61 protein-coding genes (1 of these 61 cut by a window edge) are annotated in these 54,913 nt (G+C 63.5%); 28 read left to right on the top strand and 33 right to left on the bottom strand.

Features of this window, described 5'->3' with window-relative positions; all coding sequences use genetic code 11:
* Positions 1–97 precede the first annotated feature (97 nt).
* Both soxR and LB523_RS19430 read right to left on the bottom strand, forming a co-directional pair.
* Positions 98–541: a redox-sensitive transcriptional activator SoxR gene (soxR, locus tag LB523_RS19425; protein WP_140838707.1), complete on the bottom strand. Its 444-nt coding sequence runs from the start codon at positions 539–541 to the stop codon at positions 98–100.
* A gap of 149 nt (positions 542–690) precedes the next feature.
* Positions 691–1,149, bottom strand: a complete 459-nt coding sequence (locus LB523_RS19430; RefSeq protein ID WP_095766501.1) for a tRNA (cytidine(34)-2'-O)-methyltransferase — start codon at positions 1,147–1,149, stop codon at positions 691–693.
* A 443-nt stretch (positions 1,150–1,592) separates the two neighbouring features.
* Here LB523_RS19430 and LB523_RS19435 point away from each other — a divergent pair, with 443 nt between their 5' ends.
* The 5 genes from LB523_RS19435 (at position 1,593) to LB523_RS19455 (ending at position 8,215) form a co-directional block, all read left to right on the top strand.
* Positions 1,593–2,009, top strand: coding sequence for a hypothetical protein (locus LB523_RS19435; RefSeq protein ID WP_224606058.1), 417 nt, complete (start codon positions 1,593–1,595; stop codon positions 2,007–2,009).
* A 25-nt stretch (positions 2,010–2,034) separates the two neighbouring features.
* Complete coding sequence (locus LB523_RS19440; protein WP_224524602.1) at positions 2,035–3,915, top strand: ABC transporter ATP-binding protein; 1,881 nt, start codon at positions 2,035–2,037, stop codon at positions 3,913–3,915.
* 206 nt (positions 3,916–4,121) lie between these two features.
* Positions 4,122–6,014, top strand: a complete 1,893-nt coding sequence (locus LB523_RS19445) for an ABC transporter ATP-binding protein (protein ID WP_224606061.1) — start codon at positions 4,122–4,124, stop codon at positions 6,012–6,014.
* Positions 6,011–7,894 (top strand): ABC transporter ATP-binding protein, encoded by a 1,884-nt coding sequence (locus tag LB523_RS19450; RefSeq protein WP_224606064.1) that lies wholly within the window; start codon positions 6,011–6,013, stop codon positions 7,892–7,894. The genes LB523_RS19445 and LB523_RS19450 overlap by 4 nt, the downstream gene beginning before the upstream one ends.
* 9 nt (positions 7,895–7,903) lie before the next feature.
* Complete coding sequence (locus LB523_RS19455) at positions 7,904–8,215, top strand: DUF6665 family protein (RefSeq protein WP_140838699.1); 312 nt, start codon at positions 7,904–7,906, stop codon at positions 8,213–8,215.
* Here LB523_RS19455 and LB523_RS19460 read toward each other — a convergent pair.
* A complete protein-coding gene (locus LB523_RS19460) occupies positions 8,212–9,063 on the bottom strand; it encodes an alpha/beta fold hydrolase (protein WP_224606065.1) in 852 nt (283 codons plus the stop codon). The two genes, LB523_RS19455 and LB523_RS19460, sit on opposite strands and share 4 nt — an antisense overlap.
* Before the next feature lie 81 nt (positions 9,064–9,144).
* A complete protein-coding gene (locus tag LB523_RS19465) occupies positions 9,145–9,489 on the bottom strand; it encodes a cupin domain-containing protein (protein WP_224543187.1) in 345 nt (114 codons plus the stop codon).
* Positions 9,490–9,799: 310 nt separating this feature from the next.
* Between LB523_RS19465 and petA the strand changes: the two genes are divergently transcribed.
* From petA to LB523_RS19490, 5 genes are all read left to right on the top strand, one after another.
* On the top strand, positions 9,800–10,360 hold the full coding sequence (gene petA / locus LB523_RS19470) for a ubiquinol-cytochrome c reductase iron-sulfur subunit (RefSeq protein WP_095766509.1): 561 nt from the start codon (positions 9,800–9,802) through the stop codon (positions 10,358–10,360).
* A gap of 16 nt (positions 10,361–10,376) precedes the next feature.
* Complete coding sequence (locus tag LB523_RS19475; RefSeq protein ID WP_224606067.1) at positions 10,377–11,675, top strand: cytochrome b; 1,299 nt, start codon at positions 10,377–10,379, stop codon at positions 11,673–11,675.
* A gap of 21 nt (positions 11,676–11,696) precedes the next feature.
* The gene (locus LB523_RS19480) at positions 11,697–12,554 is read left to right on the top strand and encodes a cytochrome c1 (protein WP_224524619.1); all 858 of its coding nucleotides are present in this window, start codon (positions 11,697–11,699) and stop codon (positions 12,552–12,554) included.
* A gap of 138 nt (positions 12,555–12,692) precedes the next feature.
* Positions 12,693–13,388, top strand: a complete 696-nt coding sequence (locus LB523_RS19485) for an acid phosphatase (RefSeq protein WP_224606069.1) — start codon at positions 12,693–12,695, stop codon at positions 13,386–13,388.
* A 194-nt stretch (positions 13,389–13,582) separates the two neighbouring features.
* Positions 13,583–14,128, top strand: coding sequence for an adenine phosphoribosyltransferase (locus LB523_RS19490; protein ID WP_095766724.1), 546 nt, complete (start codon positions 13,583–13,585; stop codon positions 14,126–14,128).
* A 117-nt stretch (positions 14,129–14,245) separates the two neighbouring features.
* On the opposite strand, the gene LB523_RS19495 is transcribed toward LB523_RS19490, so the two are convergent.
* From LB523_RS19495 to LB523_RS19520, 6 genes are all read right to left on the bottom strand, one after another.
* Entirely contained in the window at positions 14,246–14,716 is a 471-nt protein-coding gene (locus LB523_RS19495) for a MaoC family dehydratase (protein WP_224606072.1), read from the bottom strand.
* Complete coding sequence (locus tag LB523_RS19500; protein WP_224543181.1) at positions 14,713–15,183, bottom strand: MaoC family dehydratase; 471 nt, start codon at positions 15,181–15,183, stop codon at positions 14,713–14,715. The genes LB523_RS19495 and LB523_RS19500 overlap by 4 nt, the downstream gene beginning before the upstream one ends.
* A 112-nt stretch (positions 15,184–15,295) precedes the next feature.
* Complete coding sequence (gene corA / locus LB523_RS19505; protein ID WP_140543249.1) at positions 15,296–16,270, bottom strand: magnesium/cobalt transporter CorA; 975 nt, start codon at positions 16,268–16,270, stop codon at positions 15,296–15,298.
* Between the two features lie 19 nt (positions 16,271–16,289).
* Positions 16,290–17,393 carry a redox-regulated ATPase YchF gene (gene ychF / locus LB523_RS19510; RefSeq protein WP_224606074.1) on the bottom strand — a complete coding sequence of 368 codons (1,104 nt, stop codon included), beginning with the start codon at positions 17,391–17,393 and terminating at the stop codon, positions 16,290–16,292.
* A gap of 197 nt (positions 17,394–17,590) precedes the next feature.
* Positions 17,591–18,313 (bottom strand): aminoacyl-tRNA hydrolase, encoded by a 723-nt coding sequence (pth, locus tag LB523_RS19515; RefSeq protein WP_095766517.1) that lies wholly within the window; start codon positions 18,311–18,313, stop codon positions 17,591–17,593.
* A gap of 111 nt (positions 18,314–18,424) precedes the next feature.
* The gene (locus LB523_RS19520; RefSeq protein WP_224606076.1) at positions 18,425–19,066 is read right to left on the bottom strand and encodes a 50S ribosomal protein L25/general stress protein Ctc; all 642 of its coding nucleotides are present in this window, start codon (positions 19,064–19,066) and stop codon (positions 18,425–18,427) included.
* 346 nt (positions 19,067–19,412) lie between these two features.
* Here LB523_RS19520 and LB523_RS19525 point away from each other — a divergent pair, with 346 nt between their 5' ends.
* The 6 genes from LB523_RS19525 (at position 19,413) to LB523_RS19550 (ending at position 24,848) form a co-directional block, all read left to right on the top strand.
* Positions 19,413–20,057 carry a glutathione S-transferase family protein gene (locus tag LB523_RS19525; protein WP_224606078.1) on the top strand — a complete coding sequence of 215 codons (645 nt, stop codon included), beginning with the start codon at positions 19,413–19,415 and terminating at the stop codon, positions 20,055–20,057.
* 140 nt (positions 20,058–20,197) lie between these two features.
* Entirely contained in the window at positions 20,198–20,755 is a 558-nt protein-coding gene (gene msuE / locus LB523_RS19530) for an FMN reductase (RefSeq protein ID WP_095766519.1), read from the top strand.
* A 33-nt stretch (positions 20,756–20,788) separates the two neighbouring features.
* Entirely contained in the window at positions 20,789–22,153 is a 1,365-nt protein-coding gene (locus LB523_RS19535) for an LLM class flavin-dependent oxidoreductase (protein WP_224606079.1), read from the top strand.
* A 24-nt stretch (positions 22,154–22,177) separates the two neighbouring features.
* Positions 22,178–23,026 (top strand): ABC transporter permease, encoded by an 849-nt coding sequence (locus tag LB523_RS19540; protein WP_224606082.1) that lies wholly within the window; start codon positions 22,178–22,180, stop codon positions 23,024–23,026.
* Between the two features lie 47 nt (positions 23,027–23,073).
* Positions 23,074–24,069: an ABC transporter substrate-binding protein gene (locus tag LB523_RS19545; protein ID WP_224606086.1), complete on the top strand. Its 996-nt coding sequence runs from the start codon at positions 23,074–23,076 to the stop codon at positions 24,067–24,069.
* A gap of 17 nt (positions 24,070–24,086) precedes the next feature.
* Entirely contained in the window at positions 24,087–24,848 is a 762-nt protein-coding gene (locus LB523_RS19550) for an ABC transporter ATP-binding protein (RefSeq protein WP_224606088.1), read from the top strand.
* A 39-nt stretch (positions 24,849–24,887) separates the two neighbouring features.
* On the opposite strand, the gene LB523_RS19555 is transcribed toward LB523_RS19550, so the two are convergent.
* Complete coding sequence (locus LB523_RS19555; RefSeq protein ID WP_224606090.1) at positions 24,888–25,337, bottom strand: MarR family winged helix-turn-helix transcriptional regulator; 450 nt, start codon at positions 25,335–25,337, stop codon at positions 24,888–24,890.
* A 144-nt stretch (positions 25,338–25,481) separates the two neighbouring features.
* Between LB523_RS19555 and LB523_RS19560 the strand changes: the two genes are divergently transcribed.
* Together LB523_RS19560 and LB523_RS19565 are read left to right on the top strand one after the other, a co-directional pair.
* A complete protein-coding gene (locus LB523_RS19560; RefSeq protein ID WP_224606092.1) occupies positions 25,482–26,339 on the top strand; it encodes an alpha/beta fold hydrolase in 858 nt (285 codons plus the stop codon).
* A 266-nt stretch (positions 26,340–26,605) separates the two neighbouring features.
* Complete coding sequence (locus LB523_RS19565) at positions 26,606–27,892, top strand: glycosyltransferase (RefSeq protein ID WP_224606094.1); 1,287 nt, start codon at positions 26,606–26,608, stop codon at positions 27,890–27,892.
* Positions 27,893–28,044: 152 nt separating this feature from the next.
* Here LB523_RS19565 and LB523_RS19570 read toward each other — a convergent pair whose 3' ends face one another.
* On the bottom strand, positions 28,045–29,274 hold the full coding sequence (locus LB523_RS19570) for an MFS transporter (protein WP_181174692.1): 1,230 nt from the start codon (positions 29,272–29,274) through the stop codon (positions 28,045–28,047).
* A gap of 167 nt (positions 29,275–29,441) precedes the next feature.
* Here LB523_RS19570 and LB523_RS19575 point away from each other — a divergent pair, with 167 nt between their 5' ends.
* On the top strand, positions 29,442–30,311 hold the full coding sequence (locus LB523_RS19575; protein WP_224604469.1) for an AraC family transcriptional regulator: 870 nt from the start codon (positions 29,442–29,444) through the stop codon (positions 30,309–30,311).
* Between the two features lie 115 nt (positions 30,312–30,426).
* Entirely contained in the window at positions 30,427–30,993 is a 567-nt protein-coding gene (locus tag LB523_RS19580; RefSeq protein ID WP_224604472.1) for a dihydrofolate reductase family protein, read from the top strand.
* Here the strand turns inward: LB523_RS19580 and LB523_RS19585 are convergent, their stop codons facing one another.
* From LB523_RS19585 to LB523_RS19620, 8 genes are all read right to left on the bottom strand, one after another.
* Positions 30,994–31,929 carry a ribose-phosphate pyrophosphokinase gene (locus tag LB523_RS19585; RefSeq protein ID WP_095766529.1) on the bottom strand — a complete coding sequence of 312 codons (936 nt, stop codon included), beginning with the start codon at positions 31,927–31,929 and terminating at the stop codon, positions 30,994–30,996.
* 188 nt (positions 31,930–32,117) lie between these two features.
* Entirely contained in the window at positions 32,118–32,744 is a 627-nt protein-coding gene (locus LB523_RS19590; RefSeq protein WP_224606097.1) for a hypothetical protein, read from the bottom strand.
* A gap of 55 nt (positions 32,745–32,799) precedes the next feature.
* Entirely contained in the window at positions 32,800–33,951 is a 1,152-nt protein-coding gene (locus LB523_RS19595; RefSeq protein ID WP_095766531.1) for a M24 family metallopeptidase, read from the bottom strand.
* A complete protein-coding gene (pgeF, locus tag LB523_RS19600; RefSeq protein ID WP_095766532.1) occupies positions 33,951–34,739 on the bottom strand; it encodes a peptidoglycan editing factor PgeF in 789 nt (262 codons plus the stop codon). Before pgeF ends, LB523_RS19595 begins: the two co-directional genes overlap by 1 nt.
* A gap of 87 nt (positions 34,740–34,826) precedes the next feature.
* Positions 34,827–35,894 (bottom strand): class I SAM-dependent methyltransferase, encoded by a 1,068-nt coding sequence (locus tag LB523_RS19605; RefSeq protein ID WP_224606099.1) that lies wholly within the window; start codon positions 35,892–35,894, stop codon positions 34,827–34,829.
* On the bottom strand, positions 35,891–36,745 hold the full coding sequence (lgt, locus tag LB523_RS19610; protein ID WP_224606102.1) for a prolipoprotein diacylglyceryl transferase: 855 nt from the start codon (positions 36,743–36,745) through the stop codon (positions 35,891–35,893). The genes LB523_RS19605 and lgt overlap by 4 nt, the downstream gene beginning before the upstream one ends.
* A 19-nt stretch (positions 36,746–36,764) precedes the next feature.
* Complete coding sequence (locus LB523_RS19615; protein ID WP_224606105.1) at positions 36,765–37,022, bottom strand: type II toxin-antitoxin system RelE/ParE family toxin; 258 nt, start codon at positions 37,020–37,022, stop codon at positions 36,765–36,767.
* A gap of 21 nt (positions 37,023–37,043) precedes the next feature.
* Complete coding sequence (locus tag LB523_RS19620; RefSeq protein WP_224606108.1) at positions 37,044–37,280, bottom strand: type II toxin-antitoxin system ParD family antitoxin; 237 nt, start codon at positions 37,278–37,280, stop codon at positions 37,044–37,046.
* Positions 37,281–37,415: 135 nt separating this feature from the next.
* Between LB523_RS19620 and LB523_RS19625 the strand changes: the two genes are divergently transcribed.
* From LB523_RS19625 to LB523_RS19635, 3 genes are all read left to right on the top strand, one after another.
* Positions 37,416–37,718 carry an accessory factor UbiK family protein gene (locus LB523_RS19625; RefSeq protein WP_040990372.1) on the top strand — a complete coding sequence of 101 codons (303 nt, stop codon included), beginning with the start codon at positions 37,416–37,418 and terminating at the stop codon, positions 37,716–37,718.
* Between the two features lie 313 nt (positions 37,719–38,031).
* On the top strand, positions 38,032–38,532 hold the full coding sequence (locus LB523_RS19630) for a YbjN domain-containing protein (protein ID WP_040989643.1): 501 nt from the start codon (positions 38,032–38,034) through the stop codon (positions 38,530–38,532).
* A gap of 18 nt (positions 38,533–38,550) precedes the next feature.
* Positions 38,551–38,910, top strand: a complete 360-nt coding sequence (locus LB523_RS19635; RefSeq protein WP_224606110.1) for a tRNA-binding protein — start codon at positions 38,551–38,553, stop codon at positions 38,908–38,910.
* On the opposite strand, the gene LB523_RS19640 is transcribed toward LB523_RS19635, so the two are convergent.
* From LB523_RS19640 to LB523_RS19655, 4 genes are all read right to left on the bottom strand, one after another.
* On the bottom strand, positions 38,902–39,966 hold the full coding sequence (locus tag LB523_RS19640) for a glycosyltransferase family 4 protein (RefSeq protein WP_224606317.1): 1,065 nt from the start codon (positions 39,964–39,966) through the stop codon (positions 38,902–38,904). The two genes, LB523_RS19635 and LB523_RS19640, sit on opposite strands and share 9 nt — an antisense overlap.
* A 243-nt stretch (positions 39,967–40,209) precedes the next feature.
* Positions 40,210–41,625: an ATP-binding protein gene (locus LB523_RS19645; protein ID WP_224531195.1), complete on the bottom strand. Its 1,416-nt coding sequence runs from the start codon at positions 41,623–41,625 to the stop codon at positions 40,210–40,212.
* 51 nt (positions 41,626–41,676) lie between these two features.
* Positions 41,677–42,396, bottom strand: a complete 720-nt coding sequence (locus LB523_RS19650) for a response regulator (RefSeq protein WP_095766537.1) — start codon at positions 42,394–42,396, stop codon at positions 41,677–41,679.
* Positions 42,383–42,910 (bottom strand): MarR family winged helix-turn-helix transcriptional regulator, encoded by a 528-nt coding sequence (locus tag LB523_RS19655; protein WP_140647554.1) that lies wholly within the window; start codon positions 42,908–42,910, stop codon positions 42,383–42,385. The genes LB523_RS19650 and LB523_RS19655 overlap by 14 nt, the downstream gene beginning before the upstream one ends.
* A 259-nt stretch (positions 42,911–43,169) precedes the next feature.
* On the opposite strand from LB523_RS19655, the gene LB523_RS19660 reads away from it, so the two are divergent.
* From LB523_RS19660 to LB523_RS19670, 3 genes are all read left to right on the top strand, one after another.
* Positions 43,170–44,063, top strand: a complete 894-nt coding sequence (locus LB523_RS19660; protein ID WP_224531198.1) for a branched-chain amino acid aminotransferase — start codon at positions 43,170–43,172, stop codon at positions 44,061–44,063.
* Between the two features lie 146 nt (positions 44,064–44,209).
* Positions 44,210–44,518 (top strand): hypothetical protein, encoded by a 309-nt coding sequence (locus tag LB523_RS19665; protein ID WP_095766540.1) that lies wholly within the window; start codon positions 44,210–44,212, stop codon positions 44,516–44,518.
* 168 nt (positions 44,519–44,686) lie between these two features.
* Complete coding sequence (locus LB523_RS19670; RefSeq protein ID WP_140838645.1) at positions 44,687–45,328, top strand: MBL fold metallo-hydrolase; 642 nt, start codon at positions 44,687–44,689, stop codon at positions 45,326–45,328.
* 214 nt (positions 45,329–45,542) lie between these two features.
* On the opposite strand, the gene LB523_RS19675 is transcribed toward LB523_RS19670, so the two are convergent.
* The 3 genes from LB523_RS19675 to LB523_RS19685 form a co-directional block, all read right to left on the bottom strand.
* Positions 45,543–45,956: a BA14K family protein gene (locus LB523_RS19675; RefSeq protein ID WP_095766542.1), complete on the bottom strand. Its 414-nt coding sequence runs from the start codon at positions 45,954–45,956 to the stop codon at positions 45,543–45,545.
* Positions 45,957–46,223: 267 nt separating this feature from the next.
* On the bottom strand, positions 46,224–46,436 hold the full coding sequence (locus LB523_RS19680) for a cold-shock protein (RefSeq protein ID WP_008877668.1): 213 nt from the start codon (positions 46,434–46,436) through the stop codon (positions 46,224–46,226).
* A 238-nt stretch (positions 46,437–46,674) separates the two neighbouring features.
* Positions 46,675–46,887, bottom strand: coding sequence for a cold-shock protein (locus tag LB523_RS19685; protein WP_006202520.1), 213 nt, complete (start codon positions 46,885–46,887; stop codon positions 46,675–46,677).
* 445 nt (positions 46,888–47,332) lie between these two features.
* Between LB523_RS19685 and LB523_RS19690 the strand changes: the two genes are divergently transcribed.
* Both LB523_RS19690 and LB523_RS19695 read left to right on the top strand, forming a co-directional pair.
* The gene (locus LB523_RS19690) at positions 47,333–47,725 is read left to right on the top strand and encodes a Kazal-type serine protease inhibitor domain-containing protein (protein ID WP_224606113.1); all 393 of its coding nucleotides are present in this window, start codon (positions 47,333–47,335) and stop codon (positions 47,723–47,725) included.
* A 190-nt stretch (positions 47,726–47,915) separates the two neighbouring features.
* On the top strand, positions 47,916–49,550 hold the full coding sequence (locus LB523_RS19695; RefSeq protein ID WP_224606320.1) for a tetratricopeptide repeat-containing sulfotransferase family protein: 1,635 nt from the start codon (positions 47,916–47,918) through the stop codon (positions 49,548–49,550).
* Positions 49,551–49,784: 234 nt separating this feature from the next.
* On the opposite strand, the gene LB523_RS19700 is transcribed toward LB523_RS19695, so the two are convergent.
* The 6 genes from LB523_RS19700 to uvrB all read right to left on the bottom strand — a co-directional run.
* Positions 49,785–50,138 (bottom strand): DUF1428 domain-containing protein, encoded by a 354-nt coding sequence (locus tag LB523_RS19700; RefSeq protein WP_095766545.1) that lies wholly within the window; start codon positions 50,136–50,138, stop codon positions 49,785–49,787.
* A 179-nt stretch (positions 50,139–50,317) separates the two neighbouring features.
* Positions 50,318–50,734, bottom strand: a complete 417-nt coding sequence (locus LB523_RS19705) for a VOC family protein (RefSeq protein ID WP_095766546.1) — start codon at positions 50,732–50,734, stop codon at positions 50,318–50,320.
* Between the two features lie 157 nt (positions 50,735–50,891).
* A complete protein-coding gene (locus LB523_RS19710) occupies positions 50,892–51,074 on the bottom strand; it encodes a hypothetical protein (protein ID WP_224606116.1) in 183 nt (60 codons plus the stop codon).
* Positions 51,075–51,168: 94 nt separating this feature from the next.
* Entirely contained in the window at positions 51,169–51,558 is a 390-nt protein-coding gene (locus LB523_RS19715) for a nuclear transport factor 2 family protein (protein WP_224606120.1), read from the bottom strand.
* A gap of 120 nt (positions 51,559–51,678) precedes the next feature.
* A complete protein-coding gene (locus tag LB523_RS19720) occupies positions 51,679–53,205 on the bottom strand; it encodes an ABC-F family ATP-binding cassette domain-containing protein (RefSeq protein ID WP_224606122.1) in 1,527 nt (508 codons plus the stop codon).
* Positions 53,206–53,515: 310 nt separating this feature from the next.
* A protein-coding gene (uvrB, locus tag LB523_RS19725; protein ID WP_318011985.1) for an excinuclease ABC subunit UvrB crosses the window boundary here: on the bottom strand, positions 53,516–54,913 show its end. It continues 1,725 nt past the right edge of the window; the window shows 1,398 of its 3,123 coding nt (coding positions 1,726–3,123); its start codon lies beyond the right edge, outside the window; the stop codon is at positions 53,516–53,518.

Consider the following 54,913-nt stretch of genomic DNA (forward strand, 5'->3'; position numbering starts at 1 on the left):
TGCTCACGTACTTTAAGTACGCTCCGCTCCGGTTCTCGGAAGCCACCATTTTCGACTCGGCCTGACCTGAATCTCAATGCACCTTGGCGACAGACTGTCAGCGCACCGCCAGCCGTCTCGCCCCTGTCCCCTCCTTGGCCAGCCGATCTTCCTTGTTCCTCAGCGGGCATTTGTCGATCGACATGCAGCCGCAGCCGATGCAATCGGTCAGGCCGTCGCGCAATTTCTTGAGCTGGGCGATCTTCTGGTCGAGCTCGTCGCGCCAGGCTGTCGAAAGCAGGTTCCAGTCCTCGCGGTTCGGTGTGCGCTCTTCCGGCAGCGACTGGAACGCCCGGGCAATGTCGGCAAGCGAGATGCCGACCTCCTGGGCGACGCGGATGATCGCCACGCGCCGAAGCACGTCGCGGCTGTAGCGCCGCTGGTTGCCCGAGGTGCGGTGGCTGCGGATCAGGCCGCGCGCCTCGTAGAAATGCAGCGCCGATACCGCAACGCCGCTGCGAACGGCCACCTGGCCGACCGTCAATTCCCTTACCGGAGCCATCTCGAACTTTTCCGCTTGACCTCAAGTTAAGTTGAGCTTGTAGCCAACAAATGTCGATAGGGCAATTGCAGGAGAAGGCGATGTGCGCCTGGGTGAGAATGACGCCGCGAGTGGAGCCTGCGCGCGGCAATGAAGAGGGGTTCGGGGTTCTAGCCGAGCTGGCGCAGCGCTTCGCCCGCGACCATGGCGACGGACAGCGCGACATTGATGCTGCGCGCTCCGGGCCGCATCGGGATGGTCAGTCGCGCATCCGCCGCCTGGTGGACCTGGTCCGGCACGCCGGCGGATTCGCGGCCGAACAAAAGGATGTCGCCGGCAGCGAAAGCAAAGTCGGTGTACGCGGTCGTGGCTTTGGTGGTGAGCAGCACGAGGCGGCGCGCGCCGGTCTTTCGCCACTCCTCGAAGGCGTGCCAGTCGGCATGGCGGGAAAGCGCCGCCATTTCGAGGTAGTCCATGCCGGCCCGTTTCAGCGCCCGGTCGGAGAGCGGGAAACCAGCCGGCTCGATGATGTCGACGCCGATACCGAGGCAGGCGGCGAAGCGCAGGATTGTCCCGGTGTTGCCGGCGATATCCGGCTGGTAGAGCGCGATGCGGAGACGATCGTTCATTTCCGTATCCTGCTAATAAGTGGCAGATCGGCCACAGGCGCCTGCGGCTTTCGGCGATTCCTGGACTGGCGGGTGGCCATTTTCTGCGAAGTCGAGTATATGCTCACCATCGTCAACCCGAACCGAAGGAGGGGGACCACATGATGACCATGCACTTCCAGCTCCTCTCCGGGGCACCCCTATGCCCACTGGCGGTTTCGGTACGACGATTCTTCTGACACTTTAAGTCCTCATCGCACCGATTCCCGCCGAACCCAGTTTTCGGCCTTCGAAGGAATCTTGCGATGTTTTTCAAACTGCCAAAGGGGCGCCGTGCCCCAGCTGAGCGTGTCCGGACCGACGCTAGTCGTGTCCCGGCCGATTCGATCCGCGCCTTCGGCCGAATGCCGATGATCGAGGACGCATCACCCTTTTTAACGCATTTGCATATGGAGGACGGACCAATGTTCGATCCCTACAAGATACCGGGGTCAAGAAGCCTGCATGAACGCAAGGTGGCTACCTGGGCGCTGCTGATCGGCGAGACCTATTCGTCGGCGGTACATGCCGAGGAACGGCGCAGGCCGCATCGCGGCATGCTGCCGGACGTCGATTTCTCGCGCGCGGTGCCCGATCACAGCCGGCCCACGCTGGTGCGCCGGATCATCCGCTTGATCCGGCCGGGCGACAGGAGCAGGGCTGGTTCCGCCCTTTCGTCCGGAAGTTCCGGGCCGTCAGGGACGTCAAACGAGCCTGTCGGCGAAATGCCGGCGAAACCCTATATTGCGCGGGACAGGGCCGGCGATGCGGATGATTCCGTATCGCCGGCCCGCAATGCCGCGCGGCCGCAAAGCCTTGCCCATCAATCCCGCGCCGCGTGAGCGCCTAGATAGTCGAGTGCCTGGAATGTTCCGCTGGTTTGAAAACAGGCTCGATCCGTTTCCCGCCGCGGAGCCGGTCGAGCCGCCGAAGACGCTGATCGCCTTCTGCGTTCATTATACGCGCGGCGTCTGGCCCTACATCGCCGTAGATGCGGTGCTGGTGGCGGCGATCGCCATCACAGAAGTGTGGATGTTCGGTTTCATGGGCCGCATCGTCGACTGGCTGTCGGCGCAGAACCGGCAAACGTTCCTGCAGACCGAGAGCTGGAAGCTCGCCGGCATGGCTTTCATCGTGCTGTTTGCGCTGCCCGGTACGGTGTGGCTGCGTTCGTTGCTCAACCAGCAGACGCTGATGGGCAATTATCCCATGCGCATCCGCTGGCAGGTGCATCGCTATTTGCTGAAACAGTCGATGGCTTTCTACCAGGACGAGTTCGCCGGCCGGATCGCCACCAAACTGATGCAGACCGCACTCGCCGTGCGCGACTTCGTCATGAAGCTGATAGATGTCCTCAACTACGTGATCGTCTACTTCCTCGGCATGCTGTTCATCGTCGGATCGGCGGATTTGCGGCTGGCCGCACCCTTGGGTGTGTGGCTGATCGGTTATGTCGCCTTGCTGTGGCATTTTATTCCGCGGCTGGGCAAAGTCGGCGAGGAGCAAGCCGACGCACGCTCGACCATGACCGGCCGCGTCGTCGACAGCTACGCCAACATCCAGACGGTGAAGCTGTTTTCGCACGCGCGCCGCGAGGCGACCTTTGCCAGGGAAGGCATGGCAGGCTTCCTCGACACCGTCTACCGTTCTATGCGGCTGGTGACGGTGCTTTACGGCCTGCTCTACATCTTGAACTCGCTGCTGCTGGTCTCTGTCACGGCGATCTCGCTGTGGCTGTGGCTCGGCCAGGCGGTGACGATCGGCGCAGTAGCCGTGGTCATCGGCCTTGTGCTGCGCATGTGGGGCATGTCGCAATGGATCATGTGGGAGATGTCCGTGCTGTTCGAGAATATCGGCACGGTGCAGGACGGCATCCAGTCGATCTCGCTGCCGCGGCTGGTCGAAGACAGGCCGGGCGCCAAGGACATCGCCGTCGCCCGGGGCGAGATACGCTTCGAGGACATCCGCTTCCATTACGGCAAGCAGAAGGGCGTTATCGAGAACCTGTCGCTCACCGTGAAGCCCGGCGAGAAGGTCGGCATTGTCGGACGTTCCGGCGCCGGCAAGTCGACGCTGGTCAATCTGTTGCTGCGCTTCTACGACCTGGAAAGCGGCAGGATTCTCGTCGACGGCCAAGAGATCGCTGCGGTGACGCAGGATTCTTTGCGCGCGCAGATCGGCATGGTCACGCAGGACACTTCGCTGCTGCACCGCTCCGTGAAGGAGAATATCCTCTACGGCCGGCCGGACGCGACCGACGAAATGCTCATCGAGGCGGCGCGCCGGGCGGAGGCGCTCGATTTCATCGGCGGGCTCTCGGACCATAACGGCCGCAAGGGTTTCGACGCCCATGTCGGCGACCGCGGCGTCAAACTGTCCGGCGGCCAGCGGCAGCGCATCGCGATTGCCCGCGTCATGCTGAAGGACGCGCCGATCCTCATCCTCGACGAGGCGACGTCGGCGCTCGATTCGGAAGCCGAGGCGGCCATCCAGGAGAACCTCTACAAGCTGATGCAGGGCAAGACCGTCATCGCCATCGCGCACCGCCTGTCGACGATCGCGGCGATGGACCGGCTCGTCGTCATGGACAAGGGGCACATCATCGAGGAAGGCTCGCATGAGGAGCTCGTCGCCAGGGGCGGGCTCTACGCCCAGCTCTGGCAACGTCAGTCGGGCGGTTTCCTGCTCGATGACGCGCCGGCTGAGCCCGATGCCAAGTCGCTTCGATCCGAGATGGCTGCGGAGTAACGCGATCGCGATTGCAGCAACTCCGTCCGGAATTGCGCAAAACAAAGACTTGGAGCGGCCCGGCGGTTCTGTGAGCCGTCGAGCCGCTCCGGCATCAAGGTTACGGCGATTGCGGGGAATCGATCCCGGGCGTAACCACGACCTCGCCAGAGGCCTGCTGGCGACCAGATCGGTTACCGGCGGATTTCCGGCGCGATGAGAGAAAAATGTTCGACCGCATCTTCACCTGGTTCGAAAGCCGTTATTCGCCGGTGGCGCTGGCCGACGACAGGCAGCCGCCAATGGGCCTTTGGCGGTTCTACTGGTATTTCATAAGACAGTTTCGCGCCGCCTATCGGTTGCGCATGATCATCGTTGCCCTCGCGGCGGTAGTGGACGCGATGCTGCCGATTTTCGTCGGCCTGATCGTCGGCCTGCTCTCCAGCACCAAGCCAGGCGATTTCTTTGCTGCGCACATGCCGTTGCTCGTCATGATGGCGATTGTCGTGCTGCTGCGTCCGCTGTCGATGGTTGTCGATGGTCTCATCCGCAACCACGCCATCGCGCCGAACCTCATCGACCTCATCCGCTGGCAGAGCCATTGGCACGTCGTGCGCCAGGACTGGTCGTTCTTCCAGAACGACTTCGCCGGCCGCATCGGAACCAAGGTCATGCAGAGCGGCGATTCGGTGGAGATGAGCGTCAACCTCACCGTCGATGCGGTCTGGTACGCGCTGGTCTTCGTCGCGGTCGCCATCGTCGTGCTGGCGCGGCTCGATACGCTGCTGCTGGCTGTGGTGGCGGTGTGGCTGGTATTCTACTGCCTCATCTTCTGGTCCGCGATGCCTAGGATCACGCAGCGTTCGTCCCAACTGTCGGAACGGTGGTCGCAGGTGAGCGGCCGCATGGTCGACAGCTACACCAACATCCTGACGCTCAAGACGTTCTCGACCGGCGAGCACGAAGACAAATATGTCTCGCACGCGGTGGTCGAGCATGCCCACACGTTTTACCAGCTGATGCGCGTTTTCACGCTGATGTGGTCGGCCCTGTTCGTCCTCAACGCGGCGCTGCTCATTGCCATAAGCTGGCTGGCGCTGGCCGGCTGGAACGCGGGGACCATGACTGCGGCAGCCGTGGCGACCGCGATACCGTTCGCGCTGCAGATCGCCAATATCTCCGGCAGGATCCTCGATGTCGGCGCCAACGTTTTCCGGCAGATCGGCGTTGCCAGCAATTCGATGACGACGATCGCGCGTCCCATCACCATGCAGGACAAGCCTGACGCACCGGCCCTCGCCGTGACCGCCGGCGGCATCGAGTTCGACCGGGTGAATTTCAACTACTGGCGCAAGGACGGCAAAGGCGGCGTCATCGACAATCTGTCGCTGAAGATCGCGCCGGGCGAGCGGGTCGGCCTGATCGGTCGCTCCGGGGCCGGCAAGTCGACGCTGGTCAATCTCGTGCTACGGCTGTTCGACGTCCAGGACGGCAAGGTGCTGATCGACGGACAGGACATCCGCCACGTCTCGCAAGAGAGCGTTCGCGCGGCGATCGGCTTCGTCAACCAGGACACGTCGCTCTTGCATCGATCCGTTCGCGAGAACCTCAAATATGGACGCCAGTCGGCCAGCGACGAGGCCATGTTTAGCGCCGCCAAAGCCGCTCAGGTCGACGATGTGATCGCGGCACTGACCGATCCGTATGGGCAGAGCGGCTATGAGGCGCTTGTCGGTGAACGCGGCGTGAAGCTGTCCGGCGGCCAGCGGCAACGCATCGCAATTGCCCGCGTTATGCTGAAGGACGCGCCGATCCTCATTCTCGACGAGGCCACGTCTGCGCTCGATTCGGAAGTGGAAGCCGCCATTCAGGAGAACCTCTACAAGCTCATGCAGGGCAAGACCGTCATCGCCATCGCCCACAGGCTGTCGACTATCGCGGCGATGGACAGGCTGGTGGTGATGGACAAAGGGCGCATCGTCGAGGACGGCTCGCATGGGACCTTGATCGCCAAGGGTGGGCTCTATGCCCAGCTCTGGCGGCGCCAGTCGGGCGGGTTCCTGCTCGAGGAAAAGCAGGCCGCCGACGATCTGGCGGCGAAAGGTGAAGCCGCGGAATGATGAAAGGCGTCTATCGCTGGTTCGAGGGCTGGGTCTATCCGTTCCGCGAGCCCGTGAATCTTCGGCCACCCGCCAGCGTCGGCGGCTTCCTGTGGCACTATGTCGGGCAGGCCAAGCTCGCCTTCTTCGCCATGCTCATCATCGGCGGCATCGCGCCGCTGGTCGAGGCAGGCCTGTTCTATTTCGTCGGGAGGCTGGTCGATATCCTCGACCAGTTGCCCGGTCAGCGCAGCTGGCACGCGCTGTGGGCGGCCGCCGGTCCCGAGCTCCTGTTCATGGGCGCCGTGGTGCTGGTCATCCGCACTCTGGTGGTCGGCCTGTCGGCGCTGGTCGACGAGCAGACGATCACGCCCGGATTCTACAATCTGGTGCGCTGGCAGGCGCACCGGCACGTCTCGCGCCAGTCCTATGCCTTCTTCCAGAACGATTTCGCCGGCCGCATCGCGACAAAAGTCTGGCAGGCGGGGCAGGCGACCGGCGACCTGATGGAGAGCTTCATCGAGGTGGTCTGGTTCATGATCGTCTATACGGTGACGACGCTCGCGCTGGTCGCCGGTCTCGATCTGCGGCTGGCGGTGCTGGTGGTGATCTGGATCGCTGCCTTCGGCTGGCTGGCGAAACTCTATCTGCCGGCTATCCGCAAGCATGCCGAGGCGACGGCCGAGGCGGGTTCGATGATCACCGGCCGCATCGTCGATTCCTACTCGAACGTGCAGACGTTGAAGCTGTTTTCGGCCGACGGCGACGATCGCTATATCCGCAGCGGCTTCGGCATCTATCTCGACGCGCTGCGGCCGTTCACACGCCGGCTGACCGGCGTGCGCATGGCTCTGACCATGCTCTCGGGCATCATGATTACGGCGATCGCCGCTTTCGCCATCTATCTGTGGGTCGAAGGCTCGATCACGGTCGGCGCCGTCGCCTTCACGCTGTCGCTGGTGCTCAGGCTCAACATGCTGCTTGGAAGGCTGATGATGCAGCTCAACGGCATCCTGAGGAATCTCGGCGTGCTGGAGAATTCCAAGGCGCTGATCTCGCAGCCGCTCGGCCTGACTGACGCGCCGGACGCCAAGGAGCTGGTCGTCGCCGGCGGCCGCATCGACGTCAGGAACGTCACCTTCCATTACGGCAAGGGGACCGGAGTGCTCGACGGCATCGACCTCGTCGTGCATCCGGGCGAGAAGGTCGGGCTGGTCGGCCCGTCGGGCGCCGGCAAGACGACCTTGGCCAACCTGATCCTGCGCCTCTATGACCTCGAGGGCGGCCAGATCCTGATCGACGGCCAGGACATCGCGCATGTGACGCAGAACTCGCTGCGCAGCAATATCGGCGTGGTCAGCCAGGATACCGCACTTTTCCACCGCTCGCTGCGCGACAACATCAAGCTCGGCATGCCGGACGCGACCGATGCGCAGGTGATCGCCGCCGCCCGGAAAGCCGAGGCGCATGACTTCATCCTAGGGCTGCGCGACAACCGCGAGCGCTCCGGCTACGAGGCCTATGTCGGCGAGCGTGGCGTGAAGCTGTCCGGCGGCCAGCGGCAGCGCGTCGCCATCGCGCGCGTCTTCCTCAAGGATGCGCCGATCCTGATCCTCGACGAGGCAACCTCGGCGCTCGATTCCGACATCGAGGCGGCGATTCAGGAGAACCTGACCAGACTGATGGAGAACAAGACTGTGATCGCCATCGCGCACAGGCTGTCGACCATCGCAGCGCTCGACCGGCTCGTGGTGCTGGACGGCGGCCGCATCGTCGAACAGGGCACGCATGACGAGCTGGTGGCGCTCGACGGGCTCTATGCGCGGCTCTGGAAGCGGCAGTCCGGCGGCTTCCTGTTCAACGAGGAAAGCGCGCTGGAAGAGACGCGGCCAGCGGAGTAGAACGGCATCATGTCGGTACGCATGCCTATGAATTTCGGACGGTCAGGCGCGCAGGAAAGCGCGCTCGATCTGCTCGGCCACGAAATCCTCGCCGAGAAGGCCGCAGCGCTCGGCCGCGCCGGCCGGCGTGTCGAGGAAACCCTTGCCAGATTGCGCGAGAGCGGCGAGGGCGAGCATCGCAACCGGCTGCTTAAGGAGGCGGCAGCGGCCGTCCATGCCTATTTCATCCAGCGCGAGCTTTGCGGTTTGCGCAAGCATGACGCCGTGATCCGCGAATACGACATCCCGCGCGCGGTGCTGGTCAGGCTCGGCGCCAGCTAGGCGATTTCCTGGCGAAAACGCGCCAATCGCGCAGCAAGGGCTCCGGGATTCTCGTCGGCGACGAAGTGGCCGCTACCCGGGATGATGTCGGCTTCGACATTGGATAGGCCCGCTGCCTTCAAGCCGTCGAGATAGTCGGCGATGTCGCCGGATTCGGCCGAGCCTCTGAGATAAAGAACCGGCTTGGCGATCGGCGTCGTGGATGGGTGGGAATTGACCTTGGCGTCCGCGGCAAAGGCGCGGTACCAGTCGAAGCCGGCCTTGAGGCTTTCCGGCCGCGAATAGGCCTTGGCATAGATGTCTCTGGCTTCCGCAGGGACCGCCGATTTTTCCTTCGAAAGAATATCGAAGAAGAAATCGAAATAGGCGCGCTCATGGCCGCTCACCAGTATCTCCGGCAAGGCCGGGATCGCATGAAAGGCGAAATGCCAGATACGCGGATCGCGGATGACATTTTGCCACGGCGCCACGCCGGGGATGACGACGTCCATGATCACCGCTCCGGACAAATTTTCGGGCTCGTCGCGCAACAGCGCGAAGACGATCTGGCCGCCGACGTCATGACCGGAGACGATGACCTGCCGCAAGCCGCAAACGGCGATCAGCCCCTTCATCAATCTGGCCAGATATGCCTTTTCTCCGGTCTCGGGCGCGCCGTGTGAACCGCCGATGCCCGGCAAGTCCGGCGCGACCACGCGCTGGTCGCCGGCCAGCTCGTCGATGATTGCCTCAAAAGCATGGGAGCTTTGCGGCCAACCATGCAGCAGCAGAAGGCCCGGCGCATCGGGCGGCCCTGCGTCCCGGATCGCGATAGCCAGCCCCTCGACCTCAACCGTGCGCTGTCGCATGCTTCATCTCCATCGATGCCAGATCGATGGAACTAGGCTGCAATCAGCCTTCGGACAGGCCCGGTCCGACGATCGGAAGAATCATTCCAGCCATTCGGTGATGAAGTGGCCGTTCTCGTGGATGTCGGTGCTTTCGAGCGGGCCAGGTCCGAGATTGGTGAATTTGTGCGGCGTGTCGGGCGGCACGATCAGGATCTGGCCGGCCGTGGCCTTGATCTCCTGGTCGCCGATCGTGAACAGGCCGGTGCCGGAACGGATGACGAAGATTTCCGCGTAGGGATGCTTGTGCAGGCGCGGGCCGCCGCCGACCGTCGGCTGATAGTTGAAGATCAGGCAGGAATTGGCACCGAACTGGCCGCATTGCAGCTCGCCTTTCCAGCAGTCGGGGGCGTCGGCCCAGCTGTCGCGTTCAATGACATGCGCCATGACGTCAGAATAGACCGGGCCAGGAGCCGATGTCGAGGCGAACACCGGCTCGATTGACCCCGGATTTCCCGCTGTTTCACCCTGTCCAGCGGCCTGGCGGGGACGCGTCGGCCTGGGCCGCCGCGCATCCCCGCGACAATCTGCCCTTGTGGTCTCACCCCGCTGGACAAAAACGGGCCGCACGCATAAACCGAACTCCAAATGCCGGAGGAATTCGCTAGCCTGTTCGCCATGCGCTGTCGGGCAGGTGCGATTGAGCGGGGACAAGGCTCGGCCTCCGGTTAGGAAGAGGCGAAAGGATCAGGCACCCGTGAGCGCAACCGATATCCACGATCCCAACCGTCGCGATTTTCTCTACGTAGCCACCGGCATGGCCGCCGTTGTCGGCGCCGGAGCCGTCGCGTGGCCGTTCATCGACCAGATGCGCCCCGATGCCTCGACCCTGGCACTGGCTTCGGTCGAGGTCGATGTTTCTTCACTGCAGCCCGGCAGCTCGCTGGTCGTCAAGTGGCGCGGCAAGCCGGTGGTGGTGCGCAACCGCACCGAAAAGGAAATGAAGGACGGCGCGGCCGTCAATCTCGCCGATCTCAAGGATCCGATCGCACGCAACGCCAACCTGCCGTCCGACGCGCCGGCGACCGACGCCAACCGCACCACGCCCGGCAAGGAAGCCTGGATGGTGATGGTGCAGGTCTGCACGCATCTCGGCTGCATCCCGCTCGGCCAGGAAGGCGATTTCGGCGGCTGGTTCTGCCCGTGCCACGGATCGCAATACGACACCGCCGGCCGCATCCGCAAAGGCCCGGCGCCGGAGAACATGGCGATCCCGGTATTCAAGTTCATTTCCGATACCAAGATCCTTATCGGTTGAGGCAGGGGACATTTCGATGAGCGAGGGACACTCGACCTATACGCCCAAGACCGGTATCGAGCGCTGGTTCGACGCCCGCATGCCGCTGCCGCGGCTGGTCCATGACAGCTTCGTCGCCTATCCAGTGCCGCGCAACCTCAACTACATGTGGACGTTCGGCGGCATCCTGTCGATCATGCTGGCCGCGCAGATCCTGACCGGCATCGTGCTGGCGATGCACTACACCTCCGACACCAATCTCGCCTTCGATTCGGTCGAGAAGATCATGCGCGACGTGAATTCGGGATGGCTCTTGCGCTATCTCCATTCCAATGGCGCCTCATTCTTCTTCGTCGCCGTCTACATCCATATCTTCCGCGGCCTGTTCTACGGCTCCTACAAGGCGCCGCGCGAGCTCTTGTGGATCCTCGGCTGCATCATCTACCTCCTGATGATGGCCACCGGCTTCATGGGCTACGTGCTGCCTTGGGGCCAGATGAGCTTCTGGGGCGCTACCGTCATCACCGGCTTCTTCAGCGCCATTCCGCTGGTGGGGAACTGGATCCAGGAACTGCTGCTCGGCGGCTTCGCCGTCGACAATCCGACGCTGAACCGCTTCTTTGCGCTGCATTACCTGTTGCCGTTCATGATCGCCGGCGTGGTCGTGCTGCACATCTGGGCGCTGCATGTCGTGGGCCAGTCGAACCCGACCGGTATCGAGGTCAAGTCGAAGACCGATACCGTGGCCTTCACGCCCTACGCCACCATCAAGGACGCGTTCGGCATGATCGTGTTCCTGTTCGTCTTCGCCTATTTCGTCTTCTACCTGCCGAACTTTCTTGGCCATCCGGACAACTACACGGTCGCCAATCCGCTGAAGACGCCGGCCCACATCGTTCCGGAATGGTACTTCCTGCCGTTCTACGCGATCCTGCGCGCCATCACCTTCAACATCGGCCCGATCAACTCCAAGCTCGGCGGCGTGCTGTGCATGTTCGGCGCCATCGCCATGCTGTTCCTGGTGCCGTGGCTCGACACTTCCAAGGTGCGCTCGGCGGTCTATCGTCCATGGTACAAGCTGTTCTTCTGGCTGTTCGTAGCCGACGCCATCCTGCTCGGCTGGCTGGGCTCGCAGCCGGCGGAAGGCAGCTATGTGTTCATGGCGCAGATGGCGACGCTGTTCTACTTCGCCTTCTTCCTGGTCGTCATGCCGGTGCTCGGCCTGATCGAGACGCCGCGCAGGCTGCCGAACTCGATCACCGAGGCCGTGCTTGAAAAGAAAAAGGGCAGCGGACATCCGGCACGCGCTGCCGTCGCGCCGGAAATCACGGGCTGAGAATCTGAGGGGATTTTGGGTATGAAGAAGATTCTCACCTCGCTGGCGCTGCTTGGCCTGGTGGTCGCGGGCACCGCCGCCATCGCCGCCGAGGAGGAACACAACGCGGCCGCTCCGACGCATTTCCCGATCAACGAACCGAAGGAAATGAGCTGGAGCTTCGCCGGTCCGTTCGGCACCTATGACAAGGCGCAGCTGCAGCGCGGCCTGAAGGTCTACAAGGAAGTTTGCTCGGCCTGCCACTCGATGAACCTGGTGGCCTTCCGCACGCTGGAAGGGCTCGGCTATTCGGAGGCGCAGATCAAGACCTTGGCCGCCGAATACACCATCCATGACGGCCCGAACGATGCCGGCGACATGTTCGATCGCCCCGGCAAGCCGTCGGATCACTTCCCGGCGCCGTTCCCGAACGAGCAGGCCGCGGCATCCGCCAATGGCGGCGCCGCTCCGCCGGACATGTCGCTGCTTGCCAAGGCGCGCGGCGTCGAGCGCGGCTTCCCGCGCTTCATCTTCGACATCTTCACCCAGTATGCGCAGGGCGGCCCGGACTACATCCACTCGCTGCTCACCGGCTACGACCAGACGCCGCCGGCCGGCATGGTGATCCCGGAAGGCACGCACTACAACCCGTACTTCCTGTCCGGCGTGTCGTTGAAGATGCCGAAGCCGCTCTCGGACGGCCAGGTGACCTATGACGACGGCTCGCCGCAGACCGTCGACCAGTATGCGCGCGACGTCTCGGCCTTCCTGATGTTCGCGGCCGAGCCGCATCTCGAGGATCGCAAGAAGACAGGCTTCCGCGTCATGATATTCCTGCTGGTCTTCGGCGCATTGGTCTACATGACCAAGCGCAGGGTCTGGGCCGACGTGGCGCACTGAGGCGGCGTCGATCGCAAGAATTTTGAAAGGGCGCCACAAGGCGCCCTTTTGTATTTCGGCGCGCGCAAACCGGGGCGTGTCACATGACCGTCATCGCTCGTGGCGATCCTGCCTCGCACTCACCAAAGGATCGCACCCATGAAAAGATATGCATCGCTCGCGGCGGGTTTCCTGCTGCTTGTCACCGGATATGTCGCCCATGCCGATGAGGCCCAGCCTTTCGTCACCAGCAAGGACATTGACCTGACGATGATCCTGCCGCCGCCACCGGCCAATGACTCGCCGGAAACCAAAGCCGAGCTCGGCGAGGTGCTGACGCTGCAGGTGACGCGCACGCCGGAAATGGAAAAGCGCGCCATCGCCGACGCCGAGGAGAATATCTGGCGCTTCGCTGATGTCATGGGCCCGAATTTCAACAAGGAGAAGCTGCCGAAGTTCAGTGCCTTCTTCGATCGCGTCGTGGCGACCGAAGGCGCCGTCGTCGATCCCGCCAAGGATGTCTGGAAGCGGCCGCGGCCGCATCAGCTCAGCGATCTGGTCAAGCCGGTCGTGAAGCTGTCCAGCTCCGGTTCCTGGCCGTCTGGTCATGCGACGGTCGGCACCATGATGGGCATCGTCCTTGCCGACATGGTTCCCGAAAAGCGCGTCGAGATCATGGCGCGCGCGGCCGAATTCGCCCACAACCGCGTGGTCGGCGGCATCCATTATCCGTCCGACATCGAGATGGGCAAGATCTCCGGCAGCGTGATCGCCGCGGTCCTGCTCAACCGTCCCGATTTCAAGGCCGAGTACGAAGTGGCGCGCTCCGAGCTGCGCTCGGATCTCGGCATGTAGCCGTTCGGTAGCGCCTGCTTTTCGAAGGGCGCCTTCGCGGGCGCCCTTTTTCATTATGGCCGAGGCCGATCGGTGCCGATCCTTTGCCGGATGTGCTTGTCTCTGGCGCGACATCGCGGTAGCCCTTGTCGGTCGCGTCGGGCAGCAAAGGCCGACGCCGCCAAATCCGACAGCCGGACACGCGGAAAGCCTCGATGAAATCCTCCCTCGAAGACACGCTGCTTGCGGCCATCCGCACCATTCCGGACTACCCCAGGCCCGGCATCCTGTTTCGCGACATCACCACGCTGCTTGGCGACGCGCGCGCCTTCCGCCGCGCCATCGACGAGCTGGTCCATCCCTATGCCGGATTGAAGATCGACAAGATCGCCGGCATCGAGGCGCGGGGCTTCATCCTGGGCGGCGCCGTGGCGCACCAGCTTTCGGCAGGCTTCGTGCCGATCCGCAAGAAAGGCAAGCTGCCCTACGAGACGGTGCGCGTCGCCTACAGCCTCGAATACGGCCTGGACGAGATGGAGATGCACAAGGACGGCGTCTCGCCGGGGGAGAAGGTGATCGTGGTCGACGACCTGATCGCCACCGGCGGCACGGCGGAAGCCGCGGTGAAGCTGCTCAGGCAGATCGGCGCCGACATCGTCGCCGCCTGCTTCGTCATCGACCTGCCGGACCTCGGCGGCCGTCAGAAGCTGGAAGCGCTAGGCGTGCCGGTCAGGACGTTGATCGGGTTCGAGGGGCATTAGGAAGTAGTGAGTAGTGAGTAGTGATATCGGTGTTCTATGGCGAACGTTCGAATTTATCCGCACTCACTACTCACTACTCACTACTCACTACTCACTACTCACTACTCACTTCACTACTCACGCCACCTTCACCAGAACGGCGCTGTCGAACTCAATCACCTTGTCGCCGGTCGAATCGAAACCTTCCGAACGCAGCGTCAGCAGGTTCCAGCCTGGGCGCCCGGCGAGCGGGCGGTGCGCCTGCGCGGTGCGCGTGAAAGTCACGGTCTCGCCGGCGTAGACCGGCTTCAGCCACTTCAAATTGCGGAAGCCGGGCGAGGGGCCGAACTCGGGCCGCGGACCGGGGCCTGTCCAGCGCACGCCCTCGGTCTCCATGCGCTTTTCGAGATTGTATTTCATCCAGGTGGCGGCGGTGTGCCAGCCTGAGGCGCAGAGCCCGCCAAGCACGCTCTTCTTTGCCGCCTCTTCATCGACGTGGAAGATTTGCGGATCGTATTTGTTGGCGAACGCCTTGATCTCGTCGGCTTCGAATTTATGCGAGCCGAGCGTGACGGTCTCGCCAATCAGGAAATACTCGTCCAGGGTCATGACAGGTCCCTTGCGGCATCACGCGCGAGGAACATGCCGGTGTTTTCGAGTTCGAAGACGCTTTCGCCGCGCTGGTTGACGAGCTCGCTGCGCATGGTGACCAAGCCGAGCTGCGGCCTCGATTTCGACTGGCGCTTGGAAAGTATGGTGAGCGTGCCGGTAAGCCTGTCGCCGGCCAGCACCGGCTTCTTCCATTTCACATGCTCGATGCCGGGCGAGCCCTGCGAGGTCGAATCGAGCAGGAAGGCATCGCACAGCATGCGCATGAACATCGCACAGGTATGCCAGCCCGAAGCCGAAAGCCCGCCGAGGATGCTCGCCTTGCCGGCTTCCTCGTCGAGATGCATCGGCTGCGGATCGAACTCCGAAGCGAATTCGATGATCTCGGCGGCACTTACGTCCTTGCTGCCGAGGTCGAGCGAGGCGCCTTCGGCGAAATCCTCATAAGCCCAGGTTTTTCCGGTCATGTCGGCAATCCGGTTGACGAACACGATCCCGAGGATCGGAAAACCCGGATGCCGGCCCAAGTCGATTTGGTCAAGTGATTTCTGGTAAGCCAGCCGTCGCCGGCCAAGTCCGTCAGAGCCAGCCGCGGCGGCGGAAATACCAGAAGGGCAGGATCGCCGAGACCACCATCAGGGCGATGGCGAAGGGGTAGCCGAACTCCCATTTGAGCTCGGGGATGATGTCGAAGTTCATGCCGTAGATCGAGGCGACCAGCGTCGGCGGCAGAAAGATGACGGCGGCGACCGAGAAGATCTTGATGATGGCGTTCTGCTCGATCGAGATCATGCCGAGCGTGGCATCGAGCAGGAAGGAGATCTTCTGCGACAGGAAGGTGGCATGGTCGGCGAGCGAGAGCACGTCGCGCGACAGCGTCTTGATGCGGGCGCGCACATCCTTGCTCATCTTGGTCTGGTCAGCGACATGGGCGAGAAAGCCGGCCAGGCGCTGCAACGAGATCAGGCTGTCGCGGACCGAGGAAGCGATGTCCTCCTTGCGGCCGATGCCTTTCAGGAGCTCCTGGAAATCGCGGTTGCGCTTCGAGGCCTTGGTCGAGCGCGCCTCGAAAATGTCGCGCGAGATCGTTTCCACCTCGCGGCCGGCGCGCTCGAGGATGTCGGCCAGGCGATCGACGATCGCCTCGAGGAGGCCGATCAGGATGGTGTCGCCGCTGGTGCAGCCGGTCGCCACCTTTTCGGCGCGCTGCGGGAAAGTCTTGAAGGCCTTGGGCTCATGATAGCGGATGGTGATCAGCCTCTTGCCGGCGAGCGCGAAGGTTACCGGCGACATCAAGGGATCGTCGGCCTCGGTCTGCGCCGGCAGCACGGCGGTCATGAAGTAGCCACCGTCCTCGATATAGAGCCGGCTCGAAATCTCGATCTCTTCCATCTCCTCGCGGGTCGGGATGGCAATGCCCAGCCAGCTCTCGATGCGCGCCTCTTCCTCCTTGGTCGGGTTGAAAAGATCGGCCCAGACGACCCTGTCGCCATCCGCCGCAAGGTCCTCGGTAAGACGCAGGCGATCATTGTCCACGACGAAGGTCTTTATCATCGCCGGGTCTCCCTGGAGATCAGGTGTTGAACTTGAACAGCATGATGTCGCCGTCCTGAACCACGTATTCCTTGCCTTCGTCTCGCGCCTTGCCGGCTTCCTTGGCGGCCGCCTCGCCGCCCAGCGTGACGAAGTCGTTGTAGGCGATCGTCTGGGCGCGGATGAAGCCGCGCTCGAAATCGGTGTGGATGACGCCGGCCGCCTGCGGCGCCTTATCGCCCTTGTGGATCGTCCAGGCGCGCGTCTCCTTCGGTCCGACGGTGAAATAGGTGATCAGATGCAGGAGCTCGTAGCCGGCGCGGATGACCTTGTTGAGGCCCGGCTCATCGAGGCCGATCGAGGCAAGGAATTCCATTTCCTCCTCGTCGGAAAGCTGGGCGACTTCAGCCTCGATCGCCGCCGAGATTACAACCGTGCCCGCGCCCTGCGCGGCCGCCATCTTCTCCACCGCCCTGGTGTGCTCGTTGCCGGTGGCGGCGTCCGCCTCGGCGACGTTGCAGACATAGAGAACGGGATGCGAGGTGAGCAGATTCAGCCCCTGCAGGATGCGCAGGTCCTCCGCGGTGATGCCGTTGAGCAGGAAGCGCGTCGGCTTGCCGGCCTGCAGAAGCTCGAGCGCGGCCTCCATCATGGGCAGGACGGCCATGGCTTCCTTGTCCTTGCCGGCGGCGCGCTTGCGGATCTGGGCGATGCGGCGCTCGAGGCTTTCGAGGTCGGCGAGCATCAGCTCGGTCTCGACCGTCTCGGCGTCGGCGACAGGGTCGATACGGCCTTCGACATGGGTGATGTCGTCATCCTCGAAGCAGCGCAGCACGTGCACGATGGCGTCAACCTCGCGAATGTTGGCGAGGAACTGGTTGCCCAGCCCTTCGCCCTTGGAGGCGCCGCGCACCAGGCCGGCGATATCGACGAAGGAGATGCGGGTCGGGATGATCTCCTTCGACTTGCCGATCGCCGCGATCTTCTGCAGGCGCGGGTCAGGCACCGCCACCTCGCCGGTGTTCGGCTCGATGGTGCAGAAAGGATAGTTGGCGGCCTGCGCGGCGGCCGTCCTGGTCAGCGCGTTGAACAGTGTCGACTTGCCGACGTTGGGCAAGCCAACGATGCCACATTTGAAACCCATGTTCGTCCAATCCTGTCGGAAATCGATTTTGGTGAGGGCTATGGGCGATAGGGGTGACGAACGTCAAGCCCCATGCCTTTATCGTGACAGGGCCTAAAGCGCGTCGCGATCTTTTAGATTCGCTCCCTGCGCTTTAGGCTTTTGATTTTGCGCATGTCTTTACCCCGAAACCGGTTCCCACTTTCGGGAGACATGCTTTAGTCCTTGCCAAAGAGCTTCTTCAGCATGGCAGCCATCGGGCCGCTTTCTGGGAGCTTTGCCGCTGGCTGCTGCGGGCGCGCCTGGCGGACATGGCTTTGCTGCTTCGGCGCCTTGGGCGGCGGGCGGTCGTCGTCGCCGGTCGGCACAAGCTTGTCGCGCAAGGCGAGCGTGACCCGGTTCATGAACGAGCTGTCGTCGCCCTTGGCGAGCAAGCCGGCAGCGTCGGCGATTGCGTCCAGCAGGACATCGAGCCACTCGCGGTCGGCCTTGGCGAAATCGCCAAGCACATGGCCATGCACCATCTCCTTGACGCCGGGATGGCCGACGCCGATGCGCACCCGGCGATAGGCGTTGCCGACATGCTGGTCGAGCGAGCGGATGCCGTTATGGCCGCCGGAGCCGCCGCCCACCTTGACCCGGAGCTTGCCGGCAGCAAGGTCGATCTCGTCGTAGAAGACGGTGAGGGCGGATGGTTCGAGCTTGTAGAAGCGCAGCGCTTCGCCGACCGACTGTCCGGAGAGGTTCATGAAGGTTTGCGGCTTGATCAGCAGGATTTTTTCGCCGCCGAGCGTGCCTTCTGAGACCAAGCCCTGGAATTTTCTCGACCAGGGCGAAAAGGAATGGCGGCGGGCAATCGCGTCCGCCGCCATGAAGCCGACATTGTGCCGGTTGTTTTCGTATTTCGCGCCCGGATTGCCGAGGCCTGCAAAGACAAGCATCGCCGCCTCCAGACTTAGAGCACGATGCCGAAAAGTGGGAAGCGGTTTTCGGAAAACATCATGCTCTATTTCTTTGGTTTAGAGCCGGATGAAATCATCCGGCTCGGAGAATTACTTCTCTTCGGCCTCCGGGGCCGCCGTCTCTTCCACAGCTTCCGTGGTCGCTTCCGTCTCCGGCTTCATCGCCGACGAGCCGGCAATGGTCGCGATGGTGAAATCGCGATCGGAGATGACCGGCTTGACGCCGGCCGGCAGCTTGACCGCCGAGATATGGATCGAATCGCCGATGTCGGTGCCGGTGAGATCGACGGTGATGAACTCCGGGATCGCGTTGGCCGGGCAGTGGAACTCGACTTCGTGACGAACGATGTTGAGCACGCCGCCGCGCTTGATGCCTGGCGACTTGTCTTCATTGATGAAGTGGACAGGCACGTCGACATTGACTTCGGTGTCCTTGCCAATGCGCAGGAAGTCGACATGGACAGGAAAATCCTTGACCGGGTCGAGCTGGAAATCCTTCGGCAGGACCTGGATCTTCTTGCCGTCGACATCGATCGTGGCGATCGTGGTCAGAAACCCGCCGCCATGGATCTTGTAGAAGATGTCCTTGTAGTTGAGCGCAATTGCCAGGGGAGGCTGCTTGTCGCCATAGATAACTGCAGGCACTTTACCGTCGCGACGAACTGCACGGGCGGACCCCTTACCGACCTGTTCGCGCGCTTCGGCTTTCAGCTCATAAGCATCGTGGCTCATGGCATTTCCTTTCGCGTGTTGTGGAGCGTTCGCGGCCGGCAAACCCGTCCGTAAACGTCGAAAGCCGTCGCGGCCTTGCACGATCTGTCGATGCGTTTGGCGATCCAAAAGCGTCTAGGGGATCATGCAGGCCTGGCCGGCCTTCCTCCGCGTTGCCTCCAAGGGTGTCTACGCGGGTGGCGGCTCTATAGCGGAAGGCGGGCAAGGGTGCAAGCGGTTGGCCGGGCGGGTTGCGGGCGGTTTCCGGTGCCGAAAGGATAAACCGGAAATCCGACTTGCGGCAAATGTAGGAACGCGCAGTTCTCAGCCGTCCTGCGGGCATGTGGCCAAATCCATGGGGACCAATATGAAGCTTCTGTTCAGCCGCAATCCCAATCCTCGCCTCGCGGTCGCGACGGCGCGCCATCTCAAGGCGGAGATCGCGTTCGAGTTCGCATCGCCCATGGCGCCGGGGCAGGCCGAACGCTATCGCGCGCTGAACCCCAATCTGACCTTGCCGATCCTGGTCGGGCCGGGATGGAGCCTTTGGGAGACCGACGCCATCGCCTGCCGGCTTTCGCGCGAGACGCATTCGGATTTCTGGCGCGGCGGGCAGGACGAGCCGGACATGATCCGCTGGATCAGCTGGGGCAAGGAACGGTTCGCTTTCGCTTGCGACATGGTGCATTTCGAGCGTGGGACCAAGCAGCGCTATGGGCTTGGTCCTATCGACCGCGCGCTGGTCGAGGAGGGACTGAGGCAGTTCCACGCCGCCGCCGCGATCCTCGAGCCTGAGCTTGCCGGACGCGATTGGCTGGTCGGCAATTCCGTCTCCTATGCCGACTTCCGCATGGCGACGTTCCTGCCTTTCAACGATGCCGCCCGATTGCCGCTCGACGACTACCCGTCTATCCGCCGCTGGTATGGCCGGCTCGAGGCGATCGATGCCTGGCGCGACCCGTTCCAGGGACTTCAGGCGCCTCCACTGGCTCCGGTCAAGGTCGAGGCCTGACCCGCATGGGCTGAACCAATCAACGCTTCTCCCGCGCAAACTCAATCCGTTTGCGCGGCGCGTTTTGAAATCTTCTCGCTCATTTAATTCTACAAAACCTGTAGCCTTAATGAAGAAATGTCCGCGAGGAGAGCCCGAACATGACAAAGAAGCTGGTGGTTGGATTTTCCGGCAATCTGACCCGTCCGTCAAAGACCAAGGCATTTATCACGCAGATCGCGGACGAAGCGGCTGGCCGCATCGGGGCGGCCTCGGCGGTCCATGACATTGAAGATCTCGGTCTATCGTTCCCGTCGGCACGGCGCATTTCCGATCTCGATCAAACGGCGCGCAATATCGTTGAGCAATTGCTCGGCGCCGACGTTCTGGTAGTGGGGTCGCCGACCTTCAAAGGCAGCTATACCGGACTTTTCAAGCACTTGTTCGATCTGCTCGATCCGTCGTCGCTGCGCGGCAAGCCGATCATTCTCGTTGCCACGGGCGGCGGCGAGCGCCATTCGCTGATTGTCGAGCATCAGCTGCGGCCGCTGTTCGGCTTCTTCGAAGCGCTCACCATGCCGACCGCGATCTACGCTTCCGACAAGGATTTCACCGACGGCGTGCTGGTGTCGGAAGCCACCCAAGCCCGCGCCCGACAGGCCGTTGCCGAGGTTTTGCGCATCGTTGGCGAAACTCGCAGCGTCGGCCTCGCCGCCTGAATTCAGGCAGTTTTGGAACCCGAAGGATCAGCCATGACCAGCTCCAGCACATCCAGACAGATCAAGCTCGGCGCCTTTCTGCCCGGCGGCGGCCAGCACGTCGCGGCTTGGCGCCATCCGGACGCGCCGGCCGATGGCGCCACCAATTTCGAGTTCCACAAGCAACTCGCACTGACCGCCGAGCGGGGTCTGTTCGACGCCTATTTCCTGGCTGACAATCTCACCATCGGCCTCGGCGCCCGTGAAGGCGGCAACGCCAAGATCGCCGGTTTCGAGCCGGTGACATTGTTTGCCGCGCTGGCGCCGTTGACCACGCATATCGGCTTCATCGCCACCGCCTCGACCACCTATGAAGAACCCTACACGCTCGCGCGCAAATTCGCCTCGCTCGATCTTTTGTCGAACGGGCGCGCCGGCTGGAACGTGGTGACGTCGGCCGGCGACGACACGGCGCGCAACTTCAATCGTGACGTCCAGCCCAATCATGCCGAGCGCTATGCGCGGGCGCATGAGCATGTCGAAACGGTCAAGGCGCTGTGGGACAGCTGGGAAGACGACGCCTTCATCCGCGACAAGAAGACGGGCCGTTTCTACGACAAGGACAAGCTGCATGACGTGAACCACAAGGGCGCGCATTTCAGCGTCAAGGGGCCGCTCAACGTGCCGCGTCCGGTGCAGGGTCATCCGGTGGTCGTGCAGGCGGGACAGTCGGAGGACGGTCGCGGACTCGCGGCGGCGTCGGCCGAGGTGATATTCACCGCGCATCAGAACCTTGCCTCGGCGCAGGAGTTCTATCGCGACATCAAGGCGCGCGTCGCAGAGGCCGGGCGCGATCCGGCGCAGGTGCTTATCATGCCGGGCGTGGCGCCCTTCGTCGGCCGCACCGAGGAAGAGGCCCGTGCCAAATACCAGCAGCTGAACGACCTGATCCTGCCGGAGGACGGCGTGGCGCTGCTCAACGGGCTTGCCGGCCAGACGCTCGACCTCAGGGACTATCCGCTCGACGGCCCGCTGCCGCCGAGCAGGGAGACCGAAGGCATGAAGAGCCGCCAGGCGCTGATCCGCCAGATCGCGGACGAGCATAATTTCACGATCCGCCAGCTCTATCAGTGGGTTGCGACCGCGCGCGGCCATTACACGGTGATCGGCAGTGCCGCCCAGGTCGCCGATCAGCTGGAGGAATGGTTCACGAGCGAGGCCGCCGACGGCTTCAATATCCTGCCGCCATGGCTGCCCGGCGCGCTCGACGACTTCGTAGACCTGGTGATCCCGGAGCTGCAACGTCGCGGCCTGTTCCGCACCGCTTACGAGGGCAGGACGCTGCGCAAAAATCTTGGCCTGAGGCGACCGCAGAATCCGTGGACGGCCGCGCGCTCGACCGTGCTCGCCGCCGAATGATTCCTGACGCGAGAGGGCAAGACGATGACTTTGCAGCATATCGAAAAGACGGTCGGTATCGGCCGGCATGAGGGTGGCAGCGGCACCGGCATGGAGCCGCTGCGCCTCCTGACGCGGACTTCGGCGCGAATCCTGTCGCGTTATGGCGTGCTGCTCGGCTTCCTCGTGTTCTGGCAGGTGGCAGCGAGCAGCGGCTGGGTCAATTCGGCCGTGCTGCCGCCGGTCGACACGATCGTCGCGGCGCTCTGGAAGGGCCTCATTGGCGGCAGCCTGCTCGGCGACATAGCCATCAGCCTGCAGCGTGCCGGCCTTGCATTCGCGGCGGCCGTCGTCGTCGCCATTCCGCTTGGCCTGGTCATGGGCCAGGCGCGTGCCGTGGAGACCGCGCTCGACCCGATCCTGCAGTTGTTCCGTCAGACCTCGGCGCTGGCGCTCTACCCGGTGTTCATCCTGCTTCTGGGACTGGGTGAAGCTTCGAAGGTGTTCGTCATCTTCTGGGCGACGCTGTTTCCGCTGCTGCTCAACACCTTCAGCGGCGTCAAGGAGGTCGACCCGAAGCTGCTCGAAATGGCGCGCGCCTATGGCGCCCGGCGGCTGACGAATTTCCGCCGCGTCGTGCTGCCGGGCGCTGTGCCGTCGATCTTCGTCGGCCTGCGGCTCGGCGCCACGACCGCGCTGCTGCTCTTGATCGCTTCGGAGATGATCGGTGCCAACAAGGGCATCGGCTTCCAGGTGATGAATGCCCAGTACAATTTCCAGATTCCGCTGATGTTCGCGGCGATCGTCATCCTGGCGGCACTCGGCCTGATCGCCAACCAGGTGCTGGTCGTCCTGCAGCGGCGGCTGTGTCGTTGGAATGTTTCAGCCGGCTAAGCACCCAAACCTTCACCGTCACTCCCAAAACAACGAAAGGCTTGATCATGAGCATCACCCGCCGTTCGCTTCTCCTGCGCGCTCCGCTTGCTGCCGGCATTCTCGCCGGCCTGCCGTCGATCGCCATGGCGCAAGCCGCATCCGTCAAGATCCGCTATCTCGCCAGCCGCGGCAGCATCTCCCCGCATGAGCTGGCCGACGCGCTCGGCTATTTCAAGGGCCTCGGCATCGAGCTCGAAAATGTCGGCTATGCCGCGGGCGGCCCGGAATCGCTGTTCGCGCTCGCGTCCGGCAGCGTCGACCTGGGCTCGGCAGCCACGCCGGCGGTGATCAACTCTATCGCCGGCGGCAACGACTTCGTCGCGGCTTATCCCAGCAACGGCATCAACAAGGATGTGAAGAGTGTCTTCTACGTGCTGGAAGACAGTCCGATCAAATCGATCGCCGACATTGCCGGCAAGACGATCTCGGTCAACACGCTCGGCGCCCATCTCGATTATACGGTGCGCGAGGCGCTGCACAGCGTTGGCCTGCCGCCGGACGCGGCCAAGCTGGTGGTGGTGCCCGGGCCGCAGCTCGAACAGACCTTGCGCTCGCGTCAGGTCGATATTGCCGGGCTGGGTTATTGGCAAGCGACGTTTGCGGGCCAACTGGTCAGCAATGGCGGTGTGCGCGGCGTCTTCAACGATACCGACGTGCTCGGCGAAATCGCCGGTGGCTTCGTCGTCCTGCGTCGTGATTTCATCACGGCGAATCCGGAGGCAGCCCACAACTTCGTCGAACAGTCGGCGCGCGCGTCGGACTGGTCGCGGCAAAATCCGGACGAGACGCGCAAGCTGCTCGCCGACATCCTCAACAGGCGTGGCGAGAATGGCGAGCTGGCGCGCTACTGGACCGGCTTCGGCCTGCGCGAAAAGGCGGCGGTGACCGACCGCGACGTCGAGTTCTGGGTGAATATCCTCGAGCGCGACGGCCGGCTGCCGAAAGGCAAGCTCAAGGCTTCCGACATTCTCTACCGTCTCGGCGAAACCAAGACCAATTGAGCACGGAGACGCAAACCATGCCCACGGCACGCGGCGGCGATGTCACGATCCGCGACCTGTCGAAATCCTTCGCTCTCGCCGGGCGGCAGCTTGCCGTGCTGCGCTCGCTCAATCTCGATATCCGCTCCGGCGAATGCCTGGTCATTGTCGGCGCAAGCGGTTCCGGCAAGACGACGCTGCTGCGCATCCTTGCCGGGCTGGAGCGGGCCGATGGCGGCGCCGTCGCGATCGACGGCAAGCGGATTGAGGGCGTCGGCGAAGAGCGAGCGGTAATTTTCCAGGAGCCGCGGCTGCTGCCCTGGCTGACTGTGCTCGGCAATGTCGCCTTCGGTCTCGAAGTGCGCGGCATTGCCAAGGCGGAGGCCGAGAAGCGGGCGCGTTTCTATGTCGCCCTGGTCGGCCTTGCCGAATTCAGCGATGCATATCCCAGGCAGCTCTCCGGCGGCATGGCGCAGCGCGTCGGCATCGCCAGGGCACTGACGGTGCAGCCGGAAATCCTGCTGCTCGACGAGCCGCTCGGGGCGCTCGACGCCATGACCAAGATCTCCATGCAGGAGGAGCTGGCGCGCATCTGGAGCGACGAGAATGTCACCATGGTCATGGTGACTCATGACCTTGAAGAGGCGATCTATCTTGCCGACAGGGTGCTGATCCTGCCCAGGGAGAAAGGCGGCGCGGCGCGACTGATCGATGTCGACCTACCGCGGCCGCGCGAGCGCAGCGAAAGCCGCTTCGTGCGCTATCGCGAGGAGTTGCTACGCGAGTTCGGCCTGCACTAGGTTGATATTCAGGTGATGCCGGCTCGATCTTGATCTCAATTAGCCTTGGGCGGTGTCCAGCACCTGGCCGCCGCTTAAAGCATTGCGCAGCGCCTGGATTTGCCGGTTCAGCGCATCGAGTTCAGCCAGTTTCATGCCTGAGCGCTCGATCAGGGTCTCGTTCAGGCAATTGCACCGGACGAGCAGAGCACGTCCGGCGGCGGTGAGATCGACCTGCACCTGGCGCTCGTCCGTCTGGCTGCGCTGGCGGGTGACAAGGCCTGCCTGTTCCATGCGTTTCACCAGCGGCGTGATGGTGCTCGATTCGAGGGCCAGCCGATGCGCGATGCTGCCCACCGACATGCCGTCCGTCTCTCCCAGCGCATTGAGCACCAGATATTGCGGATAGGTGATCCCCATCTCGTCCAGCATCGGCTTGTAGGTGCGGTTGATCGCCATGCTGGTGGCGTAGAGGGTGAAGCAGAGCTGATTGTCCAACGGGAGAGGCACGGCGCATTCCTTTGCCGACTGAGCATCCTTTGTGTACCACGGGAAATGGTATCGCGATACATTTTTTCGTGGACAAGGCTCCCGATCTCCATTACCAAATAATTATCGCGATATTGTTTATCGCGCTAATACAAGGAGATTGAGATGACCTCGCAGACCAAGTCGGGTTCGGGCAGCGGCACGATCGCCACGAAGGACGGAACGCAGATCTTCTACAAGGACTGGGGGACTGGCCAGCCGGTCGTCTTCCACCATGGCTGGCCGCTGAGCAGCGACGACTGGGACGCCCAGATGCTGTTCTTCCTGGCACAGGGCTACCGCGTCATCGCACATGACCGGCGCGGCCATGGCAGGTCCAGCCAGACCGATACCGGCAATGAGATGGACACCTATGCCGCGGATGTGGCGGCGCTCGCGGAACATCTCGACCTCAAGAATGCCATCCATGTCGGTCATTCAACAGGCGGCGGCGAGGTGGCGCGCTATGTCGCGCAACATGGCGGCGGAGGCCGCGTCGCCAAGGCCGTGCTGATCGGCGCGGTGCCGCCGATCATGTTGAAGACGCCGGCCAATCCCGGCGGCCTGCCGATCGAGGTGTTCGACGGTTTCCGCGCGGCGCTGGCGGCCAACCGGGCACAGTTCTTCCACGACGTGCCGGCCGGCCCGTTCTACGGCTTCAACCGTCCCGGCGCCCAGGCTTCCGAAGGTGTCATCGACAATTGGTGGCGCCAGGGCATGATGGGCGGCGCCAAGGCGCATTACGACTGCATCAAGGCCTTCTCAGAAACAGACTTCACCGAGGACCTGAAGAAAATCGACGTGCCGGTGCTGGTCATGCATGGCGACGACGACCAGATCGTCCCGATCGCCGACTCTGCGCTCCTCTCGATCAAGCTGCTCAAGAAGGGCGAGCTCAAGGTTTACAAGGGCTTTCCGCACGGCATGGCAACGACCCATGCGGATGTCATCAACGCCGACCTGCTGGCCTTCTTCAAGGCCTGAGGCTGGCCGCCAAAACGCGAAAGCACCCGCCCTCGGGCGGGTGCTGTAAGATGACGGATCATCGTTTCGCGGTTGGGCGGGACGTTCGATATTGTCCCTATGCCGTCCTTTCGATATCGGCGAGAAGTCAGCGCCCGGCCGCCGATATCATCTCCAGACTCGGCACCGAAAAATGGTACTGTCGCCTCTGGAGAAGGGGGCAAGAAAATGAGTGCCGTCGTAGGATCGCTGCTTGATGCCGGCGATTGCAGCATCACGCTGATCCGATGAGATATGTTTCGCTGGGAACGTATCCGATCCGGCAGCCGGTCCAGGGCGGCCAGCTGCGGGCGAACGCCATCCACAGGGTCCTGCGGGATTGTGGATGGGAAACACGCCATGTCCTCGTTACTCCCAACCGCGGCGCCAGGCGGGAAATGGAGGCCGGCGATCTTTTCATCGAGATGCCGCGCCGGTTTCGCAAGCAGATGGCCAGGCGCAAATGGCGTTCCGATATCGCCACCGCCGAATTCATCGCGCGCAGCAGCTCCCATCGCCTTGAAATCGCAAGATTTCTCGACGACTTCAGGCCGGATGTCATTGCCGTGGAGCAAGGCTGGCTTTGGCCGGCTTTGCGTGAGTATGTTGAGACGTGCCCGCCCGAGGCGAATTTTTCAATCGTCTACAGCTCGCACAATGTCGAACAGCACTTGCTGGCGCAAGAGGCCGCGATTGCCGGCGCGGGAACGGACCTCTGGAGCGCTCGACGTGCGGCGGACATCGAGTCCGATCTTGCCGCAAAGGCGGACCTGGTGGTCGCGGTCAGCGAGCAGGATGCAGCCCATTTTCGCAAGCTCAATCCAAGCGTGGTGGTCGCCGCCAACGGCGTATGGCCGCGGGAAACGCCCGTCGGCCTCGATCGTTGGGCATCGCGGTTCGCCGGCCTGCGCACGGCGCTGTTCGTCGGGTCGGGCCATCCGCCCAACGCCCGCGGTTTTCTGCAGATGACGGATCCGGACCTTGGTTTTCTCTCAGCCTCGGAACGGATTGTGGTGGTTGGCGGCGTTGCCGACCAGATCCGCAACGATCCCGGATTCCTGCGGCATCGTGGCGCCGACAATGCCCGGATCGAGCTGCTCGGCATGCAGGACGGCGCGAACCTCAGCGCGCTGATCGAGCTTGCGGACGTCGTGATGCTTCCGATCGTCGAGGGCGGCGGCACGAATATCAAGACCGCGGAAGCGCTGTACAACCGCAAGCCGGTCGTGGCGACATCCTTCGCGTTGCGCGGCTACGAGCAATTCCAGCATTGGCCGAATGTCCGGCTGGCGGACAGGCCGGAAGACTTCCGGGATGTGCTTGCCCAGGCGCTCAGAAGCGAGCCTGAAGAGCTGAATTCGGCGGACATCGCGCAGCTCGACACGCTGCTTTGGAGTTCGACGCTCCGAAAGCTTCCCGAGCTGTTTGCAGCGCTGCCGAGGCGGCAACGCCAGCCGGCGGCGAAGCCAGCCGATGGCCGGGGTCGCTTTCTTCACGGCCTTTTGCAACGCCTGGGTTTGAGGGGAAGGAGCTGATCTCGTCGCGAGGGCGGCGAGGGAAGAAGCTGCTTGTTGGATAAAGCAAGCGTCGCGCCATGGGACGCCGCCGCCGGCTCCGAAACCTTCAAGGCTCCGAACCCGGCGGCGATCTTTTGTTGAACGGCAGCTTGGCCGCTGATCCGATCGGCTCAGGCTTTCCGCGCTTCCTTCATGTTGGGCAGGAAAACAGTCAGCAGGCCGAGGAAGGGCAGGTACGAGCAGATCTGGTAGACGAAGTCGATGCCCTTCATGTCGGCGACGACGCCGAGCACCGCGGCGGCGATGCCGCCCATGCCGAAGGCGAAGCCGAAGAAGATGCCGGCGATCATGCCGACGCGGCCCGGAACCAGCTCCTGCGCGAAGACGACGATGTTGGAGAAGGCCGACGACAGGATCAGGCCGATCAGCACGGTAAGCACCATCGTCCATTCCAGATTGGCGTAGGGCAGCGCCAGCGTGAAGGGTAGCACACCGACGATCGAGAACCAGATCATCGCCTTCTGGCCGTAGCGGTCGCCGAAGGGGCCGCCGAGCAGGATGCCCAGCGCCGAGGCGCCGAGGAAGAGGAACAGCATCACCTGGCTCATCTGCACCGAAACGCCGAATTTATGCATGGCGTAGAAGGTGTAGTAGCTGGAGAGCGAGGCGATATATGCGTTCTTGGTCAGCACCAGCAGCGTCAGCACGGCCAACGCCCACATGACCTTCTTGCGCGCGAAGGGCGAGACATGGGCAGCCTGCTTGCGGGTGGCCAGCGAGGCGCGCAGCCGGCTGTACCAGCCGCCGACCCGCCACAGAACGACGATGCCGATCAGCGAGCCGACGGCGAACCAGGAAATGCTGGTCTGGCCGAACGGCACGACGATGAAGGCGGCGAGCAGCGGGCCCATGGCCTGGCCGAAATTGCCGCCCACCTGGAACAGCGATTGCGCCAGGCCGAACCGGCCGCCCGAGGCGAAGCGGGCGATACGCGAGGATTCCGGATGGAAGATCGCCGAGCCGATGCCGATCAGCGAGGCGCCGATCAGGAGCAGCCAGTAATGACCGGCATGGGCGAGCACCACCAGGCCGACCAGCGACGAGGCCATGCCCCAAGGCAAGGAGTAGGGCATCGGCTTCTTGTCGGTGATCATGCCGATCACCGGCTGCAGCAGCGAGGCCGTCACCTGGAAGGTGAAGGTCAAAAGGCCGATCTGCCAGAAATCGAGACCGTAATTGTCCTTGAGCAGCGGATAGATCGCCGAAAGCAGCGACTGCATGATGTCGTTGACGCAGTGGCAGAAGCTCACCGCAAGAATGACGGTGAAGGCCGTCGCCTGCGCCGAGATGTTGCTTGCCGGCGCCGGTGCGGCGACGGAGGTGGCGGTCGTATCAGTCAAGGCAATGCTCCGTAGTCTCTTGTTGGAGCATGGTCTTTTCCGAAAACCGGTTCCCACTTTTCGGGATCATGCTCTGGGCGGGCCGAACCGCAGCCGGCCTTATAGGCCCGTTGCTAAGCGACTTCTTTCGTGGTTTGGTCCAATAGTTTCGCAAGTGGGCCACATCGATGCCGCATGGCAAGGAGATATTCAAGGGCGACGCCGCCGAGCTCGGCCGGCTGCATGAAAGCCGCTGGCAATGGCTGGAACAGGCTGTCGGGCCGGCGGTCGCGCTGCCGACCGAATATCCGGACGGCTATCACGTGCCGCAGCACCGCCACAGCCGCAGCCAGCTGCTGCACGCGCTGGTCGGCGTGGTCCTGGTGACGACCAGGCACGGGCGCTGGATGGTGCCGCCCGACCATGCGATGTGGATACCAGCCGGCATCGAGCATTCCGTCGAGATGTTGGGCGACGTCTCGATGCGCTCGGTCTATGTGATGCCGGGCGCCATTGCCGGCCTGCCGGACAGCTTGCGCGTCGTCGGCATTACCGAGCTGATGCACAGCCTGATCGTCGAATCGGAGAAGCTGCCGCAGGGCGGCGAGCTCGAAGGGCGGGCAGCACTTGTCATGGGACTGCTGCTGCACGAGATCCCGAACCTGCCGGAACGACCACTCGGCTTGCCTTTCCCGTCCGATCCGAAGCTCGCGGCGCTTTGCCGGCGTTTCGTGGCGGCCCCTTCGCCGCATGCGACGATCGACGAATGGGCGGATGCCGCGGGCATGAGCCGGCGCTCTTTCACCCGCGCCTTCCATCGCCAGACCGGGCTGTCGCTGTCGACCTGGCGCCAGCAGGCCTGCCTTTTCGCGGCGTTGCCAAGGCTCGCCGACGGCGAGCCGATCACCAGGGTGGCGCTCGATCTCGGCTATGACAGCGTGCCGGCCTTCATCACCATGTTCAAGCGCATGCTCGGCGCTTCGCCGCGCGGCTATATGCGTGGCTCGCGCGATGCCGGTGAGAACCAGCGCCGTACAGGCGGTCCGATCGCCGCGTGAAACAGCGCCAAGCGGCATTGAGCCGGTGTGCCGGTTCTCGGCCTAGGCGCCAATTCTGATTGCAATTTGCAATCAGTTATGTTTCTTTTGCGAGAAACGCAAAATCGGAGGCCCCATGGCAACGATCGTCTATGCCATGCTGACATCGCTGGACGGCTACATCGCCGGGCCGAGCGGAGACATCGACTTGCCGGTTCCCGAGGAAGAATTGCATCGGTATTTCAACGACGAGATGAGGCGGACGTCGATCGCGCTGTGCGGGCGCCGGATGTATGAAACCATGCGCTTCTGGGACAGCCCGGAACGCGATATCGCGGCTGGGGAGGTCGAGCGGGATTTTGCCCGCGCGTGGCGGGAGACGCCGAAGGTCGTGTTTTCGACCACGCTTCAGGAGGTCGGGCCGAATGCCCGCCTGGTGAAGGCTGACGCGGAGGCGGTGGCAAGGACCCTCAAGACGGATACAGATGGCGAGATTTCGGTCTCCGGCGCCGACCTTGCCGGGCACCTTGCGCGTGCCGGCCTAATCGACGAATACCGGCTTTACGTGCATCCGGTCGTGCTGGGCGGCGGCAAGCCCTATTTCCAGTCCGGCCGGTCGCTGGCGTTAAAGCCGCTCGGCACGGAGCGCCTTGCCCAAGGGGTCACGCTGCTGCGCTATGCGCCCGCGGGAACCAGTTTCTGATCAATCGAACAGGCTCGAGACCGATTCTTCCGTCGCGGTGCGCGAGATCGCTTCGCCCAGCAGGTCGGCGATCGAAATGACACGGATGTTCGGGGCGTCGAGCACGCCCTGCGTCGGCTGAATGGAATCTGTGATCACCAGTTCCTGCAGCTTCGAGCCGGCGATACGGGCAACGGCGCCGCCGGAGAGCACGCCATGGGTGATGTAGGCGGTGACGGAGGTCGCGCCATTGGCCAGCAGCGCGTCGGCCGCGTTGCAAAGCGTGCCGCCGGAATCGACGATGTCGTCGATCAGGAGGCAGTCCTTGCCGGCGACGGCGCCGATGATGTTCATGACTTCCGATTCGCCGGGACGCTCGCGGCGCTTGTCGACGATAGCGAGTTGCGCGTCGAAGCGCTTTGCCAGCGCGCGCGCCCGCACCACGCCGCCAATGTCCGGCGACACGACGACGACATTGCCAAGCTGCTTGTACTTGGCCTTCACGTCGCGGGCCATCACCGGCACCGAGAACAGATTGTCGGTCGGGATGTCGAAGAAACCCTGGATCTGGCCGGCATGGAGATCAAGCGTCAGCACGCGGTCGGCGCCGGCGCGGGTGATCATATTGGCGACCAGCTTGGCCGAGATCGGCGTGCGGCCCGAGGCGCGGCGGTCCTGCCTTGCATAGCCGAAATAGGGGATGACCGCCGTGATGCGCCGCGCCGAGGAGCGCATGAAGGCGTCCATCATGATGAGCAGTTCCATCAGATGGTCGTTGGTCGGATAAGAGGTCGATTGCAGGATGAAGACATCCTCGCCGCGCACGTTTTCCTGGATCTCGACGAAGATTTCCTGGTCGGCGAAGCGCCTGACGCTGGCCTTGCCCAGCGGGACGTTGAGATAGCGAGCGACCGCCTCGGCCAGCACCCGATTGGAATTGCCCGCGAAAAGCTTCATGCACCGTTCCTGGTGAAGGATGGAGAGGCCGGAGAGACTCTCATGCGCCTTTTAAGCGGGCTTTTAGCGGGCCGGGCCGGTATTGCAAGCCTCGTCGTGGGGAATCCTTCCGGCGGCCGCAACAAACACGGAAAACATCGCAAGCCGGCAACAGTTTGGCCGGCAACAGTTCGGCCGCGCTGGTCCGGTCAACCGGCGCCGCCGCTGCCGAGCCAGGCGGCGAACTGGTCGATCGTCTGGTCGGCAATGGCCTGCATGGTCGCGGGCGCCACCGTGGGCCAGCCTTCGCCGCTGCCGGCCGCGGGCGCCTTCTGCTGGCCATTGATGCGGTGCAGGCGATTGCCGGAGGGGTCGTAGATGTCCCATACATAGATGACGGTCGTGTCCTTGCCCTCGGACATCGTCGAAAAATAGCCCTTAAGCACATGCGTGGCCGTTTGGTCGGTGCTGCCGACAAGCGTCAGGCCGCGCTGCCGGGCACGGGCCTGCAGTTCCGCCGTCAAGGGCGCCGCAGCCTCCACGGACGCGCCGACGATCGGCGCCACCTGCAGCCGCGTCTTGGCGACAGCCGCGGTCTGGGCCGGTGTCCTGGATGTCGCGGGCGATGCTGTGGTGGAAGGCGCGGGCGAAGGGGCGGGCGCGGTCGTGGTCGGGGTTGTGGCCGTCGTCGATGTGCCCTGCGAAGCGGCCGAGGACTGGGCCGAGCCCGCCGGCGGGATGATCGCCGAAGGTTCGAGCACGTCCTTGGCATTGGTGCAGGCGCCAAGCGCCAGCGCCGCAAGCAATGACACGGTCGTCGCCTGCGATCGTCTCATTTGCCTGAAAACTCCCTGCTGGCGAACGCCCCCGCGTGAACGAACGATTATGGATTCACTGCACGATCAAGTCGAGATCATGGCGCGACAGCGGCTTCGGCGCCGATTCCGTGGTGAGGTAGGTGCGGCCAAGCGTCATCGCGGTCTCGGTCTCAGAGTCCATGATGATCATGTGCGCGAACAGCGTCATGTTGGGCGCGATCGGTTCCGTGTTGCCCTGGTAGAACATCGGCATGTCCATCCAGGACGGCGTGAAGCGGGCGCCGACCGAATAGCCGCAGGCGTTCAGCCGGTGCTTGGTCAGATTGTGCGTTTCGAGCGTGCGGGCATGCGCGTCGAAGACATCGCCGAAAGTGTTGCCCGGCGTCATCGCCTTTTCGACCGCGAGCAGGGCGGCGCGGGAAGCGTCGAACAATTCCTGATGACGTTTCGATACCTTGCCGGTCAAAACGGTGCGCATCATGGGGGCATGGTAGTGGTGGAAGACGCCGGCCCATTCGAGCGTCAGCTGGTCGTTCTTGGTGAGCTTGCGGCGGCCGGCCTTGTAGCGGCAGAGCAAGGCATCGGCGCCGGAGCCGATGATGTATTCGTTGGCGGGGTAGTCGCCGCCGCCGGCAAAGACCGCGCCCTGCATGGCGGCAAGGATCAGCCCTTCGTCGCCGCCTTGCTTGATCAGGGGCAGGGCGGCATCCAGCGCGTCGTCGGAAAGATTGGCGGCCTTTTCCGCCTTGGCGATCTCGGCCGGGCTCTTGAACAGGCGCAGCCGGCCGACGATGCCGGAAGCATCGGCGATCTGGCCGAAGGTCTGCAACTGCTCGTCCAGGCGGCGGCCATTGTAGGCGGTCAAGCCATGGGTGTCGTATTCGACGCCGATGCGGGCGCCGAGCAGATCGAGGTCGTTGAGCAGGTTGCGCAGGTCGATCGCCGGATTGGCGCCCTGACGATCGGTCCACAGCACGATGTTCTCGATGGTCGAGGTATGGCGCGCCTGTCTCAGATCGGCCGAACGAGTGAGCAGCACCATCGAGCCGTCGGCCTTCACCACCAGGCACTGGAAGAAGCAGAAGCCGAACGTGTCGTAGCCGGTCAGCCAATACATGCTCTCCTGCGCGAACAGGAGCACGGCGTCGAGCTTCTTCTCGGCCATCTCGATCAGCAGCCGGTCGCGCCGCGCGTCGAATTCCGAACGTTCGAAATGCAGCGCCATTATTCTTTCTCCAGAACGATTGCCGAAACCTGACGCCCGTAATCCGCTTCCTTGCGGTGTGTGGTGCGCCGGTAGGAATAGAACAGGTCTTCTTCCGCATAGGTGCAGCGGCCAAGCCCCTCAGCGGTCACGCCGGCCTTGCGCAGCCGGTCGACCGTATATCGGTTGAGATCGAACATCGAGTGGCCGGCGGTCCTCGATGGCCTGAAATAGCGATGATTGCCGGTGTCGGCCTCGACGAAGCGGGCGACGAATTCCGGCCCGACCTCGTAATTGTCGGGGCCGATGGAAGGACCGAGCACGGCGACGATGCGCTCGCGGCTGGCGCCGAGGCTCTCCATCGCGGCGACGGTATTCTCGAGCACGCCAGTGAAGGCACCCTTCCAGCCCGCATGGGCGGCACCGATGACGCGCGCCTCGGCATCGGCGAAGAGAACCGGCCCGCAATCGGCGGTCGAGGCGCCGATAGCGATGCCCGGACGGTCGGTGACGATGGCGTCGGCCTTTGGGCGAGGACCAGCGAAGGGTTCCCTGGCGACGACGACATCCGGCGAATGGACCTGGTGCGCGGTCAACAGATGATCCGCCGGCACGCCCATCCAGGCGGCAACGCGCCGCCGGTTCTCGGCGACCAGTGTCTGATCGTCGCTGGAGCCCGTGCCGATGTTGAGCCCCCGATAGATGCCGTCGGAGACGCCGCCGATGCGCGTGAAATAGCCGTGGCGCATGCCTTGCGCCTTTTCAAGCAGCGGCGAGCGCACTGGATCGGGTCTGGTCTGATTCAGCATGGTGGGTTTGTCGTCCGTGCGGGGCGGTCTCGTCAAGGCGAAGTTCGGAGTACGAAGCGGACCAGCCGGTGAAGCCGCTCGTCGATCTCAGGCGGCTTTGGCCGCCGGCAGGACCTTCATGACCTTGAACAGCTCACCCATCGCGTCGCGGCCGGCCAGGCGTTCGACCGCTTCCGAAATGGCTTGACGAGTCTTGGCATCGGCATCGGCGCCGAGCGTGCCGGCGCGCTCGAGCAAGCCCATGCCGAGCAGGAATTCGCCCTGGGTCGACAATTGCACATCGAGGCCGTGAGCGCGCGCCATATCGGCAAGGGGGGTGAAATCGACATGGGCGGTGAGATCGGCTTCACCTGGGTTGGCCAGCACGTCTTCGCGCCGATGCCGGCGCAGCGCCTGGAAGGTGTCGCCGATCCCCGGCCGGAGGTGGCCGTAGTCGATGAACAGGCCGGCGCCGCCTTGGCCGGCGATGCGTTCGGCGATCACCGCCATCAGCGCCGAACGGGCGGGCGCGATTTCGGCGACGGCGCCTTGCGGCGCATCGGCCGCGGCGGCCGGCAGCAGTGCCGGATCGACAGACCCCGCGCCGGCGAAGAAACGCAGTTCATCGGCGCCATCGAGGCCGACCACGCGCTCTCGCCAGCTTTCGCCGACATGGACGAACTGCCGGATCGGCACCGCGTCGAACAGCTCGTTGCCGACGATGAAGAGCGGCTGCCGCGGCAGCGTGTCTATGGTCTGGTGCCAGGCAAGCGGCGCGCTCTCGCCGGCAAGCGTCTGCTTCTGGATATCAGCCAAGCGCGGGCTGGTCTCGATCATGGCAAAGGAGGCGCCGGCCACGAGCGCCGGGTCGAGCCGTGACCAGGTGCGCAGCATATCCTTCATTAGGGTGCCGCGGCCGGGGCCGATCTCGGCGAAGGTCGCGGGCAACGGCCGGCCGGCACCTTGCCAGGCCTGATAGAGCCAGACGGCGACAAGCTCGCCGAACATCTGGCTGATCTCTGGCGCGGTGATGAAGTCGCCGGCGGCGCCGAAGGGCTCGCGCGTCGTGTAGTAACCGGCGTCGGGATCGAACAGGCAGAGCGCCATATATTCGCTGACCGGGATCGGCCCCGCCGCGCCGATCAGGCCTATGATGCGCTCCTTCAGCCGGGTCATGCCGCCCGCGGCTCGGCCGCCGGCTTCGCCGTAGCCATGGCCCAGATACCGGCGAGCACCATCGGCGTGGACAGGATCATGCCCATGGTCAGCCAGCCGGTGCCGAGCAGATAACCAAGCTGCTGGTCGGGCTCGCGGAAGAACTCGACAAAGATGCGCGACAGGCCGTAGCCGCAGATGAAGGCGCCGCCGACGAAGCGCGGCGTCTTCAGCTTGAGCCGCGAGTTGGTGAGGAAGCGCAGCACCAGGAAAAGCACGAGCCCTTCGAGCAGCGCCTCGTAGAGCTGGCTGGGGTGGCGGGTGAACGGGCCGCCATTGGGGAATTCGATCGCCCAGGGCACGTCCGACGGCCGGCCCCAAAGCTCCGAATTGATGAAGTTGGCGACCCGGACCAGGCCCAGCCCAACCGGCACGCCCGCCGACACCACATCGAACAATGTCCAGGTGGGGATGCGGCGCTTGAGCGAAAACAGCGTCATGGCGAGGATGACGCCAAGCAGGCCGCCGTGGAACGACATGCCGCCCTGCCAGACCGCGAAGATGTCGAGCGGATGCGCGATATAGCGCGGCAGGTCGTAGAAGAGCACGTAGCCGGTGCGCCCGCCGAGCACGACGCCGATCGCCGCCCAGACAATGAAGTCGTCGAGATCCTCGGGCTTCATCGGCAGATTGCCGTTGGGCCACAGGCGCGGGTTGGTGACCAGGCGCTTGGCGTACCACCAGGCAAAGAGGATGCCGACGATATAGCCGACGCCGTACCAATGCACCGCCAGCGGCCCGATATGGACAATGACCGGATCGATATTGGGGAAGGGCAGGGAGGCCAGCGGCAGCAGGAAATATTCGCTCAAAACGGGTCCCCGGTGACGGTCACGATTGGGCGCGGACCATGCGGCAGGGTTTTGGCGCGGTCAAGGCAAGGTCAAAGTCGCAGCCGACCGTCACGATACCGGAGGACTGATGGCGTGGGGCCAACTGACAACGTTCCTGCATTGTGCATAGCTCAATGCAGGCATTGCGCAATTCGCGAACGAAGGTCATCGCCCGGAATGGATTGTCGCTGGCGATGTGATCGCCGATAGCCTCAAGGTCACCCTCGGCCTGGTCGGCAAATACCAGCAGTTTCACCTACGCTTCTCGGCCATCGCCTTAATATTTGCTCTCCAGGCGATCGAACACGTCCACGCCAGGTTTCACGCGTCCTGCGTCTGCGTCAGCGACGCCTCGCGCGAGGGCTGCATCGAGCGTGGCGAGTCGTTTCTCCCTTTCTTCAACGAGGCGGACACCCTCGCGCAACACCTCGCTTTTCGAATTGTAGCGACCGGTTTTGACGAGCCGGTTCACGACGTCTTCCAGGCGGTCACCGAGATCTGCACTGATTGCCATGACATGCTCCTAGGGGCTCTTGTCGACGTAATAATAGTTATTGAGCGCTGCGCCAACATGAACCGCTCGTCATCAGGCACGCTTGCATTCCGCGCCGCGCCCCACTACGTCAAAACGACGAAGCGAGGATCTGCCATGGCGACTGGACCGAACCGCATTCTCGATGAATTCGCAAAGATCATGACCGATGCCGCGGGTGCCGCGCAGGGCGTGCGGCGCGAAGTGGAGACGGCGTTCCGGGCCCAGGCCGAGCGCATGCTGAATTCCATGGATGTGGTGCAGCGCGAAGAGTTCGAGGCGGTGCGCGAGATGGCGGTCAAGGCGCGGGAAGACAACATCCAGCTGGCGACGCGTGTCGAGGCGCTCGAGGCCAGGCTCGCCGAACTGACCGGACAAGCCGCACCAGCGGGTGCTGCAAAGCCCCGCGCAAAAAAATAATCGTTAAACTTTTCCACATAGCGCGATCCGAAAAATCGCTTTGCCGTGAATCGCTTACCGGCATTGCATGAATCTTTGTCACAGCCACCTTTCCACATGCGGATGACGCAGTGCGAAAAATTGGGCTGTTCACGCGACTCCCGATCAATAGACTGAATTTGTTGCATGATTCGAAGCAGGGTCATGCGCCGGGCGGTGGGGTCCGGTTGGGTCTTTGTGTTGGAAAGTCCTGACCGTCCGAGTTCTAGACAAGATTGTTCGTCGTGTGTGCCCCGCGGAGCGTGTGGCGCTCCCCTGAACACAGGAAGCATTCATGGAACTCCTCGAACTCGAATTCTCCCGCGAAATCCACCCGGTGGACGTCATCGAGCAGGTGGCCCACAACAACGACTGGTCCTTCGAGCGCGCCGGCGACGACGAGATTTCGATTTCGGTGGCCGGCAGCTGGACCGACTATCATGTCTCCTTTTCCTGGATGGAGGATTTCGAGGCGCTGCATCTGGCCTGCGCCTTCGACATCAAGGTGCCGGAAACGCGCGCGCTGGAAGTGATGCGGCTGTTGTCGCTGATCAACGAGCAGATGCTGTTCGGGCATTTCGATCTGTGGGAGCAGGAAGGCGCGATCATGTTCAGGCAGTCGCTGCTGCTTGCCGGCGGGGTCGAGCCGTCGAGCCAGCAGGTCGAGGTGCTGCTGTCGTCGGCGCTGGAGGCCTGCGAATGCTATTTCCAGGCCTTCCAGTTCGTCGTCTGGTCGGGTACATCGGCCAAGGACGCGCTGTCCAGCGTGCTCTTTGAGACCCATGGAAACGCCTGAGCCAAGCCGAAATCGCCGATGAGTTCCAGCAGCGAGCGCAAGCCCGAGATCAGCTTTGCCGATTTCGACCGTGTCGACATCCGTGCCGGCACGATCGTCGAGGCCGAGCCGTTTCCGGAGGCGCGCAAGCCGGCGATCAAGCTGAAGATCGATTTCGGCCCGGCCATCGGAATTAAAAAGTCGTCGGCGCAGATCACCAAATACTACGCGCCGGAAACGCTGATCGGCCGCCAGGTCTTCGCTGTGGTCAATTTCCCGCCGCGCCAGATCGGCCCGTTCATGTCGGAAGTGCTGACGCTGGGTTTTCCCGATGAAGAGGGTGCGGTCGTGCTCGGCGCCATCGAACGCAAGGTGCCGGACGGCGGGCGCCTATTCTAGGGCGAGCCTGGGGCGAACTGGAGCCGCTCTGTCCTGATCGGCGCGCTTGCTTGGCATGCCCAGCGCTTCGTCGACGGCGTCGAGGAACATTTCGGCGCAGGCCTGCCAGCTGTAGCGCATCGCGCGCTGGCGCGCTTCGGCGCGATCGACGTGAAGCGCCTTCATCGCCGCCTCGCCCAGGTCGTTCGACACGGCCCCGCCGACGCCATCGCCGACAATGTCGATCGGTCCGGTCACCGGATAGGCGGCGACGGGCGTTCCGCTGGCCAGCGCCTCGATGATGACGTTGCCGAAGGTGTCGGTGCGGCTCGGAAAGACGAAGACATCGGCCGACGCGTAGATCTCGGCCAGCTCGTCGTTCGGGCGGTGGCCGAGGAAATGCGCGTTGGGATAGCGCGCCTTGAGCTTTGCCAGTTCCGGTCCTTCGCCGACGATGACCTTGCTGCCGGGCAGGTCGAGATCGAGGAAGGCGGTCAGGTTCTTTTCGATTGCGACCCGGCCGACGCACAAGAATACCGGGCGGGGGAATCCGGTTTCCTTGCGCTTGTTGGGCCGGAAATGGTCGGTGTCGACGCCGCGCGTCCAGGGCCTCAGCTTGTTGAAGCCGCGTGCCGCGAGATCGTCCGCCAGCGATTGCGTCGCGATGAGCGTGCCCTGTCCGGAATTGTGGAAGTCGCGCAGCCAATTGTAAGCCCAGCTCTCCGGCACCGGCAGGCGGGCGCTAAGATATTCGGGAAAGCGCGTGTGATAGCTGGTGGTGAAGGGGCGGCCCACTTTTCGGCAATGGCGGTGCGCCATGATGCCGAGCGGACCCTCGGTGACAATGTGGATGTGGTCGGCCTTGGCGGCCTCGATCATGCGCGCGACGCGGCCAGGCGTGGTCAACGCCAAGCGGATGTCTGGATAGGTCGGCATCGGCAAGGTGCGAAACAGGTTCGGCGTCAGGAAATCGAGCTCGACGTCGAAGGGTTTCAGCGCCTCGGTGAGGCGTTCCAGCGTGTGCACCACGCCGTTGACCTGGGGCCGCCACGCGTCGGTGACCATCAGGATACGCATGGCGATCCCGATACGCATGGCGATCCCGATACGCATGGCGATCCTTTGCCGCAATAATTCCTGAGCGCGCCGGCGCGGTGCCGGAACGGCAACCAGGCAGCCGCTCGCGCCTCGCTCCAGCGCACCCGGGCAGGGGCCGGATCGAAGCGATGCGGCAGGGCCGAATCAACAGAGGTCGCGCGCTTCATGCGCGCTCTTGACCATGATTTCATGACGGGCGGATGAAGCTTGTCTCGGCTGGACTTACGCAGGCACCTTGATCACGGCGCGCAGGCCGCCGAGCGGGCTGTCCTCGAGGCTGACGTCGCCGCCATGACTGCGGGCGATGTCGCGGGCGATCGACAGGCCAAGGCCGGTGCCGCTGGCATCGAGATTGCGCGCCTCGTCGAGCCGCAGGAAAGGCTTGAACACCTCTTCTCGCTTGTCGGGCGCGATGCCCGGTCCGTCGTCGTCGATGGTGACGGTGAGCGAGCCGCGGCCATGATTGGCGTGGACCTCGACGGTCTTGGCATAGCGGAAAGCATTGCCGATGACGTTCGACAGCAAACGGGCAAAGGCGTTCGGCCGCACATGCACGGTCGGATCGCCGACCAGCGTCGTCGCGAGCTTGCAGCCGCGCAATTGCGCTTCCTCGCCGAGCTTCTGGAAATAGGTCTCAAGGTCGAAGCGGCCTGTATCCTCCGCGGACTCGCCGCGGGCAAAAGAGAGATAGCCTTCCAGCATCGACTGCATGTCGTCGATGTCCTGGTTCAGCGCGGCCTTGGTCTCGGACTTGCCGCCGGCCAGCGCCAGCTGCAGCTTGAAGCGGGTGAGAATGGTCCTGAGGTCGTGGCTGACGCCGGTCAGCATCGCGGTGCGCTGCTCGATCTGGCGCTCGATGCGCTCTCGCATCTGGATGAAGGCGAAGCCGGCGCGACGGACTTCCTCGGCGCCGCGCGGGCGGAAATCGCGCGGCATCGGTCGACCCTTGCCGAAACTCTCGGCGGCCTCGGCGAGCGTCAGGATCGGCCTGATCTGATTGCGCAGGAACGGGATGGCGATCATCAACAGCACCAGCGAGGTCCCGACCATCCAGATCAGGAAGATATGGGTGTTCGAGGCATAAGCCTGGCTGCGCCTCACGAAAACGCGCAGCACCTTGCCTTCAAGCTGGACGCGAACCTCGACGACGTTGGAGTTGCCGACGGTGTCGATCCAGAACGGACGGTTGATCTGCTTCGTGATCTCCGACGACAAGGCCTCGTCGAGGATCGAGAAGAACGGTTTGGGACCGGGGGGCGGCAACGGGTCCGGCGGCAGCAGATCCACCTTCAACTGCATGCGGTCCTGGGCGATGCGGATGATGTTGGCGTAGTCGGCGTCGTGCGGATAGGTCTCCATCATGTCGATGACGGCCGCTATGTCCGAGATGGTCGCCTGCGACAGGCGCTGGGTGACCGTCTGCCAGTGGCGCTCCATGAACACGAAGGCGACCACCGACTGCAGCAGGATCATCGGCGCGATCACGATGATCAGCGAGCGGGCGTAAAGCCGTTTCGGCATGTAGAGCGCGACCAGGCGCCAGAACCGGTTCCAGGCACGCGGCATCGCCCTCAGCGTCCGCAATGCGAGATCGCCGGGACCGCTTCCTTTCGGCTTGTCCAGTTGCGTGGTCGCCATTCGCCCTTCCGCTCGTCGATGGCCGTTCAGCAAAGGGCCTTCGACGGTAACCTATTCGACGCTGAGCCGATACCCAATACCGCGCACCGTCTGCAGCCACACCGGATTGGATGGATCGCGCTCTATCTTGCGACGCAGCCGGTTGATCTGCACGTCGATGGTGCGCTCGCCGACATCCGATTCATCACCCACCAGCTCATGGCGCGGTATGGTCTCGCCCGCCCGCGCGGCGAAGATCGCGAGGATCTCCTGCTCGCGGTCGGTCAGCTTAAGCGCCTCGCCGCCGCGCTTCAATTCACGCTTGGCGATCTGGAATGTGTAGGGCCCGAACACCAGTTGCTCCACCTTCGGCGTCGCCGCCGGGCCGCCACGGCGCAGAATGTTGTTGATGCGCAGGATCAGCTCGCGCGGGTCGAACGGTTTCGGCAGGTAATCATCGGCGCCGGCTTCCAGGCCGGTGATGCGGCTGTCGGTCTCGGACAGCGCCGTCAGCATCAGGATCGGCACGTTCTTCTCGGCCCGCAGCGCCTTGGTGAGGTCGACGCCGGTCTCGCCCGGCATCATCACATCGAGCACCAGAAGGTCGAAGTCGAGGCCGGCGAGCTTGCGCCTGGCCTCGCCGGAATTGCCGGCCACGGTGACGCGAAAACCGTTCTCGGACAGATACTGCTTGAGCAGGTTGCGGATACGCGTGTCGTCGTCGACGACCAGAAGATGCGGCGCGTCATCGTCGGGCGCTGACGGATGATCGACCTTCTCAATGGTCTCCATGGTTCTTCCCCGATGTTTGCGCAGGCACAATGTCGATCTGCGCTCTTAGTTCCGGATTGACCATCGCTTCCAGGAAACGCTCGATCGTGGCGCGTTCGGTGGTTCCGGAATCCTCCAATGCCGCACGGATGCGGCGCGACTGTGGCCGCGCCAGCGCCAGGGCCAGGGCGCGACCCTTGGCGGTCGGGTAAAGCTCGCGCTGCCGGCGGTCGCGCGGACCCTGCACCTGGACGATGTGATCGGTGTCGATCAACTGCTTCAAAACCCGCGCCAGGCTCTGCTTGGTGATCTTCAGCACATCGAGCAGTTCGGCGACGGTGAGGCCGGGCCTGCGGTTGACGAAATGCAGCACGCGATGATGGGCGCGGCCGAAGCCGTAATCGGCGAGGATCTGGTCCGGGTCGGAGGTGAAATCGCGATAGGCGAAGAAAAACAGCTCGATGATGGCGAAGTCGATGCCGTCCTCATCGGCGATGGCCGTCCTGATCGGTTTTCCGGCTGCGGGGCTCGTCATCGTTTCTCCATGCGAGGCGGGAATTACGTCAGTACTATTGACGTAATTTCCGGGCAATGATAATTTTTGACAAGCTTTTCGGCGGATTGCGAACAAAAAGGCAAGAGGAAGCCGTTTTTCCGGAACTTCCTGAGTTTGCCACGGATTGAATATCCGCCTACGCTTTCAAGCATTGGCCAGCGTTTCGGATCCTGTGCGGGGCCGGTTCGAAAGGTCATAAACACAACGATTTGCGGGCGCCTGCCCGCGGGAGGTTTCCATGGCATCCGTTCCCTTCGATCAATTGGAAGGCTTCATCTGGATGAACGGCGAGTTCGTCAAATGGGCCGACGCCAAGATCCATGTGCTGACCCATGGCCTGCACTATGCCAGTGCCGTCTTCGAGGGCGAGCGCGCCTATGGCGGCCAGATCTTCAAGCTGACCGAGCACAATGAGCGCCTGCATGAATCGGCGCGCCTGCTCGGCTTCAAGATTCCCTATCCGGTCGCCGAGATCGACGAGGCCTGCCGCACGCTGTTGAAGAAGCAGGGTTTCCAGGACGCCTATGTGCGTCCGATCGCCTGGCGCGGCAGCGAGCAGATGGGCGTTTCGGCGCAGAACAACCGCATCAACTGCGCCATCGCCATCTGGCAGTGGCCGAGCTATTTCGATCCCGCGCAGAAGCTCAAGGGCATTCGGCTCGATGTCGCCGAATGGCGCCGGCCCGATCCGCGCACCGCGCCGTCCAAGTCGAAGGCCGCCGGCCTGTACATGATCTGCACGCTGTCCAAGCACGCCGCCGAGGCCAAGGGCTACGCCGACGCCATGATGCTCGATTGGCGCGGCCAGGTGGCGGAAGCGACGGGCGCCAACATCTTCTTCGTCACGGACGGCAAGATCCATACGCCGACGCCCGACTGCTTCCTGGACGGCATAACCCGCCGCACGGTGATCGGCCTGGCGAAGGACCGCGGTTTCGAGGTGATCGAGCGCGCCATCATGCCGGAGGAGCTCGAAGGTTTCGAGCAGTGCTTCCTCACCGGCACCGCCGCCGAGGTCACGCCGGTTTCCGAGATCGGTCCATACCGATTCGAGGTCGGCGAGATCGCCAAGACATTGATGAATGACTATTCCGCCGCGGTGCAGCCAAAGCATGCAATCGCTGCAGAATAGAGATAGTCACAGCTTTTTTGTGCAATAGGGGCGGTTTTCGAGCCGCCCCTTTTATTTAAGCGCGCGCGCATTTGACTTTCGAACAATTCGGCGTCTCATGATGGCGTCGGCCCGAGGAGGCTGGCGGCTATGGAGGGACTAGTTACATGGACAGCAACACGATTATTCAGATCGTTGTACAGGTAATTGCCGGCGTTATCGGTGGCCAGGCGGTTGGCGCGGCGTTCAAGCAGGCGGCGATGGGCCAACTTACCAAAATCCTCAGCGGCGCGATCGGCGGCGTCGGCGGCGCGGCCATTCTCGGCAGCCTGCTCGGCGGCGGCGGCGTTGACGCGGCAGCGGCGGCGGGCGGCATCGGCAGCGCGCTCGACCTGAAGAACCTCCTCGGCGGCGTTGGCGGTGGCGCGATCCTGACGGGCATCGTCGGCGCGGTCATGAATGCGATGAAGAAATAGGTCCGGTCTTTCGGACTTTGCCATGGGCGGCCTCGGCCGCCCATTCCTTTTTTGACCAAGCCGGCGACCTCGGCCGCGCAGTTCCTCCCGAAGTTCGGACAATGGTGGACGAGGCTCGCCGGGCTGTCTACATCAGGGCGACACTTCGAAGGAAGGGAAAGGAATGCCATGGGTCAGCTCAATGCCGGTATCGTGCCGGTCACGCCCTTCCAGCAGAACTGCACCATTCTCTTCGACATGGACGACAGGTCGGGCGTCGTGGTCGATCCCGGCGGCGATGTCGACCAGATATTGTCGGCGCTGAAGGACAATGCCATCACCGCCGGCGCAATCTGGATCACGCATGGTCATATCGACCATGCCGGCGGCGCCATGGACCTGAAGGACGCGCTGGGCATCGACATTATCGGCCCACATGAGGCCGACAAGCCGCTGCTTGCCAATCTCGAGAACCAGGCCAAACGTTTCGGCCTCACCGATCCGGTGCGCAATTGCGTGCCGGACCGCTTTCTCACCGAAGGCGAAACGGTGTCGTTCGGCAACCATGTGTTCGAAGTGCTGCATTGCCCGGGACATGCGCCGGGCCATGTCGTCTACTACAACCGGGCGGCCAAATTCGCGCATGTCGGCGACGTGCTGTTCCGCGGCTCGATCGGGCGCACCGACCTTCCCGGCGGCGACCATGCCGCGCTGATCGCCTCGATCAAGGACAAGCTTCTGCCGCTAGGCGACGACATAGGTTTCATCTGCGGCCATGGCCCGGGCAGCCGCCTTGGCGACGAGCGGCGGACCAATCCGTTTCTGACCTAGGCTATGCCGATATTCAGGTGATGCCGGCCTGCGAGCGTCAGTTTCCTGCGCTTCCGGTGCTCACGTACTGTAAGTACGCTCCGCTCCGGTTCTCGGAACCCATCGCTCTCGGCTCGGCCTGACCTGAATCTCGGCATAGCCATCGTTGGCGGGTTATTCAAAAAAAAGCGCCGCCCAAGGGCGGCGCTTTTTAGGGCAGGGAACCTGGGTTTTCTTAATTGGCGACGCAGAAATGCTGGGCGCCGTCACTGCCGGTGAAGGTGCCGGTCCGCGAATTGAAGCTGCGGTAGCGGTCCGAGCAATACTCGTACCAGCCGCGGGTCCACGGCTCGGCGTAGCGGTCGGCATAGACGACGCGCGGCTGCTGAACATAGTAGCGGCGCACCGGCCGGTAGACATAATAATCGTCACCATAGGCCGGTTCGTAATAGCGCGGCCCGGGGTTGCTGAGCGCGCTGCCGATCAGAGCGCCGGCCGCGAGGCCGACAACGCCGGCGGCGAGGGCGTCACCGCCATGATGACGATGATGGTGCCAGCGCCAGTCGTCCGCATTGGCCGCCGAGAAGGTGGCCAAGGTGGTCGCGGCAATGCCAACACTGAGGATGGCGGTCCTGAGAAAACGGTTCATTTTCGGTCTCCTTAGCGCCGGCCCGCGCGTTTTTCGGGGGATACGGACCGGCTTTAGCAAAGGTTAATAGAAGACCGTGGCTGAACGGAGGCTGAACGGAAATCGGCGTAAACGATTTTTCGAGGCCTGGGGATTTTTCGAGCCTCGGCGGTTTGCGAGGCTTGGCGATTTTCGAAGCCGGCGACCTTTCCGGACCTAGGCACAATCCGTTCCGGGGCGGGAGCGGTCCCGCCTGAAAAGCTTCCGTCGGATCCGTCGCGAGCCGGCTTAGCCGACCGACAGATTGACGGCCTTCGGACCCTTGCCGCGCTTGTCCGGCTCGGTGTCGAATGTCACTTTCTGCCCATCCTCAAGACCGGGAAGGCCCGACGCCTGCACAGCCGAGATGTGGACGAAGACATCCTTCGCGCCATCATCGGGCGTGATGAAGCCGAAGCCCTTGGCATGGTTGAAGAATTTGACGGTGCCGGTCTGCGGCATGGGAAACTCCTTTGATCCCATCAAGTCAAGTCTCGGGCCGGCAAACTGCCCGAGAGGAAATTTGTCCTTTATTTTAGCGCTATCGGCAAGAGAAAGTTTTCGCCTGCCGATCCAAGCATTTGCGCGCAAAAAAGGCGCAACCTTTTCGGTCGCGCCTTCGCAAATTCAGGCCTGTCCTGAAGCCGGCTCATGATCCTGCCGCACCATTGCATCCGCAACGATAGGCTGTTTCGGCGGATCAGGCAGCGCGCAGGTTGACCGCCTTCGGGCCCTTGCCCATGCGGTCCGGCTCGACGTCGAAGGTGACCTTCTGGCCGTCGACCAGCGTGCGCAGGCCAGAGGCCTCGATCGCGGAAATGTGGACGAACACGTCCTTGGCGCCACCATCCGGCGTGATAAAGCCGAAGCCTTTGGTGGCATTGAAGAACTTTACAGTACCGGTCTGGGCCATTGGGGAGAACTCCTTCACCCGTGTCAGTCTTGGTGGTTTGCCCGCTGCCTCGCGCCTTTGGGCAAATCCCGGTGGTTGCTTCGGCGGTCATGCATTCGCGCATGGTCAAACCCCCCGCCGAAAAACGGGGTTGTCAGAGATTCACACTTATCGGGGAAAGGTCGTCCAAAACGTTCCGCTCTCCGGGTCGCAAATGCCCGAACATGATTTTTATTACACGGAAACGTGATGGTTGCAAGACGACGCTCGCGGGCGGCCAGCGGCGCGTCCAACGCTGGGCCTCGATAGACCCGGCCCTATCACCGGTCATCGGCCAGAGGCGGGCCAAGCATGGGCCAAGGCGGCGACGACCGTTCCGTGGCTCCACAAACGATGGTTGCGTTTAACGCGCAGGATGCGAGGATACCGCGAGCCGGCATCACGCGTCGGGATGGAGGAGGGGTATATGCGGCTTCTTGCGGTGTTATGGCAGGGCGTTGTCGTTTTCACGCTGTCGGCGCTGCTGGCAGCCTGCACCGTCGTCGTCGACGATGGGCCGCGCCCGCTGCCGTCCCGGCCGCATCCGCAGCTCTGCACCATGCAGTACCAACCGGTCTGCGCCCGGCGCGGCGGCGACCGGCAGACCTTTGCCAATGCCTGCCTGGCTGAAAGGGAAGGCTACCGCATCGTGCGGGACGGTCCTTGCCGCGACGGCGGTGGCGGTGGTGGCGAACAAGCCTTCTGCACGCGCGAATACGCGCCGGTCTGCGCCAGGCGCCATGGGCAGATGCGCACCTTCCCGAACGCCTGCGAGGCGCGCGCGGCGGACTATCGCATCGTCGGCGACGGGCCGTGCTGAGAGGACCGCGGTGTCCATTCGCAAGATAGACACCGCGAGGCGCGCTGACGTTTGTCTTGAATCTCTTGCCCGCATGGCTTAGGTCCGGCGGACCAACAAATACGGCAGGTTTCCCATTAACAAAGATCGCAGAAGAGCGGCAAACGCCGGTGGCAGGCCAGGTGGCTCGGTGAACCCGCTCGATCCTTATGTGCAAAAGGCGCTGCAACTGCACCAGGCCGGCCGGCGCCAGGAGGCCGAGGGCCTCTACCGGCAGGTCCTGGGGCAGCAGCCGAACCATGCCGCCGCGCTGCATTTCCTCGGGCTGCTGCTGCACCAGACCGGCAGGAGCGAGGAAGGGCTCGATCTCATCGAGCAGTCCGTGACGCTGCAGCCCCAGAATGCCGACTTCCTCAACAATATGGGCACGGTCATGCGCGATCTCGGGCGCGTCGCCGCCGCGATCGATTTCTTCCGCGGCGCGGTGGATATCCGGCCGGACCAACTGGCCGCGCGCGACAATCTCGGCTCGTCGCTGAAGCAGCTCGGACAGCTCGACGCGGCTGAGGAGATCTATCGAGGCACCATCGGCCGCAACCCGTTCCACGTCCGCGCGCGCATCGGCCTTGCCGAGACGATGCAGGAGGCCGGGCGGCTGGATGAGGCGATCAAGCTGTTTAGCGAGGCGCTGTCGATCCGGCCGAAGGACGCCGAGTTGCTCTACGGGCTTGGCGTCGCGATGATGGAGAAGGGCAAGCTCGGCGAGGCGGCCGATTTCGCCCGCCAGGCGTTGGCGATCGCCCCGAACATGTCGAAAGCCTGGCTGCTGCTCTCGCAGGTCAAGCGCCAGACCGAGCGCGACAAGGAGCTTTCCGGCATGGAGGCCGAGCACGCCAAGGCGCCGCAAGGCAGCCTCGCGCGCATGCAGCTCTCCTTCGGCCTGGGCAAGGTCAATGACGACCTCAAGGATTACGGTCGCGCCTTCGACTATTTCGCCGAGGGCAATGCCATCCGCCGCAAGGCGATCGACTACGATCCCGCGCGCACGCGCGGCGAATTCGAGGCGATGAAGGCGGCCTTCGACACAGCCTTCTTCGAGAAGCGCAGGCCAAGCGGCATTTCCGACGACACGCCGATTTTCGTCGTCGGCATGCCGCGCTCCGGCACCACGCTGGTCGAGCAGATCATCGCCAGCCACCCGACGGTCTTTGGCGCGGGCGAGTTGAACATCCTGAAGACGGCCGTCGGCAAGCAGTTTCCGATGAGCATGCCGGGCGGCTTCCCCGCCGGTATCGCCGACATGCCCGACAAGGCGTTCGCCGAGGCGGGCCAGGCCTATCTCGACATGCTGCATAGCCGCTATCCGGGCTACCGCCATGTCACCGACAAGATGCCGGGCAACTTCCTGCTGGTCGGCTTCCTGCACATGATGCTGCCGAAGGCCAAGATCGTCCATTGCGCGCGCGATGCGGCGGCCACGTGCCTGTCGATCTTCAAGGTGCATTTCCGCGGCGACAGCCACCGCTACGGCTACGACCTCGGCGAGCTCGCCGATTTCCATAACCTCTACACAGACATCATGGCGCATTGGCACAAGGTGCTGCCAGGCGTCGTGCATGATGTGCGCTATGAGGATTTCGTCGCCGACCAGGAAGGGCAGTCGCGGGCGCTGATGGCGTATCTCGGCCTGCCCTGGGACGACAAGGTGCTGTCCTTCCACGAGACGGACCGGCCGGTGCGCACCGCTTCCGCCGCGCAGGTGCGCCAGCCGATGTATCAGGGCTCGGTCGATCTGTGGAAGAGGTATGGGGAGCGGCTGAAGCCGCTGCTCGACAAGCTAGCGTAGCGGATTGGCGAAGCCTCTCAGCTTCGTCATCCACGGGCGGAGCAGCCGCGAAGCGGCGTCGCGAAGACCCGAGGATCCATTCCGTGACCTCACGCGAAGAGTAAAGGCAGCACAGAACGGAGATTGTTCCGCACCGCTGCAACACTCATAGGTCACGGAATGGATCCTATGGTCTGCGCTACGTCGCTTCGCTCCTTGCTTCGCCATAGGATGACGAAGCAAGGGCCGAGTTCCTCAAAGCTGGATGAATGGCTGGAAGCCGCCGAAGATCATGCGCTTGCCATCGAACGGCATGGCGGACCAGTCCATCTTGAGACGCTCATCGGCCATCACCTTGGCCATGACCGCGTCGCGGCTCTGCCTGGACTCGTAGACGACCCAGGAGAAGATGACGACCTCGTCGTCCTTCGCCTGCACGGCGCGCGGGAACGAGGTCAGCTCGCCATAGGGGACATCGTCGCCGACGCATTCGACATAGGCGAGCGCGCCGTGCTCCATCCAGACGGCGCCGGCGTTCTCGGCCATCTTCTTGTACGCATCGAGATTTGCCTTCGGCACGGCAAGCACGAAACCATCGACATAGGACATGCTGAACTCCTCTTTGTGGCGTCTCTTCCCCCGTGGGAGAAGGTGGATCGGCGCGCAGCGCCGAGACGGATGAGGGGTGCGCCAGCTCGGCGTCGCTTACCCCTCACCCGGAGCCGATTTGCGAAGGGCAATTCGGGGCAATCCGACCTCTCCCACAAGAGGGGGAGAGGTGGGCGGGCTCACTTCACCGGCGCGTTCATCGCCCAAGCGACGCCGAAGGGGTCTTTCACCTGGCCCCAGCGGTCGCCCCAGAACATCACCTGCAGCGGCGTGACGACCTCGCAGCCGGCATCCACCGCGCGCTGCCACCAGGCATCGATGTCGTCGCTGCCGAGATGCAGCTGCAGCGTATAGCCTTGCGCCGCCTGGTGCGGATGACCGTGTTCGGGATAGGCATCGCCCAGCATCAGCGTCGAGCCGTTGACGTAGAGATGGATGTGCATTGTGCGGCCCTTGTCGTCAGGCGGATAGGCGAACACTTCCTCCGCGCCGAAAGCCTTCTTGTAGAACTCGGCGGCCTTGATGGCGCCGTCGACCTGCAGGTAGGGGGTCAATCCGCCAAGGACCTTGGCGCGGGGCGGGGTCTGGTCGTTCATTCTCGTGTTCCTCTTCACGGGTTGATGCGGTTTTGCGACCCCAGGACGGATGAAGCGGCGGCGATCCTACATGGCCCGCCAATTTTTTTTAGAGTAGCTGGCCCAGACAGCTCCGGCGACAAGCGCCGGCTGCAAACAATCGCGTCGAAGTTGCGACTTATATGACCTTCGCCGAGAAGGTGGCGGCGCGGCGGCTTTCGCGCGTTTCGAAAATCTCCGGAAAGCCGATGTCCTTGCGCAGCTCGGCCGGCAGCGACAGCAGGATGCGCTCGCTGCGATGACGCGCGCGCGCCTGGGCATAGCCGTTGGCAAGGCGGCCGATGGATGACAGTACCGACATGATGTCTCTCCCTGGTTGATGCCGGCATCATCGTGTCGGCATTCCAAGGACGAGGCGGCAATCGGCGATCCGACAGGTCGCCCTCGATTTTTTTTCAGAACACCGACGCGGCCAGCGCGGTGTCGTAATATTCCACCATCTCGATGATCTCGCCGTCGCGGACCGTCCAGAAATTGGCGGTGCGCATGATGAACTCCTCGCCGGTGGCGCGGCGCGTCATGTGGATCTCGACCTGCGCGGCGACCTTGTCGCCGCCGTCGATGATCTCGACCGGAACGAAGTGCCGGTACTCGAAGTCGTCGTTGAGCGCCAGGAGCCTGGCGAGGAATTCCTGCTTGCCGTGCGCGGTGCCGGCATGCCGCGATTGCCGGGGATCGGCAATCCAGCGGAACACGACATCCTCGGAGCACCGAGACAAGGCGCCTTCGATGTCGCGGTCCGCGTAGGCCTGATAGAGATTGCTGACGATTTCCACTGCACGCATGGCCCATTCCCTCCATGGCTAAGCAGTTCAGCATGCGCTTTTTTTAGCAGGTGGAAAAGTATCGCCGAGCCGGCAGCAACGCCTGCTGGGCCGGCGGTGCCGGCCCGACAGAGTATCGTCTCAACTCGGCATCTCGGCGACCGAGCGGAAGAACGCCTCCGGGTCGTCGACCTCGGTCAGCCGCTGCCTGTCGATCAGCCAGAAGCGGTTGCCGACGGCGCGGATGAAGGAGCGATCATGCGAGGCAAGCAGGCAGCTCGCCTGATGCTTCAACAATTCGTCCTCCAATGCTTCCTGGCCGTCGATGTCGAGATGGTTGGTCGGCTCGTCGAGCAGATAGAAATTGGGATGGATGAGCCTGAGCACCAGCATCATCAGCCTCGATCTCTGTCCGCCGGACAGAGCGCCGACCTTCTTCTCCTGCATCTCGATCGCGACGCCGGCGCCGGCGAGCAGCGAGCGGGCGCGGTGCTCGCCGACCTCGAAGCGGCGCGAGACCATCGCCAGCGGCGTGTCGTCGCCATCGATGTCCGACAGCGCCTGATCGCTGTAACCGAGCACGGTCGACGGCGTCACCTTGATGTTCGCGACCGATCCCGGCTCGGTGATGGCGCCGCGGATCATTGCGATGAAGCGCGTCTTGCCGACGCCGTTGCGGCCAAGCAGCACGATGCGATCGCCTTGGCAGATGTGGCGCTTGCCGGTCCTGAACAGCAGCGTGCCGTCAGGGGTTTCGACCGCCGCGTCCTCCAGCGTGATCAGCACCTTGGCGTGGGTGCCTCGGTTCGCCAGCTTGATCGCGCCGGCCGAGCGCTCGCGATGCGCTTGTATGGCGGCATCCTCCAGCTTCTCGGCCCGTTCCTTGAGCTGCCTGGTCTTAATCGTCAAAAGGTCGCTGCCGGAATTGATGCCGATATTGTTCAACTTGGCGGCCTGTCTGCGCAGCTGCTGGGCGATCTTCATGTCGCGCTCGAACTTGCGCGCCGTCGAGGCGTCGAGCTCGTCGAGCGCCTGCCTGGCGCGCGAATAGGGCACGGCGAACACCGGCGATTCTTCCGGGCGCAGGAACAGGGTACGGTTGGTGGTCGCGTCGAGGAAGGCGCAGTCGTGGCTGGCGATGATGACCGGCACATCGCGTGGCAGCGCATTGAGCCATGTTTCCAGCTGGCGGATCCTGGCGAGGTCGAGATGATTGGTCGGCTCGTCGAGCAGAAGCACGTCGGGATCGGTGACCCAGACGCGGGCGATCAGCGCCAGACGCTGCCAGCCGCCGCTCAGCGCGCGCATCGGCCGGCCGCGCATGTCTTCCGGCACCTCGAGCGAATCCAGCACGACGTCGACGCGCCAGAACTCGCTGTCGCGCTGTTCGGGCGGCAAGGCATCGGCGACGACGTCATGGAAGCTGCGACCGAGCAGCGCGTCGGGAACGGATTGCTCGACATGGCCGACGCGCAGGCCGCGCGACCGGGTGATGTCGCCGGTCGTGGCTTCGACTTCGCCGGCCAGGCATTTGAGAAGTGTCGATTTGCCACGGCCATTGGCCGCGACGATGCCGAGCCGGTCGCCGGCGCCGATGATGAGGTCGAGGTTGGAGAAGAGCGGCGCACTCATGGTGACGCCGAGAGATTTGAGGCTGATCAGGGCCATGTCGATTTCTCTGGTCTGTCCGGAAAATCCGGCTCAATGCACTTTGACGGTGCGCCCCTAGGCCATCAGGCCAAGTTCAGCGGCACCACGAAAGGGCAGACCAAAAATCGAAGCGGGAAAACCCGGACCGTCCTGGTCAGCCCTGCAAGCAAGCTCGCAGGGCACAGACAGGGCCGCGCTGACGGTGGTGGCAGTAGTTCACGCAGCCCTCCTTTCCAGATGTTCGAGTTGGGAACTGGGTACACCAGGGGAGGGGCGGAGGCAAGTGGTCCGCACTTCCCTTCTCCCACAAGGGGAGAAGGAAAAGATGCTACTGCCCCGGCCGTCCGGTCTTGCCCGGCCGGCGTTTTTGACGCCGCTCGTCGCCAGGGTCCTCGTAGGAGCCGATGCCGGCTCGCTGGCGGACGATCGGCTTATCGTCGCGTTCCTTCGCGCCCGTCCTGCCGGACATCTCCCCCGCCGGAGGAGGCGTTGGCTGCGGCTTCGCCGGCTTCTTGCCCTCGACCGGTTTCTCCGTGCGGCGCACGGTCATCTCGTCGAGCGAGTTCTTCCTGAACAGGGGCTTTGTCGGCTCGCCCGGAATGCCGAAATCGGAACCGTGCGCTTCCTGCGCACTCTGCTTCTTGAACAGCGAACGCGACACCGCGCCGGCCGGGGTCGTCATGTCGATGCCCGGCCCCATGTCGTCGATCGACGGCTTGGCGAAGAGCGGCTTCTTCACCGGCACGGCGCCGTCAGCGCCCATCTCGTCCAGATGTGGCTTGCGGAAGAGGTTGGGCCGGGTAGCCTTTGCCGCCTCCTCGGCGGCGCGTGCCTCATCGAGCTTGCGGAAGCGCTCCTGTTCCTCGACCGTACGATGCTTGGCCACGCCCTTGTTGTGCTTGCCCTTCTCGCGGCCTGATGCGGGACTTTGGCTTTCCACCTCGCGCGCCAGCGGGTCGTCGGAGATGGCAAGTTCCATCTCGCGCAGCCGCTTGATCTCGTCGCGGACGCGCGCCGCCTTCTCGAAGTCGAGGTTGGCGGCGGCGTCGCGCATCTGCTTGTCCAGCGCCTCGAGATGCGTCTTCAGATTGTTGCCGATCATCGCCCCGGCGTCGTCGGTGAACTGCGAGATGTCGGCGCGGACATGGTCCTTCTCGTAGACCGAGTCGAGGATGTCGGCGATGCGCGACTTGACCGATTCCGGCGTGATGCCGTTGGCGGCGTTCCACTCCATCTGCTTCTCGCGGCGGCGGTTGGTCTCGGCCATCGCCCGTTCCATCGAGCCGGTGATCTGGTCGGCGTAGAGGATGACCTTGCCGTCGACGTTGCGGGCAGCGCGGCCGATGGTCTGGATCAGCGAGGTTTCCGAACGCAGGAAACCTTCCTTGTCGGCATCGAGAATGGCGACGAAGCCGCATTCGGGAATGTCGAGGCCTTCGCGCAACAGGTTGATGCCGACCAGCACGTCGAAGGCGCCGAGGCGCAAATCGCGCAGGATCTCGATGCGCTCCAGCGTGTCGATGTCGGAATGCATGTAGCGGACGCGAATGCCGTTCTCGTGCAAATATTCAGTGAGGTCCTCGGCCATGCGCTTGGTCAGTACGGTGACCAGCGTGCGGTAGCCGGCCCGGGTCGTGTCGCGGATCTCGCCGACAACGTCGTCGACCTGACTCTTGGCCGGACGCACCTCGACCGGCGGATCGATCAGGCCGGTCGGACGGATGAC

The sequence above is a fragment of the Mesorhizobium sp. ESP-6-4 genome, from assembly GCF_020164735.1.
GTDB lineage: Bacteria > Pseudomonadota > Alphaproteobacteria > Rhizobiales > Rhizobiaceae > Mesorhizobium.

Bases quoted from the DNA above. Each gene is read 5' to 3' on its own strand.
- LB523_RS19485 (WP_224606069.1), top strand. From the start codon at position 12,693: ATGAAAAGATATGCATCGCTCGCGGCGGGTTTCCTGCTGCTTGTCACC.
- LB523_RS19550 (WP_224606088.1), top strand. From the start codon at position 24,087: ATGCCCACGGCACGCGGCGGCGATGTCACGATCCGCGACCTGTCGAAA.
- LB523_RS19525 (WP_224606078.1), top strand. From the start codon at position 19,413: ATGAAGCTTCTGTTCAGCCGCAATCCCAATCCTCGCCTCGCGGTCGCG.
- msuE (WP_095766519.1), top strand. From the start codon at position 20,198: ATGACAAAGAAGCTGGTGGTTGGATTTTCCGGCAATCTGACCCGTCCG.
- LB523_RS19675 (WP_095766542.1), bottom strand. From the start codon at position 45,956: ATGAACCGTTTTCTCAGGACCGCCATCCTCAGTGTTGGCATTGCCGCG.
- LB523_RS19660 (WP_224531198.1), top strand. From the start codon at position 43,170: ATGGCATCCGTTCCCTTCGATCAATTGGAAGGCTTCATCTGGATGAAC.
- LB523_RS19640 (WP_224606317.1), bottom strand. From the start codon at position 39,966: ATGCGTATCCTGATGGTCACCGACGCGTGGCGGCCCCAGGTCAACGGC.
- corA (WP_140543249.1), bottom strand. From the start codon at position 16,270: ATGATAAAGACCTTCGTCGTGGACAATGATCGCCTGCGTCTTACCGAG.
- LB523_RS19490 (WP_095766724.1), top strand. From the start codon at position 13,583: ATGAAATCCTCCCTCGAAGACACGCTGCTTGCGGCCATCCGCACCATT.
- LB523_RS19620 (WP_224606108.1), bottom strand. From the start codon at position 37,280: ATGGCAATCAGTGCAGATCTCGGTGACCGCCTGGAAGACGTCGTGAAC.
- LB523_RS19575 (WP_224604469.1), top strand. From the start codon at position 29,442: ATGCCGCATGGCAAGGAGATATTCAAGGGCGACGCCGCCGAGCTCGGC.
- LB523_RS19430 (WP_095766501.1), bottom strand. From the start codon at position 1,149: ATGAACGATCGTCTCCGCATCGCGCTCTACCAGCCGGATATCGCCGGC.
- LB523_RS19475 (WP_224606067.1), top strand. From the start codon at position 10,377: ATGAGCGAGGGACACTCGACCTATACGCCCAAGACCGGTATCGAGCGC.
- LB523_RS19450 (WP_224606064.1), top strand. From the start codon at position 6,011: ATGATGAAAGGCGTCTATCGCTGGTTCGAGGGCTGGGTCTATCCGTTC.
- LB523_RS19645 (WP_224531195.1), bottom strand. From the start codon at position 41,625: ATGGCGACCACGCAACTGGACAAGCCGAAAGGAAGCGGTCCCGGCGAT.
- LB523_RS19710 (WP_224606116.1), bottom strand. From the start codon at position 51,074: ATGTCGGTACTGTCATCCATCGGCCGCCTTGCCAACGGCTATGCCCAG.
- LB523_RS19680 (WP_008877668.1), bottom strand. From the start codon at position 46,436: ATGCCGCAGACCGGCACCGTCAAATTCTTCAACCATGCCAAGGGCTTC.
- pgeF (WP_095766532.1), bottom strand. From the start codon at position 34,739: ATGCTGAATCAGACCAGACCCGATCCAGTGCGCTCGCCGCTGCTTGAA.
- ychF (WP_224606074.1), bottom strand. From the start codon at position 17,393: ATGGGTTTCAAATGTGGCATCGTTGGCTTGCCCAACGTCGGCAAGTCG.
- LB523_RS19480 (WP_224524619.1), top strand. From the start codon at position 11,697: ATGAAGAAGATTCTCACCTCGCTGGCGCTGCTTGGCCTGGTGGTCGCG.
- LB523_RS19715 (WP_224606120.1), bottom strand. From the start codon at position 51,558: ATGCGTGCAGTGGAAATCGTCAGCAATCTCTATCAGGCCTACGCGGAC.
- LB523_RS19635 (WP_224606110.1), top strand. From the start codon at position 38,551: ATGAGTTCCAGCAGCGAGCGCAAGCCCGAGATCAGCTTTGCCGATTTC.
- LB523_RS19630 (WP_040989643.1), top strand. From the start codon at position 38,032: ATGGAACTCCTCGAACTCGAATTCTCCCGCGAAATCCACCCGGTGGAC.
- LB523_RS19720 (WP_224606122.1), bottom strand. From the start codon at position 53,205: ATGGCCCTGATCAGCCTCAAATCTCTCGGCGTCACCATGAGTGCGCCG.
- LB523_RS19565 (WP_224606094.1), top strand. From the start codon at position 26,606: ATGAGATATGTTTCGCTGGGAACGTATCCGATCCGGCAGCCGGTCCAG.
- soxR (WP_140838707.1), bottom strand. From the start codon at position 541: ATGGCTCCGGTAAGGGAATTGACGGTCGGCCAGGTGGCCGTTCGCAGC.
- LB523_RS19440 (WP_224524602.1), top strand. From the start codon at position 2,035: ATGTTCCGCTGGTTTGAAAACAGGCTCGATCCGTTTCCCGCCGCGGAG.
- pth (WP_095766517.1), bottom strand. From the start codon at position 18,313: ATGCTTGTCTTTGCAGGCCTCGGCAATCCGGGCGCGAAATACGAAAAC.
- LB523_RS19700 (WP_095766545.1), bottom strand. From the start codon at position 50,138: ATGTCCTATGTCGATGGTTTCGTGCTTGCCGTGCCGAAGGCAAATCTC.
- LB523_RS19455 (WP_140838699.1), top strand. From the start codon at position 7,904: ATGTCGGTACGCATGCCTATGAATTTCGGACGGTCAGGCGCGCAGGAA.
- LB523_RS19435 (WP_224606058.1), top strand. From the start codon at position 1,593: ATGTTCGATCCCTACAAGATACCGGGGTCAAGAAGCCTGCATGAACGC.
- LB523_RS19495 (WP_224606072.1), bottom strand. From the start codon at position 14,716: ATGACCCTGGACGAGTATTTCCTGATTGGCGAGACCGTCACGCTCGGC.
- LB523_RS19465 (WP_224543187.1), bottom strand. From the start codon at position 9,489: ATGGCGCATGTCATTGAACGCGACAGCTGGGCCGACGCCCCCGACTGC.
- LB523_RS19560 (WP_224606092.1), top strand. From the start codon at position 25,482: ATGACCTCGCAGACCAAGTCGGGTTCGGGCAGCGGCACGATCGCCACG.
- LB523_RS19500 (WP_224543181.1), bottom strand. From the start codon at position 15,183: ATGACCGGAAAAACCTGGGCTTATGAGGATTTCGCCGAAGGCGCCTCG.
- LB523_RS19650 (WP_095766537.1), bottom strand. From the start codon at position 42,396: ATGGAGACCATTGAGAAGGTCGATCATCCGTCAGCGCCCGACGATGAC.
- LB523_RS19690 (WP_224606113.1), top strand. From the start codon at position 47,333: ATGCGGCTTCTTGCGGTGTTATGGCAGGGCGTTGTCGTTTTCACGCTG.
- LB523_RS19535 (WP_224606079.1), top strand. From the start codon at position 20,789: ATGACCAGCTCCAGCACATCCAGACAGATCAAGCTCGGCGCCTTTCTG.
- LB523_RS19665 (WP_095766540.1), top strand. From the start codon at position 44,210: ATGGACAGCAACACGATTATTCAGATCGTTGTACAGGTAATTGCCGGC.
- LB523_RS19595 (WP_095766531.1), bottom strand. From the start codon at position 33,951: ATGGCGCTGCATTTCGAACGTTCGGAATTCGACGCGCGGCGCGACCGG.
- LB523_RS19445 (WP_224606061.1), top strand. From the start codon at position 4,122: ATGTTCGACCGCATCTTCACCTGGTTCGAAAGCCGTTATTCGCCGGTG.
- LB523_RS19670 (WP_140838645.1), top strand. From the start codon at position 44,687: ATGGGTCAGCTCAATGCCGGTATCGTGCCGGTCACGCCCTTCCAGCAG.
- LB523_RS19685 (WP_006202520.1), bottom strand. From the start codon at position 46,887: ATGGCCCAGACCGGTACTGTAAAGTTCTTCAATGCCACCAAAGGCTTC.
- LB523_RS19705 (WP_095766546.1), bottom strand. From the start codon at position 50,734: ATGAACGACCAGACCCCGCCCCGCGCCAAGGTCCTTGGCGGATTGACC.
- LB523_RS19460 (WP_224606065.1), bottom strand. From the start codon at position 9,063: ATGCGACAGCGCACGGTTGAGGTCGAGGGGCTGGCTATCGCGATCCGG.
- LB523_RS19605 (WP_224606099.1), bottom strand. From the start codon at position 35,894: ATGACCCGGCTGAAGGAGCGCATCATAGGCCTGATCGGCGCGGCGGGG.
- LB523_RS19625 (WP_040990372.1), top strand. From the start codon at position 37,416: ATGGCGACTGGACCGAACCGCATTCTCGATGAATTCGCAAAGATCATG.
- LB523_RS19520 (WP_224606076.1), bottom strand. From the start codon at position 19,066: ATGAGCCACGATGCTTATGAGCTGAAAGCCGAAGCGCGCGAACAGGTC.
- LB523_RS19545 (WP_224606086.1), top strand. From the start codon at position 23,074: ATGAGCATCACCCGCCGTTCGCTTCTCCTGCGCGCTCCGCTTGCTGCC.
- LB523_RS19580 (WP_224604472.1), top strand. From the start codon at position 30,427: ATGGCAACGATCGTCTATGCCATGCTGACATCGCTGGACGGCTACATC.
- LB523_RS19540 (WP_224606082.1), top strand. From the start codon at position 22,178: ATGACTTTGCAGCATATCGAAAAGACGGTCGGTATCGGCCGGCATGAG.
- LB523_RS19655 (WP_140647554.1), bottom strand. From the start codon at position 42,910: ATGACGAGCCCCGCAGCCGGAAAACCGATCAGGACGGCCATCGCCGAT.
- LB523_RS19585 (WP_095766529.1), bottom strand. From the start codon at position 31,929: ATGAAGCTTTTCGCGGGCAATTCCAATCGGGTGCTGGCCGAGGCGGTC.
- LB523_RS19590 (WP_224606097.1), bottom strand. From the start codon at position 32,744: ATGAGACGATCGCAGGCGACGACCGTGTCATTGCTTGCGGCGCTGGCG.